The organism is Catellatospora sp. NPDC049609, from assembly GCF_040675365.1.
GTDB lineage: Bacteria > Actinomycetota > Actinomycetes > Mycobacteriales > Micromonosporaceae > Catellatospora.
Genome location: NZ_JBFAOU010000062.1, coordinates 1 through 42,228, shown reverse-complemented (window position 1 = coordinate 42,228; position 42,228 = coordinate 1). Strand labels below are relative to the sequence as shown.

Below are 42,228 nucleotides of genomic sequence, written 5' to 3'. Positions count from 1 at the left end.
GCGGCGGCCGTCGAGCACGCGGTGATGGCGCTCGACGGCCTGCCGCCACGTCTTGGCGTCCGGCCCGCCGAGGGCGAACATCAGCGCGGCTACGGTCTCGGCGTTGGCGGTGGCGTACCCGGCTGCGTAGCCCTGCGAGCGGGCCAACTCGGTCTCCCACTCGACGTGCGCGTGCCAGCGCTCAACCAGGCGGCCGAACGCCGACGCCGCCCACGGGTCGGCCGGGTTCAGGAAAGCGCTGCCGTCCACACCCACACCGCACCGCCGACCGCGCACGCCAGCAGACCCGCCGCCACCACGACGGCGTACACGACCAGCGCCCAGCCGCAGCCCTTCTCCATCCGGCTCGCCGCTGGCAGCTCCCGCACGGTGTCCGGCGGGGCGAGGTCGGCCGGCGTGAGCCGCGGCGCGCGGTCGGGGTCGTCTCGCAGGTAGACCACGCTCACCGGTCGTCCTCCCCGCCCAGCGCTGGCGTGATCGCGGCCCGGACCGCCTCCGGCCGTGGCAGCAGCAACGCGGCTGCGTCCTTGACCGGCAGGACCCGCAGGTACCCGCCCGTGCCGACGATCTCCACACCGGGGATGAACTCGCCGGATGTCGGGTCGGCCGGTGGGTCGCCAGGCTCGGCATCCTCGGCGATCCGCTTCAACAGCGCGTCCCGGTAGGACGGCCGGACGCTGGTCACGATCTCCAACGGCCGGCGTTCGGTGGCCCAGGCGGTGAACGCGCGTTCGTCGGTGATGCGGGCCTTGACCCCACCGGCGACGGCGGTCACCGACCCGAGCTTGTGACCGTCGAGGGCGACCGTTAGCCGGTCCCCGTCGGCCATCAGCCGCTCGGCTTCGTGGCGGGCCAGGTCGTAGGCGTGATTGACGCGCTCGCGCAGCACTTTCAGGATGGCGAGCCGCTGTGCGGCGTCACGAAGCGACACGATCTCCCCGGTCACTTGCCCTCACCGCCGATCTTGTCCAGGTACGCGCGGAGGGTGTCGGCATCGGCGTCGCGGATGTCGGCCTTCATCCGGGCCGTGAAGTCCGATGCGGCGTCCTCCAAAGTCCAGCCCTTGGCCTGCACCACCGAGGCGATGCGGGCGCGCAGCGACGACGGGGAGTCCTCGGCGGGCGCGGCGCCGATGTCGTAGACCTGGCTGTCGGGGTCCGGCTCGTCGGTCGGCAATGCGAGCGCCTGAATCAAGGCGGTCCGGAACGCGACCGAGGACGCTTTGCTCACCGCCTTGTCGCCGGTGTCCATCGCCTCCCCGTTGACCTGGACCATGTGGGAGTCCCCAGCAGGGCCGATGAACTCGAACCGGGCGTGCACGAGCGCGTGGACCTGGCGCTTACCGCCTCCGGATTCGAGGTAGTGCACCGTGGCCGGTTCGTACTCCGGCCGCACGATCACCCGCGCCGCGCGCAGGGCCGGGGCGACGGCGTTCAACACGGCGTCGATGCCGCGGAAGTTGAACTTCTGCCCCTGGTTGTAGTCGCCCTTGCCGACCGCGCCGACGCGGATCATCACGTCGAGGATCGCCTCCCGCACCGGCGGGCCTTCCGTGGTTGTGGTCATGACCGTTCCCCCTTCGTCATGTCGTCTTGGCTGGTGACCGGCGGCACGAGCGAGGCAGCGGCTTCGAGGGTGGTCATGTGCACGACCAGCCCGGAGCGCAGTGACACCCGTGCGGCGCCGATCCACGCGCACATCTCGGTGCGCCGGTCCATCGCGCGGACCATCACGTCCTCCAGGTCGAGCCCGCCGCGGGCGTCGACGTCGATCACCGAGGCGTACGCGGGTGGCAGCATCCGGGTCAGCCGACCCCACGTCCCGGGCCGCATCGCGACCGGCCACAGTCCCGCGTGTGGGGCACCGAGCCCCGGCATCTTCAGCACGAGCAGCCCGGCCGGCACCCCGGCCCGCACCGTCTTGGCGTCCAGGCCTGCCAGCCACGACGGGAGCCGGACCTGTCCCCGATCGCGGACCTCCCACACCGCCCGCGTCCCCTCAATGTCGCCCACGTCCCCGGCAGGACCCGCGAGGGCTCGGCGGGCGTGCGGGTGCCCGTGGGCTTTGAGGTAGGCGACCACAGCGCGCTCCGCGCGGATGCCCTTGTCCCGGTTAGCGTTCACCGGGGCCTCGGCTTCCGCCGCATGATCGCGGCCATCTCCTCCCGCAGCGGGTGCGCCCGGTGGACGTGCACGCCCTCGGCGCCGGGCCGGTCGCTGGCGGCGGCGCGCAGGATCACCCGCGCCAGCTCGTCCGGTTCGCCGCTGATCGAGATGCGCCACCCGGTGGCCGGGTGCGTCAGCATGACCCGGCCCCGCCGCCGCCCCGCCTGGTAGCCCAGTCGTTCGGCGTTCACCCGATCACCTCGACCAGCAGCCGCCGATCGGTCAGCGACCGCCACGCCCGGTCCATCAGGTCCCGGTGCGCCTCGGTGTAACCGGCGACCATCCGGAGCGCCCCGTCGATGAACCGCTCCACCTGGGCGGGCTCGACGGCGTAGCGCTCCCGGTAGTAGGTCTTGACCAGCTTGCCGAACACCGGGGACACGCTGCGCAGCGTCGGCCCCTGGATGCCCTTGTCGGCCAGGTACTCCCCGATCGTCAGCGGCCAGCGGGCCGGGTCGATCTCCGGCTCCTCCCCCATCGCGCGGGCGGCGATGTGGCGGGCCTTGGCCTCAAGCCACGCCGGGTCCGCGATCCCGCCCAGCGCCCGCAGGACCCGCGCCTGAGCCTCCGCGCGGCTAACGATCTGGTCGAGCTGGTCCGGGCTCGCCCACGGGGCCACGTACCCGCCATCGCGGAACACGGCAGGGAGGACTTCGGCGAACACCCAGCGCTGGAACTTCTCGACCCGCGCCCGCATCTCCGGGTCCTTGACCCACCCGACCCGCCGGGCCGCCAGCGCCCGGAACAGGCCGGACTCCGTGATCACGGTGACCTCCTGGTCCCCGCCGGGGGTACGCACTGTGTGCGTGCCCTTCTCGTCGTCGTCCAGGTGCCGCAGCATGTCCCCGGCCTGCCGGTAGCCCAGCGCCCGCGCGATCGGCGGGGCCGCCAGCCACACCCCGCCGTCGCGCTTGACGGTCTGGATCTGCTCCCCGCTGTCGGGGAACACGAACGTCTTAATCTCGTTCACCGATGGGCCTCCCTCGTGTTGGTGGTGTCGTGCGCCGCCCGGTCTCGAACCGGCGCCCCGCCGCGGGATGCGCGGGGAGCGGCGCGGCCCCACCCGCAGGTGAGGCGCGTTTCTGGCGTTGTCCGCTGTGGAGTTGTCAAGGAACGGGCAGCACTCATCGGCTCGGCACCGGGCACGGTGCGAGCGGGCGAAGGACGGGAGCCAGGCGGTTAGCGGCCGGCGGGGATGGACAGGGTGCGGGCCTTGCCCGCGGCGTGGGTCAGCAGGCCGAGCACGACCATCCGGCGCACGTGGTAGGCCACGGTGTCCACGGACTTCACGCCGATCACGTCGGCGATCTCGCGCAGGCTCGGCGCGTACCCGTGCGCCCTGGTGTGGTCCTCAACGGCGCGCAGGATCGCCCGCTGCCGGGAGGTGACGCTCGGCCCGGTGTGGCAGTCGCACGCGCACCGCACGTATGTGCAGTCCTCGTGCCAGTCCTGGACGCACTCGGTCGAGATGCCGGGGAACCCGGCAGGTGCGGCGACGGCGGTCGCGGTCATCGGGTCACCGCCTCGGCGCGGCGGCTGCGGACGCAGCGGCGCATGAACGCCAACTGCGAGGCGGTGAACGGCGGCGCCTGGTCCACGGTCTCGCGGATCTGGTCGGCGAACTGCTCGGCGTACCGGGCGCGCAGCTCGCGCACGGTCGTACGGTCTTCGGACATGTCCCACCCCTCCCGATCGCTTAGCGCGATTGCTCATCGCTTAGCGTGTTGGACAGGCTAGAACGTATGTCGGAGCCGCAAGGACGGTCAAGCGATCTTGCGTGTGACGCGGCAGTCGTACAGATGCCCGAGCAACTTCGGTTGTCGTAACCTGTCGCGGGTACACGACACGTGCACACTCAACGCGACACGCGATGACCTGGAGAAACGACGATGCGAACCCTCGCCGAGATGATCGCCGCCGCGAAGGCCGGCGGCAGGAGCCTGACGCGCATCGCCGAAGACGGCGGCCTAGCGCAGTCCAACGTCTCCAAGTTCGCTAACGGCCGAAACTCCGACTTCCCCGAGCCGGACACCATCACCGGCCTGGCCGCAGGCATGGGTGTCACGCCGCGGGAGGTCATTATGGGTGCTGCCCAGGGGCTCGGCTTCGACATGCGCGACCCGAACGCCGAGGTCTCCGAGTTCGGCCGGCGACTGCCGCGTGAGGTGGACCAACTCACCGAGCAGGGCAAGCAGGCCGTGATGGCGGTGATTTCCGCCCTCTTGGCCGCCGTACCCGCGGAGAGCAGGGCCGACGACATTGCGGCCGTGGCTCGCGCGGCGCGGGAGCGAGCAGACAAAGCGATAGCCCGGCACGCAGTGGGTCAATAGCGGCAGACGCCCCATTGTCCTGTCAACAACCCTCAAGTCCGGGCAGGTCACTGCCCATTTGTAGGGCGCGCGAGTGTTGCAGGCGGTCTTATGATCAAGGCTCGGACCACGCTTTTAGAACGCGTGTTCGAGTAAGGTGCTCTGAGGGCACCGCACGGGGACCGCGTGGAGGTAAGGCAAGTGAGTGCAGAGGGGTACAGACCGATCGCGACCGCGCTCGGCGAGGGCCTGGGGATTGCCCCAGCGAACATCGGTGCCAGCAACGTCTACGACGAGGCGACCGGCATGATCCTGGTCCACGGCGGCCTGACGGAGCCGGAGATCAGGGTGGCCGTCGCGGAGGCGCTGGCCGAACGGGACCTGCGCCGTTACGGGCGCAACCCGCAGTACGGCACCGACGTGCAGATGATCGCCCTCGCCCGGTTGCTTCCTGACGGCGCGTTCAACGAGGCGTACGCGCAGTTGAGCGGTGGCGTTGGCGCCCTCGCCCACTTCTTCGACGTCCCTCCGACCGCCGTGCGGGCCAAGCTCAACTACCTTGCCCAGCAGCCGCGCCCTCGCGCAGGACTTCGCCTCGTCGGCCGCAACGCCTAAGCTCGGACGCGTAGAGGCCCCGGACACTTCGACTGTCCGGGGCCTCCGCCTTCGACGTTCAGGACGTGCGGGCTAGCTGGCGTGGCACCTTCGCTCCGCCGCCATGAGCGGCAGACGGCTTGCCTGTGCTCTGCTTCGCGACCTTCCGTCCGTCCAGGAGCCACGTGACACGAACCCGGTCGGGATCGAATCCGCGGCCGCCGACCGTCTTCGCAGGAAGTAGGTCGATGCCCATCACGACGTCTAGCACGTCGCGCTTCGCGGCCAGGAGCAAGCCGTCCCAGGTCTCCGCAGCGTCCTCGCTCACCAGCGACCGCAGCGGCAACGGCACATATACGGGAGCTGCCTTGGCCTCAAGACGCGCGACCTCAGCATGAAGACCGCTGACGATCTCGTCGTACTCGTCGGGTCCGATGCTGCCCGTCTTGGCCTTTGCCTTCCATTGCTCGATGGTGCCTCGCAGGGCAGCCGCCCGCTCTGCACTCTCACGCGCTGCCGTGTCGTCGGGCCGGACCAGCCACTCAAGAGTCTTCGGGTCCGACATGCGAGCGATCAGCAGGGTCTCCACGTACGCGTCCAGCTTCTCGCATCGGATTGCCACGCATCCCTTCCCGTCGCAGCGGTACTGGTAGTAGCGCCCGCGCTTGTCCTTGCGGACACCCGTCCTCAGCTTGTCTCCGCACTTGCCGCACCGCGCGATGAACGAGAGAAGATGCACGGCCTTGTTGCCCTTCCGCCAGTTCGTCTTACGGGAAGGGTCCTCCAGCCTCGCCGCTACCGTGTTGAAGGTCGTTTCGGCGACGATGCCCTTCCACACGCCTTCGCGTACAAATGCCCCCTTGAGAGTGCGCCAACCGATATACGTCGTGTTCAGACACATCCCCCGCACGCGCTGAGTTGTCCACGTCTTCCCAGCTGGTGACGGGATACCGCGTTCGTTGAGGGACTTCATGATCATGTGCAGCGAGTCCCCCGATGCCATGCGGTCGAAGATCTCCCGCATGATGTCTGCCGGGTTGTAGATGATCTCAACGCCCTCCGCGCTGACTGCCCGACGCGGCTTGTCATCGATGTCCTGAGCGATGAACTCCCGAGTCCTCTCGTCATAGCGCCGCACGTAGCCGTAGGGGATCGGTCCGCCGTGAGGCAGGCCGTCACGCGCTGACTTTGCGAGGCCCGCCCGGACGCGGCGGGACAGCTTGCGCACCTCTCGGTGGTTCAGGGATACGTCGAGCATGGCCCGAAACTCGTCATCTTCGTCCTCAAGGTGGTACATCGTGCCGTTGAAGTACCACCGGAGGTCCTGCTCGCGCGAGAGATCCGCCAAGTCGAGGTACGTGCGGACATCACGCGTCGCTCGACTGGCCTCCCAGCAAACCAGCACATTGACCGGGTTCGCCCGAAGGTCGAGGACCATCCGGTTGTACTCCTCCCGGTCCTTGCGCGCGAAGCTGGACGCGGACCGGTCGTTGTCCACGTAGATCCCGCCGACGTGCCAGCCGTTGCGCTCACAATCGAGCCAACAGTCCTCAACTTGGCGTTCAACCGACTTCCCGCGTCCGAGCGGGTCCGAGCTGCATCGGGCGTAGATGAATGCCACCCATTGATCCGGTCGGCGGGTTGCCTGACCGGCGAGCAGGCGGGCAACCAGCTCAAGAATTGGATCTTGCGTCTTGGGTTCCTGGACCGCCATCACTCCTCCTTCGCTTTACGCGATCTTATATCGCGCTGCACGATGAAGGGTAGCCGCTAACGGCCGCACACCGCAACTCTCGACCGTTAGCGGCACCCCTGGTTAGGTGACCGCTACGTCCGAGGTCCTGAAACCTCGGCCGTAAGAGGTACCTGTGGCATGCGGCAGTTGGGCCAAGGGACGAGATCCGATGGCAACCATACCGTTACAGAACGGAACGACATCTCCCCGACATGCCAACTTGTCGATATGGTGCAAGTATTCGCAACACCGTTGAGGGGAGCAGGCGATGGCATTACGGTTCTACGGGAAAGACCCTGACAACCCGGGCGACAACTGCCCGGCAGTATTCCGGGACCACGAAACAGGCGACTTCTTCTTCCAGGGCGCGACTGTCGTTGATCCAGCCACCCTGGAGTGGATCAACGAGCGCAGCCCGCTTCTGGACTCGGAGTCAGTCGTCCGTCTGCCAGCCCGGATGGTGGAGATCATCATGGAGGCGTGCAGTGGGGCTGAAGTTCGCTGATCTTCTCGATGCCTGCAACCGAACCGCGCTCAAGTTGGAGTTCCGCGACGGCTACATGACGGAAGACCCAGGTTACAAGGCGTGGGAAGCGGGCAACGTCGACGCCGCGATTGCGGCATATCGCGACCACAGCGAGCGAATGCGAGCGGCTGTACAGCGCGGAGTGGTCATTAAGCGAGTCCGAGTTGTCAGCGTGCCCGTCTCTAGGTACATCAGGTTCGAGCACGCGGTTACGGACGCCGTAAACATCGCGGCCGGCGAATTGATCCGCTGGCTTCCCCGGCGGGAAGCCTCCGATCTTGCTCTTCCGGGAAACGATGCTTGGATCTTTGATGACCGAGTTGTTCAATTTGGTCACTTCGCGGGCGATGGGTCATTTGTTGCTAACGAGGTGACAGAAGCACCAGAGGCCGTGAAGCTGTGTTCATCGGCTTTCAGCGCCGCATGGGCAAGGGCTGTCGACCACTCCGACTTCAGTCTGTCCTAAGCAAGACCGAACGTGTCCATCCAGGGTTCCGGCACCTCGTCGTCTAGTGCACAAGCTGCCCGGAAGGCTTTCGCCATCAGATTGCGAGACGTCCGCAGAAGTGCAGGTTTGTCACAGCGTGAGCTGTCTCGCCGGGCTGGCTGGCATGAGTCCAAGACAAGCCGTATCGAAAGCGCCATCGCCGAGCCGAGCGAATCTGACGTCACGAAGTGGTGCCAGGTTTGCTCGGCTGAGCACCTAGTCTCAGAGCTTGTCGCCGAGCTTCGGGCGGCAGCGATGATGTGGCTTGACTGGCGACGCGCTGAACGCCAAGGATTGAAGCAGCTCAACGTGGCCGTACGCGAGGTCTACGAGCGAACTAAGATTTTTCGATCCTACTGCGCCTCGATGATCCCCGGCCTACTGCAAACGCCCGAGTACACGACGGCCGTGCTCGACTCTCTTCGGCGCCGCCGTCAAGTTCCGGTGGATGACGTTGCGGAGGCTGTCGAGGAACGGATGGCAAGGCAGCGAATCCTTTACGAGGGAGAGCACCGATTCGCGTTCGTCCTTGAATCTGCCGCCCTCCGGTACCAAGTCGGCGGTCCTGCCGTCCTCGAAGCCCAGTTACGCCATCTTCTCAGGGTGATGTCAGTTCCCTCAGTCAGCATCAGCATCATCCCCTTCGCTATCGACCGTACCGATCGTTGGGCGGTTGAATCCTTCTATGTTCATGATGAGTTCCAGGCGCATGTCGAGCTGGTGTCGGCCTTCTTGACCATCACCAATCCCCGCGAGATCAGCATGTACCTGGAGACCTTCGCAACGCTAGCCCGCATGGCCGTGACCGGCAGGGCGGCACGCGAACTCATCAACCATGCACTCTCCGAGTTGGAGTAGCGCGCAAGTTCTCGCAAGTTCGTTGGCCTGCGACCGTCCCGGTACCTACCGTCATATCCACGGAAGTCACCGTGTATATGGGGAGGTTGACGATGGCCGCCGCAGTTCAAACCAGTAATGCACTTGGGGTCATCCTGCCGCCCTCGATCGGTGCTCACGTCGCCGGGCGTGACGGCTTGTGCTTGGCGTGCGAGGAGACATACTGCCGGTTCGCCATCCATCCGTGTCCGTGGGCGACGTACGCGCGAAGTGCGAGTGACCCCGAAGCGAGAGCCCGGCAGACGTTGTTCACCGCCGGGTACATCGCCAGCGTTCACGCGCCCAAAGGCGGGCTGTGCTCGTGCGGCAGCTCCCTGCCGTGCAACGTTGCTGACGTCATGGAGGAGCGATCCGTAGCAGCCATGAGGGAGCTACAGACCCTTCTCGGTGACACACGGGTGATGCCGACCGTGGCCCCCGCTGCGAGCGCCGCCGCGCCCGCGCCGGTTCGCGTACGGCGACGTGACCGCTTCTGGCGTCAGTTGGTCGCGCGTCGGCGACCTGCCCACGCCATCGCCTAAGCTCCCCCGCCGGGCGCGGCCGACGAGTCCGTCCGGCGGGGTGACCAGCCCTTTCACACATCACCAGTGAGGTTTCTATGACCCTAAAGGCACCCGCTGTCGAGCTCGACTTGGATAACCCGCCGATCGACCCGCCGGGCGGCGCAGACCTGGTGATGTGGTCCATGGCTCGCGAGTTGTTCGCCGACCATGAAGCCGACCATGATGCGCCGTGCCCGTCGTGCCAGATGGCATGGCCGTGTCCTGGCAACCTGCTGGCGCGGCAGGGACTCACGGTCGCGTGCGGCGGTGACAACACGATGGCCGACTACTGGCGAGGCCTGGCGCGAATCCGAGCGCGGGAGGCCGACCGGTGAACACGACCGCCTACGCAGGGATAGCGTTCCGGCGCCTTCACCCGCCGACCACCGATGTCGGGACCGTTCACCACAGCCTCGGCGCGTACCTGGACCGGGTGACGCGGCACTGCACGGCGCTGGTCGACGTGCTCGGTGACGGGTTCTTGCGCTGGTGGAGTTGCGAGTCGGGACCGCGATACGGCCGGTACGTGTTCGAGCTACTGGTGGAGGCGGCAGAGGATGTGCGGCAACGGCGGGGCCGATCCGGGGTGCTGGCCTGTGCGGGGGTGGCGGTGTTCGGGCCGCCGTCTGCCGAGGATGCCGATGAGCTGCTGTGCGTTCCGGTTGCCGTCGCTCAAGGGCTGTACGCGGGGGCCGGTTTGATGTTCGGTGCGTTCGTGCGTGATCGGGCGCAGGCCGACCAGCATGGGCGCAGGCTGCCGGGTCCGGCGGTGTCGTTCGTCGTGGTACGGCCGGCGGTCTTCCCGGCCGACATCGCGCTGTTGGAGCGCGGCGGCGATGACTTCGTGCTCCCGGCCGCGCACGACGACGGGCGCGACGTGTTCCGGGACGTCCTGGGCGGGCGTGCCCGCGTCCGGGACGCGGCTCGCCATTACCCGCGTGTGGTGGCGCACCTGGCCGCTCAGGAGGCCGTACGCCGGGAGGGGGTGATGACGTGAATCGGGACTTCTACCGCCGTCGCCTGTGACGGCACGCGCGCCATCCGGTCGTTCGGCGCTTCTAAGGACCGGACCCATCCCTCCACCGAGAGGTGTTCGACGTGCACAAGCTCATCGCCGCCCCGTTCCTGGACGAGGGGCATCTGATCCTGCGGCCCGGTAGCGAACAGGGGATGCGTATCCCCGCCGGGCACTACGACGAACTACGCGAAGTGTCGGCCCGCAACGGCGGGGTGCCCGACTGGCTGTCGGCTGCGGCGGGCGCGGGCTGGCAGATGGACCTGATCGGCCAGCCGATCAACGAGACGGTGAAGGTCCGCCAGCCGGGGCAGCTCGGGTACGGGCGGGCCACGTGGGAGCTCAACCTCGGCTGTAACTACGACTGCGAGCACTGCTACCTCGGGCTCAAGCAGTTCGAGGGCATGGACTGGGACCAGCGGGTCCAGATGCTCGACGTCCTGCGGGACGTGGGGGTCGTCTGGTTGCAGATGACGGGCGGGGAGCCGCTGATTGACCCGCTGTTCATGGAGAGCTACCGGCACGCGTGGGACCTCGGGATGATGATCTCGATCTCGACCAACGCGTCCCGGCTGTGGAAGCCGGAGGTCCTGGACCTGCTACGGGAGCGGCCGGCGTACCACCTCACGATCAGCGTGTACGGCGCGACCGCCCAGAGCTATGACGCGCTGGTGCGCCGCCGGGGCGCGTTCGACAAGTTCCACCGCGGGATCACGGCCGGCGCTGAGGCCGGGCTGCCGATGAACTTCAACCTGCTGGCCACCACCACCAACGACACCGAGGTGGACGGCATGCGCGCCCTGGCCGAAGGGCTGGGCGTGCCGTACCACGTGTTCAGCAACATGGCCCCGACGATCCAGGGCGACGGGAGCCCGCTCGCCGTGCAGTCGATCCCGCTGATCGCCAAGCGCAAGCCCTTCGCGGGCTGCAACGCCGGGCACACGTTCTTCCACGTGGACCCGCACGGCAAGGCGTCGGTCTGCAAGATCGGCCGGGACCCCGCTATCGACCTTCTCGCCGAAGGCGTGGAGGGTCTGCGCCGACTCGGCGGCATCGCTGACGGGCTGCTGGCCAGGCAAGGCGGGTGTAGCGGGTGCGGCGTCCAGGGGACGTGCGGCACCTGTATGCCGCTGGTGCAGCTCTACCGCAAGGCGAAGTCGCCGATGGAGCGCTACTGCCAGCACCGAGAGAGTGGGGAGGTGATTATCAATGGCACCGACACTGGCCCCGGAGCGTCCGGCTCCGGTCATGGTCGCGCTGTCGCAGCGGCCCGAGCCGCCGCGTGAGGTGACCGCGATCGAGTTCGTCAACGTCGAACAGACCGTCCTGGCGAACAACAAGTGCTCGTGCAACGCCGGAGACGACGCGCCGTACTGATCCACGGGTACGGACACGCACGGGTGGTCTCGGCCGATTCGGCCGGGGCCACCCCCTCGTGTGGGGTAGCGTGACCGGTCGTCTCGGGTCGGCACGCGGAAGGGATAGAGGATGAACACTCGCGTGGGCTGGGCGGATCTGCCCGAGCAGCTTCGGCGGCTGATCGAGACCGAGACGGGCCCTTTCGCCAGCGAGCAGCACATGAACTCGGGCAGCAACTGCCTCGTCGGGATGGTCATGCAGACCGCACACGGTGACCGGTACTTCCTCAAGGGCGTACCCGACGACCACAACCGTGCCGTGTGGACCCAAGCCAATGAAGCGCTGGTCAACCCGAGCGTGCGGGAGCTGTCCGCGCCGCTGATGTTCCACATCTCGGCCGCCGGATGGGACGTGCTCGGCTTCCGCTACCTCGACGGTCACCGCCACGCCGACCTGTCGCCGAACTCGCCGGACCTGCCGCTGATCGCGGACATGCTGCGCACCCTGGCTGCGGTCCCGCCCTCGGAAGGCGTGGTGCTGCGCACGATGTCCGACCGGTTCGCCAAGTACGCGGGCGCGGGGGCGGGCCTGCTGGACGGGCAGACGATCGCGCACACCGACATGCAGGCGCACAACATCCTGATCGGGTCGACCGCGCGGCTGATCGACTGGGCATGGCCGACGCTGGGCGCGGCGTGGATCGACACCGCCTGCACGGCTCTGCACATGATCCGCGCCGGGCATGAGCCCAAGGACGCGGAGCTGTGGGCCGAGACGCTGCCCGCCTATGCCAGCGCCAGCGAGGACGCGGTGTCGACGCTGGTCGCGGCGCATGTGGCGCTGTGGGACGAGATAAGCGCCGCTGATCCGCAGCCTTGGAAAGGCGAGGTAGCCGACGCCGCCCGCCGCTGGGCTGCGCACCGCGGCCTGTAGCCGTAAACGCCGATAGCGCCCCGCCCGTCCTCGGTTGAGGTACGGGCGGGGCGCAGTCATGTTGGTCAATCGCCGTAGCGGTCGAGGTCGGCCGGGGTCGACTCGACGTAGACCGGGGAGACGGCGATGCCGCCGAGCAGGACGCGGCCGAGCCACGCCAGCCACGGGCGGGTGGAGTGCTCGGCACCCCGCGCGGCCGCGTAGTAGGTCGCGGTCGCCAGGGCGATCAGTCCGGCGGTGAGCGCGGCGCGGGAGTCGGCGTCGATGGTGATGCCGTGCTCCGCGGCGAGGCCGAGCAGGGAGCCGACGCCGACCGGGACGATGGTCCGGATCAGCGAGGCGAGGTAGTCCGACAAGGGGATCTCCTTCGGGTTAGGGCTGGCGGTCTCGCATGGCGGCCAGCTCGGTGCGGGTTGCGGCCAGCTCGGCGCGGAGCTGGTCGGCTTCGTGTTCGGCCTGTGCGAGGCGTTCGGTCAGGCGGTCGATCTCGGTCCGCATCTCCGACAGGAGTTCGGCGGCGATGTCGGTGGCGAGCTTGGCGATGTCGATCTGCCGCCGCCTGCGCCCAAGTGCCCAGCCGAGCAGGGTGGACAGGAGCCCACCGGCGCCGCACAGGGCGACGATCGTGGGGATCAGGTCAGCGGACATGGGGCGGCTCCGCTCAGGTGTTGGTGACGGGTGCGGTCCAGGCGGCGGCCCAGGTCTGCGGGCCGACGATGCCGTCTCGGGTCAGGCGCTTCTCGGTCTGGAAGGCCAGGCAGACGGCGGCGGACTGCGGCCCGTACCAGCCGTCCGCGTCGATGCGCCAGCCGCGTGCCTTCATGCGCTTCTGCCAGGTGAGCACGTCGGCGCCGTGCATCTGCGGCTTGCCCTTGCGGTAGCGCAGCAGTCGGCCGGGCCACTTCGGCGCGGCCGGCGGCTTCGGTGCCGGGGCTGGTGGCGGGGTGGCCGAGACGTAGAACCGCTTGAACACGGCAGTCTTGTCGCGGTGCTCCGAGTCGCGGTACCAGGAGATGTGCGTGTGGTAGCGGTGCGAGTCCGACGCCTCACCCGCCTTCGGGGCGGAGGACACGCCCCGCTCGCGGTCCCAGCGCAGGACGGTCCGGCCGTCCGGGCTGTAGATCACCTCCCGGATGTCGCGGGTGTCGGCGGCGTTGGCGCGGCACTGCGCGACCAGCCACACGGAGAACTCGCGCAGGCGCTTGTGGTTGCCGAGGTCGAACGCGGACGCGGCGTCGGTCAGTCCGGCCTTGTCGCGGGCGGTGCGGGTGGAGTAGTCGCGGTCGAGCCGGTGCTTGAGCCGGTCGCGACCGAGGTGGTAGCCGCTGCCGTGCTGGCTGTCGCCGACGATGCCGAGGGCGTTGTCGGACAGGCCGGTCTTGGGCTTGAGGTAGGCGCGCAGATCGAGGAGGGTGCGCGGGGCGTAGGACATGGAGACCTCCTGTTGCGGAGGCGCACGCCCGCGCGGGCGGGCCACACGGGGCGTGTGACCTCCGGGCATGCGAAAGGCCCGCCCCAGCGGTGGGGCGGGCCTGGTGAGGGCGGATCAGATGATCGTGAAAGCGGTGTCGGGTGCCAGGTCGCGGACGTAGAACGCGCCCGGCAGGGTCGGTCCGCCGGTCGTGATGGTGACCGACCCGGTTCCGGTGATGCGGTGGGCGGTCAGTACCCAGGTGATCGGGCCACCGGTGGAGCGCCACGGGAACGTCAGGACCCGCTCGTACGGGGTCGCTGCGGCGATCAGCGGGAGGCGTTCCTCACCGACGATCGCGCCCGAGACGGAGCCCTGCCGGAGCCGGAACATCACCGCGTCGGCGGCGACGGTGGACTGTGCCCGCAGGCGGGCGACGAACTCCACCATGCGGCCGGCGGGGATGTCGAGGTTGCTGAACCCGTAGTCCGTGACCGCGACTTCGGTCGTGCTGGCGGTGGTGGCCTTCGTCGCCGCGACCGTGATCAGCTTGCCCGCGTAGTGGCCATAGGTCGCGGCTTCGAGCTGGGCGTCGTGGTCGGTCACGGTGTCGGCGAGGAAGTTGATGAACGCGGCCGTGGCGATCTGGCCAGGCACCTGGTAGTCGAACGAGACAGGCACGGGTCACCCCCAGGTGTTCGTGTCCCACACGCCGGTGTCCCAGGCGAGCAGCGTCGCCGCCCGGCGGGCGGTGATCTGCTGGCGGTAGCCGGAGCGAGAGAACGTGTCGCGGATGCCGACGATCCAGTAATGGCCGTCCAGGGCCAGGCCGTCGGGGTCGGTGATGCGGATGCGGTCGCCGAGCTGGAGCCGGGGATCTCCGACGATCTCCACCGAGCTCAGGACGGGCACGGGCAAATGGAGGTCGGCCACGAGCCGGGAAGCGAGGGAGTCCGCGATGCGGGGCTGTTGCAGCCACGGTGACGCGGGCAGGGCGAGGCGCTGCAACCCGAACCGGCGGATGCTCGGGTGAAGACCTGCGGCGTAGAACGGCGACCGCTCGACCGTGTACGTCCCGAGAGTGATCTTCCGGCCGACGACGGACACGGTCGGCGTGTTCGCCTTCGCCGTGGCCAGATACGCGGTCTTGGTGGAGTTGTTGCGCACACGGACCTGGTAGGTCGCACCGCCGTAGCGCAGCGCTTCGGCGGTGAACGTGGACAGCAGGTTCTCGTCAGCCGCGCCGGTCGTCGTGCCCGCCGGGTTGAACGCCACGCACACGAACGACCCGGCAGTGTTGGGGGCCGGATCGGACGGGCGGTTGATCGCGACCGCGGTCGGCACGTCGGCCACGCCGGGCAGCTCCCAGTACAGCCACGTCGACTGATTCGGTTTGAGCTCGATCACGTCGGTGACCGCCTGGACGACCGACAGGGCACCGGAGATCGTGACCGGCTGGGCCGTCACCTTGATGTTGTTGCGCACGGCGGTCAGCTGCTCGTCGGTGGACAGGTCGGTCAGGGTCGAGGTGGTGGTGACCGTGCGCGCGATCGTCTGCGCCTCCCCGGACGCCATACGGGCGGCGGTGCGATACCAGAACACGCCCTGTTCGTCGATGAACGTGACAGCCTGCTCGGCGGCGGCGAGCTGCCTGATCCACTCCCACGCCGGGCGCGGCCCGGGATCGGGTACCGCATCGAGTTCGAGGGTGGACAGATCCAGGCGGCAGTTCACCGTGTCGGCGAGGTCGATCAGCCACGGCGGGGCGTTGAAGTCCGTGCGGGTGGACAGGGCCACCTCAGCAACCGGTGTGCGGAAGAGGAACGACCGGTTCTGTACGTCGAGGAAGGCCGGCGTCCACGAGTGCGTGGCCGTCACCGGGGCGGCGTGGTCGAGGCGGAACGTCATCGCCACGGTTCCGGGTGTGGTGGCGGCGTCCCACTCGACGCCGATGTAATGCCACTGCCCGTCAGCGGGGACAGTGGGTCCGGCCTGCACCCATGCCGGGCTGTCCGGGCTGGTGGTGTAGAAGCCGAACCCTGTCGACCAGTCCGGGCGTACACCGGTCAGGACTCCGGCGCCGCCGGAGGAGTGCGGCAGGATCGCGGCGGCCTTCCACGCGCTGGCGCTCTCGCCGGTCAGGTTCGCGCGGCGCTTCAACCAGAACTCGACCCGGCCGACCATGTAGTCACCTTGGAACGTGTTCGCGTAGGTGATCTCGCCGCGGATGGCGTTGCCTGCCTGCGCGCCGGGGGCCTGCCCGGCGTAGGTGCCGCCCAGGTACGGGCCGGGGACGAACGTCGGTTCGGCGGTGATGTCGGAGAAGCTGGTGCCGGTCGTGGTCTGCGGGAACCCGTACCGGGAGCGGATCATCCGCGCGGTGTAGTTCGGGACGACGTCCAGCCCGGCGGGCAGCATGGTCCCGGCCATGGGGACGAACAGGTCCAGCGCCTCCGGGAACGGCGACGGTACGAAGGGGGTCAGCGGTCCGCGTGCGAGGGCTTCCCGGGTGATCCACGAAGCGTTCAGCCCTGCCGTACCGCGTGCGATCACGGGAAGCTCGACATCCCACGACAGGCGTTCCTTGAGATCCAGTGCCCGCATCCGCACTGACCGGGACGCCGACGCCGACGTCCACGCGTCGGTGCGGCCGGTGAACCGGCGGACGTACTGCGGCCCGTTCGCCGTGACGAACCCGATGTCCGCCGTGACGGGTCGGCCGAGGCGTTCCTTGCCAGCCAGCGCCGAAGCGGTGTTGAAGCGGGAGAAGTACGCCGACGCCGGGGTGCCGGTGTCCCCGGCGCCGAACGCCACATCCAAGGTGGAGGCGGCCGACCCTTCGAGGGTGGACACCTCGTCGGGCAGGTCCCCGGCGAGCTCGCGCGTGATCGTGATCGACTCGACGCGGGCGGATAGGTCGTCGAGGGACCCGGCGGGGCCGTGGCCGTTGTCGTCCCAGTCGATCGACAGGCGCACGATCGGCTGACGCTCAGGTGCCTCGATCGCCGCGGCGAGTTCCGGGGATACGGGGATCATCAGCCCACCTCCGTGAAGACGGCTTTCGCGTCGTGGACGTCGGCCCACGGGTAGGTGTCGGTCAGGTCTGTCAGGGTGACCAGAGGCAGGCCACGGCCGGGTGTCCAAGATCCGGAGGTGCCGATGCCCAGCCGGGGCGTGTCGACGTACACGGTCGTGGGCGCCGGGATGGTCGCTGCCGTGAGGTAGAGCCGGGGCACGACGTAGACGGCCCCGGCGGGCGCGGTGGCCGCCACGGCGGCCGTCAACCAGCCGCTCGCGCTGATCGTCAGCGGCGGCCCGATGCTGATCGAGAGCTGAGTTCCGGCAGCGTCGAGCCACCGTAGGCGGGCGGTCACCTCCGGAGCTCCGGTACTGGCGCGCACCGCCGCCGCGAAGTACCACGCCACGGCTGGCGGGGTAGACCACCCTGGCGCACCGCCGGGCGCGACGGGTGCCAGCAGCCCGGAAGTCGGCGCGGCGGGGACCGTCCAGGCCAGGCAACGGGGTCCGCGCAGCACTGGAGCCGACACCGACGCGACCGACTCCGAGGCGGTGACGGTCCACCCGGACGTGTTGGCGGTGGCCGACGTCGCGGCGGCCTGCCCGGTCGTGAGGTAGTTCCAGCGGGCGGCGGACGGCAGCAGCGCGAACGGGCCGGAGCCGCGAGCACCGGAGTGGAACTCTTCCAACAGCGCGTACTCGTCATCGAGGAGGCGGGTCCACGACGCGGTGATGATCCGCCGTGGGGTGCCCAGCAGGTCCACGACCCGGCCGCCGCCGAGCAACTGGTGATCGGCGGCGGCGCGCACCGGCGTGGCGGTGACGCCGGGGTCGGGGTCGGGCAGCTCCACGAGGGCACCGGGTCGGCCGAGGTACAGGGTCACCGTTTACCCCCTGCGGGTGAGTTGGCGTTCGCCTGTGCGCAGGTGCGCGGCGAACCGGTCGGGGTTGTCGGCCACGGCTGCCTCCACCGCCTCATGCACCGGGCCGTCACCGACCCGGACAAGGGCGGTGAGGTTGATCGGCGGCGGGACGGCGGCGCCGGGTTCGGTCGGCGTGCCCGGCAGCGACGCCAGGCGGCCGACGATCGGCGAGGGCTGGCGCGGCTGCACCCGCTCGATCCCCTCCGTGAAGCCGGAGGAGATGTCGGTGGTGATCCCGGCAAGCTGGGCCTGTAGGGCGGGCAGCTCGCGGGCGATCCCGCTCATCAGACCGTCCATGATCAAGCGGCCGGAGGGGGTCAGGAGCTTGCGGTCCCGCTCGGCCGGACCCTTCCAGTCGGGGATCAGGTTCGTCACCGAGGAGAGCTTGTCCTTGAGCTTGCCGATCATGGCCGAGATGCCGTTGATCAAACCCTGGATGATGTTGCGGCCCGCCTGCACCAGCCACGACCCGGCCGAGGCGAACATCGAGCCGACCTTGCCCGGTATCGACCCGATGAAGCTCAGCGCCGAGGAGAACCCGCCGGAGATTGACGCTCCGGTGCGCTGCGCCCAGTCTCGGGCCGAGGTGAGCCAGCCGATCAGCGTGCGCAGCCCGCCGGAGGCGGTGCCGAGCGAGCTCGCGGCGGTGTTCAGCGCGAAGGTCACCACGGACAGGGCCACCTGCAGGCCCTTGGAGGAGACCATCTGCGCCAGCAGTTGCGCGATGATCGGGATCAGCGGGACAAGGGCGATAAGGATCTGACCGAACGCCAGCGCGAACGCGACCGCCGCCTGTGTCAGCGCCGGGAGCTGCGGTGCGACCTGTCGGAGCGCGTCGATCAGCGCGCCGCCGAGCTGCTGGGCCGCCGCGGCGAGGGCCGGAACGAGCTCGCCCTTCAGCGCGGTCTGCAACTGGGTCAGCGCGGGCATCGCCTCGCGCACGAAGGTCGACGCGAGTTCCGAGGCGATCGGCACGATCGGCGCTATCGCCTCGGCGAGGGCGGTCCCGAGCTCGATCGCCGCGGGAAGCCCGCCGGAGATCAACTGCGTCAGCGCCGGGAGAAGCGTCTGGAGCAGCGTCGAGCCGGTCCGGGCGACGATGCCGATCAGCGGGCCGAGCTCGGCCATCAGGACCTGGATCGACCCGGCCGCCTGCGTCAGCGCGACCGCCAGCAGCGAGCCGAGTAGTTGCAGCAGCGGCGCGGCGGCCTTGGCCACGGCGGACAGCGCCTGGCCGACCGGCTTCGCGGCGGGCAGCAGGGCGCGCAGCCCTCCGGCGAGACCGTCCTCACCGAGCAGCGCCTCCACACCGGGTCCGAGTGCGGACACCAGGTCGAAGATGATCGGCAGCAGGTTCTTAAGGACCGCCTGCACGGAGGAGAAGATCGATTGGAGGGCGGCTTTGCCCTCACCGGCCGACAAGAACCGGTTGACCTCGGTCAGGATGGTCTCAAGGTTGTTGAGCAGCCCGCCGCCGCTGGTCTCGGTGGCCTTGAAGACGGCGGCGAGGATGCCGCCGACCTGCAACGCGATCCGGCCGATCTGCGAGAGGGTGTCGCTGACGGTCTGGAAGAACGCCGCGAGATCGCCGCTGTCGCGGGCGTAGGACAGGAACGACGCGAACGAGGAGGCGGCCTCGGCCGCACCCCCGGCGAACGAGTCGAGGAAGGACGTCGCGAACGGGGCGAGGGTCGCGAAGATGCTCAGCAGCGGCGCGACCGCTCCGGCGAGCTTGCTCCCGGCGGACGCGGCCCCGTCGAGCGTGGTCGTGATGTCGCGGATGAACTGCGGCGTCTTGACCAGCGCGGCGGCCTCGCGGAACGCGGAGTTCCACGCGCCGCCGATGCCGGACAGCTTGTCGCGTAGCAGAGGCAGCCACGTCTGCGCCAGGCCCTTGATGTCCCCGGCGACCCCGGCGAACACCCGGCCCTGAACGGCGCGCACGACCTCTTGCCAGGCGGGCGCGAGCGCGCGCAGCTCGACCACCACCGACCGCGCGGCCGGCGCGAGCTTCGCGAGCGCTTCCGGATCACCCTTGAGGGCGTCCCCGAGTCCGGAGAACGCGAGCTTGAGCGCGACGATCCCCGCGGCGGCAGCCAGGGCGACGCCGGGGATGAACGCGACCGCCCCGGCCGCCGGAGCGAGGGCGGCGACGAGGTGGATCGCCTGTACCGCGACGGCGGCCATGCTGGCGGCGACAACGGCGAGCTTCACGCCGGAGGCGACCAGGCCCAGCAGGGACGCGGCCCCGGCGGCGATCTTCTTCGGGTCCAGGTCCAGCGACAGGCGGACCTTGGCGGCCTTCTCGGCGGTGGACGCGGCCTTACGCGCCTCGCGCACGAGGCCCTTGCCGTCCACGTCGGCTTCGAGCTGGAGCTTGGCGGCCTTACCTGCGGCGTCGGCGACCTCGCGGGCCTGGCGGACCAGGTGCTCCACGTCGAGGTCGGTCTTGAGCCGCACGACGGTGCGGCGCTCGATGCGTTCGAGGTAACGCAGCAGCGACCGCGCGAACAGCGACGTGTCGGGCAGCACGCGCACGCCCAGGCGCGAAGCCTCGGCACCACCGGGGGAGGTCATCGGAGATCACCCCCGGCCTATGCCGGTGAATAGCCGCAGGTCACGGTGAAGATGCCGAAGGAGCCGAAGGACCCGGTACGCGCCGGGCTGGCCCCTTCGGCCCCTTCATGCAAAGCAGGTCACAACGGACACAGTCCCGAACAGCCCTAGCGTCTGGCTTGGCCGGTGTTGGGGCAGGTCACACCGAAGAGGCCAACTGCGTCACTGTGGCCTTGCCGCAACGGCGCGATCAGTCTCGTCCAGGCGCTTCTGGATACCGCGACGAGCGCGAATCTTGTCCACCAGCCAGTCGAGGTCTGTCATCAGATCTGGGTTCTCGGCCGCTGATCTGATCATGTCAGCCCAAGGTCGATACAACTCGGCTACGACGATGGCTCTTCGTCCGAAGTTCTGATCAACCACATCGAGGTGCAAGACGTCGTAGCGGACCGAATTCGCGAGCATCTCCCAGAGGTTCGTGTATTCGCTGATGAGCTGGTTCGCGCCCTGGTCGCCCGCGGCTGCGCGCGTCAAAATCTCGGCAACACCCTCCATGTCATGATCGAACGGTATGCCTCGTCGGCGAAGCTCTGCTTGTCGGCTGAGGAACAGGTCGACCGCCTGCTGTGTCGCCTGCTTGCGTCGGCGTTCGTGGTCTAGCTCTACCGCCTCCTGCGCCAAGTTCACCTGTCTCGCCAACAGCCGAATCTGCCAGGCAAGCGCGGCGAACACCACAATGTTCACGACGATGCCAACGAAGGCTGCGACTAGCGACCAGACTTCAAAGGGACTCATGGCAGCAATTGGAGCAGTTCCTCGCAAGTGGACGGTTGCAGATCACTTTGCCGCAGGGCGTGCGCCGGGTAGGTCGGCCACTCGCACCACCCGGCGCTGCTGGCGGGTGCCGGGGCGCGGCACCGGCACCGGTGGCCGCACGCGCCGCGGGGTCTGCACCTGGATGACCGCGTGCGTGTTGGCCTGTACCGCGTCAACGAGCGCGGCGAGCAGGTGGGCGTGAAGATCCCACCCGTCATGCTCGGTCCCGCCGCGCAGCGCCACGGCTACGCGGGAGGTGTGCGGCAGTTCGGTGATCAGGACGCGCAGGCGGCGCAGTGACAGCCGTCCGTTCCACAGGTCGCCGAGGTCGACGCCTAGCGCCGTGAGGTCCGCCTCGACCGCTTCCGCGTGTTGCGTGAGGAGGCGGGCGAGGCCGACGATTCCCCCGCGCCGACACCGAGGGACGCGAAGTAGTCGGCGGCGAGTGCGGCGATGTCGGTACCGGTCAGGGGCGCGTCCTCGAACGCGGCCCTGTCGGCCGGCGGGAGGGCGAGGGTCAGCATCTCCTCGGCGATGGCGGCCAGCTCGACCGCCTCACCGTTGGTGATCTGGTCGGGCCGCTTCCCGGCGACCATCTCAGCGAGTACGGCGTACCGCTTGAGCTGCGACGGCCGAACGTCGAGGGTTCCGAAGTCCCAGCGGCGCCCGGCAAGGACGCGCGACAGGATCGGGGCGGTGGGATCGCGCTGCGCTTCGGCGGCAGCGGCGGTCAGGGTGTCGGACAAGGCAGACCTCCACAGGAGACAGAAGCGGGTCGGCAGACGCGGGATGGTGGCCCCGCGGGCGTGCGGGTCTGCCAGCGCGCGCCCACAGGGCGGATCAGGCGGCCGTGCCCAGCAGCGGGGACAGCCAGTCGGCCAGGTGCGCGACCGAGGCGTGGTCCAGGACCTCCGCCTCAAGCGGGAACCCGGCGAAGTCCTCCGGGCTGGCGGTCAGCTCGCCACCGGGGCCGATCGCGGCCTTCGCCACGTACAGATCGACCTCGGACATGCCGTCCACCAGCCGGATGAATAGCGCCTTTTCGACCGGGGCCGGGGACTTCACGACACCGAACACGCCCTCTTCATCGACATCGCCGCCACCGAAGTAGGACGTCATCGACTCGTTGTCGAACTGGAGCGCGGTCCACGAGAGCGTGAAGTTGACTTCGTCCACGCTGACGCGGACACCGGCCCTGGCCCGCCAGGTGCGCCGCTTGGTCTTGGAGATCTCGAACGCGACGGTCAGCCCTTCCTCGCTGGTGTGGCCGGTGTCGACCCACGGGGCGGCGGGAGCGGTGACGCTGGCGGGCTTGGCGGTGCCGGTTGGGGCGGTGTAGACGTAGCCGATACCGGGGATCACGAGGGTGTTGTCATTGAGCGCCATGCAGGGGCCTCCGGGTATGCGAAAGCCCGCGCGGCGCGCGGGCAGGGATGGGATGGGGTGAAGGTCAGCGGGCGGTGATCAGCACGGCACCCGTGGCACGGTGCACGCCCTCCGGGGCGTCAGGGTCGGGGATCGGCACGACGCCGGACAGCGGGGCCGTCCGCACGACGGTGATCCCGTCGAGCACGGTCGAGCGCAGCGTGTAGAGCTGGGCGAGGACGGCGGCGCACGCCTGGCGGGCGTCGATCGGGTCGGGTCCGGCCCACACGAGGGCTGACATGCCGAAACGCTCGATCACGGGTCCGTTGCGCCAGGTCGGGAGGCTGGGCACGCCGCCGGTTCGGGTCAGCTGCACGAACGGCATCCGGTCGGCCAGGACAGGCGGGCGGCGGGTGCCGAAGTGGAACCCGTCGAGGGCCGGGGCGGTGCGCAGGAAGTCCAGGAGTGCGGTCTCGATGTCCACGGGCGGTCACCTCTTCCCGCTGGCGACGTCGGCGGCGGCGCCGGTGAGCACGTGCGCGCCCTCGACGTGTCGGCCGGTGCGGGCGTCAGCGTGGCCGTACTCCTTGGACAGGATCAGCGGATCGTCGGACTCGACGCGCCGGTCTACCCGACCGCGCCGGATCTTGAGCGAGGCGGCGAGGTCGCCGGAGTCGCGGTGCCTCTGCGCGCGGGCCTTCGCGGCGGCAAGGACCGCCTCGGCGACCCGTTGCAGTTCGGCCTGAACGGCGGGCAGGCGCGCTACGCGCTTGGCGAGGTTGCGGCGGACGGATGCCATCAGGTCACCCGCCGAAGGTCTGCCCGCCAGTACACGCGGACGCCCTGGGCGTCGTCGTGGGCGGTTGCCGCGCCGACCAGCTCCCACCGGGCTCCGGTGAACTCGAGTTGTGCGTACGCGTCGAGCTCGGGTGCGGAGGGCGGGAGGTAGGCAGCGGCGCGGGCGGTGGTGGTCGCCTCGGCGGTGTCCCCGACGGAGCGGCGCGGCTGCACGAACGCGGGCGAGGCGACGCCGGTCGGGGACGGCCGGCGGACCGGGTTGCCGTCCGGGTCGGTGGCGTCGACCGCCGGGAACAGGGTCACAGTGTGGGGCATGGGCAGCATCGCTCACCCGCCGCCCATGAACTCGCGGTCCAGCTCGACCGTGTACGCGCCGCCCTGCTCGTAAGCCGACAGCAGGTCGTCCAGCTCGTCGCGGGTGAGGTACAGGCCGCCGTCAGCGTTGAGGGTTTCGCTGTACTCCCCGATGGTGCGGGAGCGGAACCCGCCGGGGTTGTTGCCCCGGCGGATCACCATCGCGATCACGACGGCGCGGGCGATGCCCGCCGGAGGGTGGTATCCGGCGGGCATCTTGCCGTCGACCAGGGCCGAGGCGTCATCGAGGAGCGCCCCGACCTTCGCAGCCTCAGCGGCTAGGAGCGGTGTCCCGCCCGTGCGGGTGACGTACTCGTCAACGGTCGCGTACGCCATCGGCGGTCACTCCCGTTCGTAGACGGCCGCGCCGCAGCCGACGCACCGCATGACGATCACGAGCGCGCCGGGGTCCGGCGGCGGCGCCGGGTCGAGCGCGGCGTACGTCTCGATCCGCTCGCTGGGGCAGGCGTCGCGGTGCGGGAACGGCGGGGTGGTGTCGGCCGGGGCCGGGTCGGGCGGTGGGCCGGTGGTGCGCTTGGCGGGCGGCATCGGCACCACCTCACTGGTTCCGCACGCCGGTCAGGCGCGCCGCGGCCTTGCCGCCGAACACGCCCAGGCCGCAGAAGAACTCGATCCGGGTCCGGTAGACGGGCTTGGCGTCGATCTCCCCGAGGTCCTTGGTCTGCACGCCGCCGTTGGTCAGACCGGTCACGGCCTGGTCACCCTCGTCCTGGCCGAACTTCACGGCGTAGATCGAGGACGCGTCCACGGCGGTGCCCTGGGTCTCGGTCAGCGGCAGGATGTCCGCGCCCGCGGCGGTCTGCCCGAGGTCGAGCAGCGGGATGCCGTTCCACGTGATGATCCGCTTGCCGGTCATGTCCTCGCGGACGGTCTCGACACCGCCCAGGCGGCGGCCGGCGGACCGGATCTTGCCAATGATCTTGCTGTTCGCGTACAGGGCGCCCGAACCGCTCGACAGGCCGGGGACCAGGGCCACCAGCGCATCGAGGCCGTCGAAGAACGTCTGCGGGTCGGTCGTGCCGTTGCCCACGACCGGGATGCCGTTGGTGCCACCGGCGATGACCTGCCCGCCGGTCAAGCGCTTCTTGAGGCCGTCGAAGGCGTTGACGTCCACGGCGGAGTCGCCGTTGATGAAGGTGTCCTGGTACTTGTACGACGCGGCCTTGACCTTCATCGCGGTCTGGGTGGCGCGCTGGTCGGTCAGGTTGCCGCGCGTCTGGACGATGAAGGTGTCCACGTCGGCGTCACCACCGAGGATCACCAGGCGCTCGGACTTCGGGTTCACCGTGCCCGTGGACTCGCTGTACGCGGCGTTAACGGCGCGGAACTCCACGCCGGGCAGCGTCGCCTCTTCGTTGTAGGCGTACGCGTTGCCCTCGATGGTGAGGAAGGGGATGCGGTCGAGGATCGGGGAGACCTGGACGAAGGTCTCGATCACGCCGCGCTGGAGGTCGTCCTGAGACAGCTTCGCGGCCTCAGCAAGGGTCAGTGCCATAGCGGGCTACTCCTGGATACACAGAAGGCCCGCACGCTGGCGGGCCGGAACGGATAGGGGGCGGTCAGCGGGTCGCGGACCGGTCGGCGTACGCGGCGCGCAGCCGGGCGACGCCCGTGCCGGGGTCGGTGTCGGTGTCCTTGCGGACGCCCTGGTCGTGACCGGGTGTGCCGAGCCGGGCGGCCAGGGTCTCGGCCTGAGTCTTGGCGTCCTCGGCGGTGGTTGCGGTGATGAATGCGGCCAGGTCGGCGGGCAGGCCCGCAGCGGCTGCGGCTACCGCGCGGATCTCCACGGCGCGCAGGTTGGTGACCTCGCCGGAGAGCTTGTCGCGCTCGTCGGTAACCTTCGCCAGCGCCGCGGCGTGCTCGGCCTCGATCTGGTCCAGGCGAGTCGCCTTGTCGGCGTTGGCCTTGGCGTTGGCTTCGTGCTTGCGGGACAGCGCCTTCCACTTCTCGGCGTCAGCGAGCGCGGCGGCGAGCTGGGCGGCGGTGTCGGCCGGCGGGTCGCCCTCGGGCGGCTCGCCTTCCGGGGACGCTCCGGCGATGAGCCGGATCGGGGTGCCGTTCTTGCGGTAGCCGATGATCGCGCCGGGGATGGTGCTCAGCGGGTTGTCCACAGGGTTCTCCCATGTCGGGGTGCCCGGTCGGCCCGTGTCAGGCGCCGGGGAGGGCGTGCGGGGTGGGGCGGCTCAGGCGGTCGGTGGGTCGCCGGGGCCGGTGAACCGGTGACGCGGGTCGACCAGCACGGGACCGTGCTCGCCGTGCTCGCGGGTGATGCTCAGCAGGACGTCGCGGAGCTGTTCCCGTGTCGGGTACGAGCCGGTGAAGTCCTCGGCCGCCTTACTGGCGGCGTCCAGTAGCGCCCGGTCGATGACGTGCCGGTCGGCCGAAGTGATCGGCTCGACCTCGCAGTCACAGCCGGGATGCACCGGGTTGAGATCGCCGACGTGGTACCTCTGGGTGGAGGCGATGACGCACAGGGCGCACGACTCCGACCGGCGCAGCACGCGCCGCCAGCCGGTCACCTTGTCGGCGGCCGGGGAGCGGGTGAGCGCCGCGCGGGCGGCGTGGGAGTAGGTGATCTGGAGATCGGTCTCGGCTATCTCTCGCAGCCGGACCGTTCCGAGCTCGACCGCTTCCGTGAGCGGCCGGTCTTCGTGCAGTGCCGTCCACAGGTCATCGAACGGCCGGCGGTAGGCCTGCTCGGGGGTGACCTCGCTGCGGACGGCGTCGATGATCGGCGCCGGGTCTAGGGCCGCCGGAGCGACCGGCGTGCGCAGCGCCCGCGTGAGCATGGCGGCTATCGCGGCGTCGGTCAGCCCGACCATCGCCGTCTGCGCCCCGCGCAGGATCGGCACCGCGACCGCGACGAACGGGGCCGGGTCGCGCCAGTCCGGCAGGCCGAGGAACGCGCGCACGAGCGCTTCGATCAGCCGGGCGTGCAGGGCGGTCCGGCGGGCGGTGAACGGGTCAGCCATCCGCACCACCGCCGGTCACGGCCGGCGGGGCGGTCAGCGCTTCGGCGGCGGCTTCGGCGCGCAGGCGGTTGACGCGCTGCGGGGAGTCGCCCATGTCCTCGGCGACCATCGTCAGCGGGTAGCCCATGCTGCGCCGCTTGGTGCCCATGTCCGCGATCACGGCCGGGTTGAGCTGGCGCGGGTCACGCCAACGGACCTCGGACGCGGTCCGGTCGCGCTTCTCCCCGGCGACCATGGCCGCCAGGTCGAGGACTTCCTCCCACCCCTCGCCGTACCAGGCTTGGTGCTCGCCGACCTTGGCGACGTGGTTGGTGTCCAGCGCGGTCACGGTGTCGGCACTGATGTTGATCAGGTCACCGGGCAGGTAGTACGCCGGGGTGCTCGTGAGCACGAACAGCGCCCGAATGTCGGCCTCGTTGGCCCGCAGGTAGCCGGTCAGCTCCGTCTGCGAGAACTCCCCGAACTTGGTGTTCTCGCCCTCCGACGCCCACAGGGAGCCGGGGTCGGGCCGGAACGGGGACTCCACGATCTCCAGACCGGTCGCCTCGTCCACCCGCCGTTTGAACCGGTGGCCGACCACGTACTTCTGCCGGAACGCGCCGTAGCGCTCGGCGGTCATGCGGTTGAGCACGCCGAGGTTGATCCGGTCCTGGACGTCGATGACCCCGGCGAACTCCGGCTCCGGGTCCTCGCCCAGCTCCGGCCGACACGGGAAGTCCACGATCGGCACACCGAACGGGGACGGCTTGCGCTCGACCAGCTTCCACGCCGAGATGTCGTTGGCCGGGGTGCGCTGGTCGCTGGCGTACCGCGACAGCGACCCCTCCGCGAACACGGTCGCCCGGTGCACGCCCCTCGGGTCGCGCCACACCTTCAACCCGGCCAGCCGCTCGCCGGTCGCCGGGTCCGTCTCGGTGATCACCTGGGACGGGTGCTCGGCGGTGATCAGCGGGCGCTTGCGGTCGCGCGGGTGCGGGCCGACCATCGCGTACGCGATCGACTGGGACAGCGACGTCCGGTAGACCTGCCGCTGACGGGCGTCGAGCTTGTTGAGCTGCCACCAGCGCCACGCCACGTCATCGGACACCCCGGCCGAGTCGGTCACCCCGATCATCAGCAGCCGGTGCACCACGGCATCGACCACGCTGGCACAGAAGTTGGACCGGCTCTTGCGCTGGAAGTCCTGGTACGCGGCGGTCGCGCCGGGCGGCCCCGCCGGGAGCGGGTGCTCGCCCCGGTAGTAGCGCCGCCACAGCTCCAGACGGCGCAGACGGCGCAGCCGCTTGCGGTTCAGGTCGATCAGCCACCACTCCGGGGTGCCGGTGCGCGGGTCGGCCATGTGCACCTCCGGGGGTGACGAAGTGTCCATATTGAAATGCATTTGCCGGACGCCGGATCGCCTGGAACCATTGGCCATCATGCGTACCAAGTTGATCTTTGAGAATCCGTTCGGCGACCCGAACGACGACCACGAGACCCCGGACCCGCTGTGCCTGGCGCGGGTGAACTTCGATCTCCCGATGGCCTCGACCATCGAGGAGTTCTACGTGACCGCGATGCTGGCGATCGATAACAACCTCGGGCAGGCGGCCTTCTTCAACATCCGGCAGTTGGCCGAGCTGTCGTTGAAGGCACTGTTCGGGCCGACCTACCAGGACGACCGCAAGCTGCGGTTCTGCCACGACCTTGACGAACTGCTCGCCGCGCTCGGCCCGGGCCACGACCTGGTGACCCAGGACGACGAGGACCAGGACGTGATCGTGGGCTTCATCCGCAAGATCGCGGAGATCGACCCGAAGGGCGACGAAGGCCGGTACCCGCTGACCGGCGGCCAGCCGTCGCTGTCGCGGGTGTGCCACGCGGAGAAGGACAAGCTGCGCCTCTACACGGGCGTGCTGTACGAGTACGTCTCCAAGCGCGTGACCTGGTAGTGCTCAGAAGGTGAAGCCGCCCATGTCCGACAGGGCGGTGACACCTGCGGCGATGGCGTCCGCGCGAGCCTCGTGCGCGAGCACGGACGCCACCAGGGCATCGATCTTGTGCGGGCTGTCCGGGTGCGATTTCGAGATCTGCACGCCCGCCTTGGACACCCGGCGGCGAGCCGCGAGGGCATGCTTGGTCAGCACGTACGAGGCGTCATGGCTGATCTCGCGGTCGATGACGGCGTTCAGGAACCGCTCCAGGGCGCGCACCGTGGCGCGTGCCCGGCCGCCGCCCATCCACCACTCGATCGGGTGGTCACGGGTGGCCTTGACCTTGAGCCGGTGCCCGTAGCGGCCCTCCCAGGTCCCGATCGGCCCCTCCCACTTGGCGGGGTCGGCGTAGAAGCCGACGACATGGAACCGCTTGAAGGCGTCGTGCACGGCCGCGTCAACCTCGGTCACCGGCACGCGCCAGCCCTGCCCGGCGGGGCCTTCGGGCTGCTCCCAGATCCCGAGAGGGACGAGGAGCCCGTCCGACAGGCGGCAGGCGATCAGGGCGGTTGCGTCGGTGACCTTCCGGGAGCGCTGGCGCGATCCGTCGAACCCGAGCGTGATCGTGTCGCCGTCGATCAGGCGGCCGGCGGGGTCGCGGATCGCGGCCCACTCGTGCGCGGCGATCCACGCGTCATGCGCGCTGGTGGCCTGGTTGAGCCAGTACCGGCGGGAGTCCTCCGGGGTGTTGCGGGGGTCCCAGATGCTTCGGATGATCCGGTCCAGGTCCATCACGCCTGCGAACGGGCCGTACACCTCGCGGAGCGCGGCCACGAGTTCATCCCGGTTGGTTAGGTCGACGTCGGGCGGGGCCTCGCGGTGGTCGAACAGCAGCCGGGCATCGCGCAGGACCCCGGCGGCCATGTCACGAGCGGCCTTGTGGGTCTCCTCGGCCACGCTGCCCTCACCGGGCAGGTACATGGTCGAGGTCTCCAGGCTCCACGGCTCGGCGAGCTTGCGCTTGTCCAGGTTCCGCCTGACCGTCGCGTACATCTTGCGCAGCTCGGGCAGCACGTACAGGTGCGTCTCGTCGAAGACGGTCAGCGTTTCCTTACCGCCGTCCTTCGCGGCGTTGGACGCGCTGCTCGGGACGATTTCGCCGCCGTGTGGCAGGAACGTGCGCGTGAGCCCGGCCGCGCCGCGGGGAAGGCCCTCCGACAGCGGACCCTCGGTCAGGTTGTAGTGGACGTTGTCGTACGTGTTCCCGGCCTGGCCCTCTTCGGTGGCCAGGCAGCGGATGAACGGGTACACGATCGGGCGGCCGATCGGCTCGCCGGGCGCAAACTCGTACACGAAATCGCGCCAGCGGAAGACCTCGCCGCCCTCGGCCCACCGCTCGAACCGCGCGGGGCCGAACGCCTCGAACAACACGATCCGCCCGGCGTGGCCGGACTTGTCGCGGCCCTTCGCGCGGGAGAAGAACGCCGAGTCATACAGGCGCCGCCCCTGCGCGTCGAGGGCGTAGGAGTCGACGGTGAACTCCACCAGCTCGTCATCGAGGACGACGGGCTGTCCCTGGACGTCGCCGGGACCGTGGATGGTGGCGTACTCCATCCACGCCGACGCGAACCACCCGAGCGAGCGGTTACGGTCGTGCTCCGGGGAGCGCAGCAGTTCACGGGGCATCGCTCACCCCGCAGCAGGTCTAGGAGCCGGTGATCCGCTTCCGCCGGTCGGCAAGGCTCGTCACCGTCGCGCCGGGGGCGTCTGCAGGTGTCTCGGTCGGGGTGTCCTCGGTCGGCGGGACGTACCGGATGCGCAGGTCCCGGCGGGCGTCCACGGTGGTGCCGAGGATCTTCTCCCGCTGGCGCAGCTCCACGGCGGCGGTCGTGCGGCCGTGGTGGAAGTCGTCGGCGACCAGGGCGGTCGAGAGGACGAACTGCCAGTCCGCCGGGGTCCACATGGCCGCGTGCGGCATGGCCGAGATCGTTCGCCACCACGCGCGGGTCATCGGATGGACCGTCACCTCGTACGGACCCTCCGGCGAGGTGAGCACCCGCTTCGCCGGGAGCTTCACCGGCACCGGCCCGTCATACGGGGTGTCCTCCACCTCGATCCAGTCGTGCACCGGCTTGACCCTGTTGCGTCTGCTACCTACTGCTTTTGGCTTGCGTCCGTTAACCGGCATGGCGTTTCATCCTCCGCACTTGTTCGCTAACTTGACGGAGGTCGATTACTGAAAGGGGTGCACGGCTTTGGCTCGGCGCAAGGATGGTCGACAACCGGCAGAAGCTCGAAGGGTCAGATGGGAGAACTGGCAGACTCTCCTCGCCGCAGCGGTAGGTGCGCTCGCGCTGGTTGTCGCAACGGTGATCCAGGCCAGCGACTCGTCGACTCCCCCGGCTCAGAGCACCGCCCTTCCCTCGCCCGCTCAGGCATCTCCAACCGTAGTTACCAGCCCGATCACGTCGCCATCACCATCGCCGACACTGCCTACCGTAACCATCTCTACATTTGCGAGACACAAGGCAGCGAAAGGGATCGAGCTGGAAGTGGAGGGACGAATCTCCCAGCTACCACGAGACTGGGGGATATGGGTGGTCGGCAAGAGAATTGGGCAGGATGTGTGGCAGGTGTCGCCACTGGCCATAGTCAAGTCAACTGGGACATGGTCGGTTCGGTGGCACCCGACCGACTCGGCCGACGAAGTACGGTGGGTAGCCGTCGCAGGCCTGATGCCCTGCTCTGGTGGGCGCACATGCGGCGAGCAGGAAGCGATAATAATGCGGCTCCTGCGTGCTGGCGGTCCCGCTGCCCACTTCATCGAAGTTTCAGCTGAATTGCCTGGTACGCCTTAATTGGACTGCGACCGAGCCGGAAATCATACATACAGCGAGACACAGCCACTTCCCGGTGTCGCGTGCCGCGGGGAGGGGCCCACCCCCCACCCCCCACCTCGCGCCCCGAGCTTGCCTGAAGATCGAATCAGGCGAGTACGCTGATTTGCCGTGCAGAGCCTTCGTTTTCCCGAGCGTGACCTTCACAAGATCCGGCGAGATGAGTCCCACCATCGCGCCGCCCTCGCCTGTCGACGCGGCCACGTAATGAGCATCTACCTCATGGTTGACGCGCGGGTGGACCCCGAGCAGAAGTGCACGCAATGCGGAGCGGGTGTTGTGACGGGCTGCCCCAACTGTGGCCTTCGTGTGCGCGGAGAATATTACGCGGCAGGTGTGATCGGGTTCAGTTCCAACTACGAGTTGCCGGGCTTCTGCGACGAGTGCGGTTCCGCATTCCCGTGGGCGACTCGCGAGCAACGCATTTATGAACTTGAGAACATCCTCGATCAGCAGGAGATGGCGGAGCATGACCGGCTGTTCATAGCTGAACGCCTGCGAGAGCTGCACAGCATGGATGGCTCTGATCGGAAGGCCCAGGCGAACCTCTGGAAGCGCATCCGATCGTATGGCCCTGCGTTTGCGACGCACGCGGCAGTGCGACGCATCGCTGAAGGCTTGGGCGTCGAAGGAGCTGGTTCAGCCATCTTCGGCTAGACCAGGGTGGCGCTCACGAGGTCGAGCCTGTGTCGGCCGGCATCTCGCTGCGTTTCCTTCGGCGCTGCTCTTGCGGGCGTGGTGCCAGCCGCACAGCGACGTCAGGTTGGTCTCGTGGTGGTCGTCCCCGCGGCGTACGTGGTCGACGTCGGTCGCGGCTCGGGGGCACCGGGTGCCGTCGTCGCTGGCGGTGCAGCGGTGGCTGTCTCGGGCGAGGACGCGGGCGCGTCGAGCGGGCCAGTCGGCGGGGAGGCGCGCGCGTCGGGTGCTGCCTTCCCACGGCCGGCGGGGAGTGGGCATGACTCCACCCCCCCGCTCGCGTCCGCTATGAGTAGATCGCTAGGGGGTTCGGGTACGGGCCCTTGCTCGGGTACATGATCACGTAGCCGGGAAGCGCTGTGATCTGCCACCGGGCGTCCACGTCTGTGATGGCGCTCGCGAGGAGGGTGAACAACTCGTCGGCGGTGGGCGTGGTGTCGCGGAGCTCGACCTTGATCGTCTTGTGGATGTCGTCGGCCTGGTACCGGAACAGGTACGGCAGCGTTTCCTTCACACGCGCCAGCAGGACGTCGGCGGTGTAGGCACCCGGTTCGATGTCCTCGCATACCCAATCGAGGTTGATCGGGTAGAGCGCGTCGAAGTGCGTGGGTTTGACGACGGTGGTGTCCCGCTGCTTGCCGGGGTCGTGGAGCCCGAAGCCGTTGTGGTTCCACACCGCCTTGCCGTCTCCCTTGTGTCGACGGATCAGCAGCGTTTCCGGGGCGACGGCGTGTAGGTCCTCGTCCACGTAGAGGCAGGTAAAGGTCATCCGGCCCACGCTGCGGCGACCGCTGACCTTCTCGTAGTGCTCCCGTAGGCGGTGCGGAAGGGACTTCTCGGCTTTGCCGATGTAGACCAGGTCGCCGTCTTGGTACAGCTGGTAGACGCCTGGCCGCCCGGCGATCTTGTTGATCTGATCGGGGGTCAGGGGCGCAGGCGTGAGTTCGGCTAGTGCCTCGCCGAGCTGGTCTCCGAGCGCGCGGGTGATGCTCAGGCGGAACTCTGCGCTAGCGGGCACGGGCACTCCTCGGGGTCGGTCCCTGAGGCTACCTGAAATTGGCTACTCGAACACGCCGACCAGGTGTTCGAGATACGCAAAGTCCGCGGTATGGTTTGCGCCATGACGAAGCGCGGGAAGCAGGCTAGCGGATCACCGAGTGGCGTGGGTACGAGCATCGAGCTGTTCACCGGTGGTGGCGGCCTGGCTTGGGCTATGCACGAAGAGGGGTTCCGTCACCTTCTCGCGGTCGAGTTCGACAAGCGCGCGTGCGCCACGTTGCGGGAGAACACGGCGGTCGCCTACGACCCGGCCGCTGATCAGCCGATGTCTCTTGATGACAAGTGGCCCCTTATCGAGGGCGATGTCCATCAGGTGTCGTTCGCAAACTTCGCCGGGAAGGTGGACGTGGTCGCCGGAGGCGTTCCGTGCCAGCCTTGGAGTCTTGGCGGGGCGCACAAGGGGTATGACGACCCGCGCAATCTCTGGCCTGAGCTGTTCCGCTGTGTGCGGGAGACCCGGCCGAAGGCGATCATCGCTGAGAACGTCAAGGGGCTGCTGCGCGCGTCGTTCAAGCCGTACTACGACTACATCCTGAACGAGCTCAGGGTCCCGTTTGAGCAGCGTGTTGAGGGCGAGGATTGGGCCGACCACAACAAGCGGCTTGAGAAGGCGCTCAAGGTCGCGCCTTCCGACCTTACCGAGCGTTACGACGTTAAGTACAAGCTCGTCAACGCCGCAGACTACGGCGTGCCGCAGCAGCGCTGGCGCGTGTTCGTGGTCGCCTTCCGCAAGGACCTCGGGCTCTCGGAATGGGAGTTCCCCGACGAGACGCACTCCGAGCTGGCCTTGTGGCACAGCCAGAAGAACGGCGATTACTGGAAGCGGCACCGCAGAGAGCCGCGGCCCGATCTGGTGCCGGACGTCATCCCGCCGCTTGACCCGAAGAAGCCGAGGGAGCCGTGGAAGACGCTGCGGGACGCGATCTGCGACATGCCCGAGCCCATCGGTGACAAGGTCGAACACCCTGACTGGAAGCACCACTACGGATGGCCCGGCGCTCGCGAGTACGTCGGCCACACCCCTAACGACCTGGACCGGCCGGCGAAGACGGTCAAGGCCGGCGTGCACGGCGTGCCCGGTGGTGAGACCGTCCTCCGTAAGGATGACGGTTCGATCCGGTACATGACCGTGCGGGAGGTGGCCCGGGTGATGACATTCCCGGACGACTGGGAGTTGATGGGCCCACGTGGCGAGCAGATGCGCCAGCTCGGTAACGCTGTGCCCGTGGGCCTGGGCCGCGTGATGGCGAAGGCGGTCAAGGACGCTCTGGCTGGTGGCGGTAAGGCAGGGAGCTGATGGCGGGCGAGCGGACCGCGCCCCAGGCCGGTTGGCGTACCGAGACTCCACCTGACGCGGCTTGGCGACCGGACCCCGCCGCGTCGCGTGCTGAGCGGTCGGCCGAGCAGGACCTGGCCGCTGGCGGGCGCGAGCGCCGATTGGTGCCTCTCCCGTCCGGAAAGGCCGCTGCCGCGTCGATCTATCTGCGGCTTCCCCCGAAGCAGCGCCGCGTCTACGCGTACCTTCGTTGGTCCTCGCAGGGCCGCACGACAGAGCGGTATGTGTGCGAGGTGACGGCCGGGACCCGCTCGGAAAACCTCGCACAAGGTTGGCGGGCCGCCATCGAGCAGGGCGTGGGGGCCGACGCGTCGGCCTCGTGGGCGTCGAGCGATGCGGTACGCAACGTCATGCGGGCCAACAAGTCGCGCGACACCGACCCCGAGCTGGCGTTACGCCGCGCGGTCCACGCGCTGGGTCTGCGCTACCGCGTCAACCGGCGGCCGGACCCGTCGATCCGCAGGACTGCGGACCTGGTATTCGCTGGCCCCAAGGTCGCCGTTTTCCTCGACGGGTGCTACTGGCACGGCTGTCCCGAGCACTACCGTCCGGCCAGCAAGAACGCCGAGTTCTGGTCCCAGAAGATCGACGGTAACCGAGCTCGCGATGTGGAGACGGACCGTTTGCTCCAGGCCGCCGGTTGGACGGTGGTCAGGGTCTGGGAGCACGAAGACCCGCGTGTGGCCGCTGATCGCATCGCAGAGGTGGTCCTTCGCGGTGCGATGCCGCTTCCATCTCCGGGGGTGTGAACGTCAGCGCGGGGTGGCGCGGACCGGGATCGAACCGGCGTCTCGGGCTTATGAGACCCGCGAGCGTTCCACTGCTCTACCGCGCTGCGAGGGGTACGCACACTGTGCGCACCCCTCGGTTGGTCAAGTGAGGCGTCGTACCCATCGGTGCTTGTCCTCGGTGGGGTGGGTGTCCGTGCGGGGTCGGCCCGGTGTGGACCAGGACCGTCCTCGTACGTGCCCGTCGAGGACCCATCCCGCGGCGCGCAGGGAGGTGCCCGGCTCGCTGGCGAGGGTGTAGGTCTGGATCGTGTCGAATCCCATCGCGCGGGCCGCTCGGGCACAGGCCCCGTACAGCAGGGAGCACGCGTTCGGCGTCCCATCCGTCACGAGGCGGGTCACTTCGGCTGTCGTGTGCTGGTCAACCGCGCGGGCGACGGGGCGGCCGACGATGGCCGCGCCGTGGAGCTGCCCGTGCTCGTCGGCGGCGCCGATGCTGAACCGGTGGCCGGTGACGGGCTGGTGGTGGCGGTGCAGGCGGGTCACGGCGTCGTTGGCCTGGGCGAGGGTGAGCGGGACGACGCGCAGCATCACACCCGGCCCAGCAGCAGCCGCAGCGCGAGCCGTGCCTGTTGGGGCACGACGCCGTTGCCGAGCAGCCGCATCGCCTGTTCGCGGGAGACACCGGGGGTGTCGGTCACCCAGCCCTCAGGCAGGCCCATCATCCACTCGCAGAACTTCGACGTCAGTCGGAGTCGGCTGCGGCTGTTGGGTTCGGTGGGGTGGGGGGCGTCTCGCCCCACTGTCGCTGACCAGGCTTCAATCGCAGGTGCAAACGCACCCCACCGTTGAAGGCCGGCAGGGTCCGGACCGCGATCGCCAGCGGCGGCGACCAGCTCCCGCCCGCCCTCTCCCGGCGGGCGAACCAGCTCTGCACGTCCTCCGCGTCCCCGAAGACCGAAGCGGTCGGCGTCGGGAGCAGCGGGCCAGGCGAGGACGAAGACGCGATTGCGCTCATGTGGGGCTCCGGCAGCGGACGCCGGAAGCAGTAGCCACCGTGCGTCATACCCGAGGTCGGCCAGGTCTCCGAGTACCGCCTCAACGGCTCGTAAGGGTCGGGCATCTGCGTCCAGGTCCCGCACGGGTCCCATCGCGCGTACGGCAGCTCTCGCACTGAGCAGCCCCCTAACGTTCTCGATCAGGACCAGCTCGGGCCTGAGTTCGTGAATGGCCACGGCGAAGTTTCGCCACAGCCCGGAGCGAGTTCCTTCCGCGATGCCGTGCCGCCCGTTGAGAGCCGACGCGGCCACGCTGACGTCCTGGCACGGGAAGCCACCGGCGAGCACGTCCACCGGGTCCACCTCCGACCAGTTCACGGAGGTGATGTCGCCCAGGTTCGGCACGCCGGGCCAATGCCGGTCCAGCACCAGCGACGGCGCCCGCTCGAACTCGCAGTGCCACGCCGTCGTGGTGCCGAGCTCGGCGTTCACGGCCAGGTCCAGGCCGCCGTATCCAGAGAAGAGAGAGCCCAGTTTCACGGCGTCCTCCCAGGTCAGGGGTGAGGCTCCGGAGCTCCGGAGGCGGACGCGGAAGTAGGCGACGGCCGATGGAGGACTCGGGAGGTGGCGCGCGGTCGGCGGGAGACGAGTTCGGGAGCGGCTCGACCCGAGTTCGGGAGCGCTCGACCGGTAGTTCCACAGCCGACAGTGATCGGTGGACCGGAAGTGGTAGCCGTGTGTGGATCAAAAGCTGCGGCTCGATATCAGCAGCTCCGGAAGGGCTGACGCCGTACTTCCGGCACGGCAATATCTCTCTTGCAGGCGGAACGGAACGAACCGGCAAGTTCGTGAGGTTCCGGAAGAACCAGGACTTAGAAGGAGTCCAGGATGTCCGAGCGACCCACAGTCGCAGTCAGCGCGAGCGCCGTCGAGATCGGCGACGTGCTCCCCTCAGGTCAGGTCGTCGTCGGTAAGGAGCCCGTGGCTCCGTTCGACCTGAACCTCGGCCTCTTCCTCTCGGACGGCGGCTTCATCCTCGCGGGACGGTTGAGCCCGGTCGAGATCGTCAAGCGCGGCCACCTCGCCTCGTCGGCCCGGTCGGCCGGGGACGTCAACTCGGGCAACGCGATCAGCGCGATCAACGAGGAGACCGGACCGTTCTACGAGGTCCACGCTTCCCGCGCGCTGACGAAGGGCCGTCAGTGGATCACGGTGCACCGCTGCCACGTCGCGATGACGTGCACGTGCGGTGCTGAGCGGGAGGTCACTCACGTGATCCTCGACCGCTCCGAGAAGGTCCGCGTCCGGACCACGAACTAGCCGAGCGAAGCCGGGGAGTGAAGGTCACCGTTCGCGGGCTCAGCGTGGAGCGCTGCGAAACGGCGGGATCACTCTCCCCGGCCGAGTCGGCCGCAAGACCCCAGAAAGCGGACCGGACAGGGGCGGCAACCCCTGTCCGGTCCTAACCACCCCGAGGACTTAGAAGGAGTCCCCAAGATGACTGCTCAGGATGATAACCCCTCGTGGATCGTGCGGAACGGCCCCAAGACCGCGCTGTTCGCGGCTGCGGGACTGACGATGATCGGCGAGTTCGAGCTGGCCCAGCTCGCGCACTACCCGCTGTTGCTGTGCATACTCTTCCCGCTCGCGGTCGACGTGTACGCGTGGACGGCGTTCGAGGTCGGCCGGCGGGCCGATGTCGCGGTGTCGATCGCGCTCATGCTCACGGCGCAGATCGCGAGCCACCTCGCGAAGGCGGGGCTCATCCCGCTGACCGGAACGAGCGGCATCGTGTTCACGGTCACGACGGTGTCGATCCCGCCGATCATTGCGTGGAGGGCGCACCACATCGCGAAGCCGAAGGCAGCCGAGCCCGTCAAGGCCGAGGAGCCCGCCCAGGTCGAGGCGGACGAGGTGGTGATCGAGGAGCGGCCGAAGAAGGCGGCCGTGCGTCGGTCGAAGGCCGAAACCGCGCGTCTCGTGCAGCAGATGAAGGCCAAGCAGCCCCGCATCACGATCGTGGAGATCGCGCGTCGGCTAGACATCTCGGAGAAGTGGGCCAGCGAGTGCCTTCGTCTCGACCTGTCGGCGGTGACCGCGTGAGCGCCATGTGTGGGCGCCGCGCTGAGGGCTGCGTGTGGCCCGCCCACGGGGGCGCGTGCAGCGACTACCCGTGGGACATGGAGCGTCCCGCGCGACCGGGAACGAGCCGGGTCGAGATCGGGATTGAAGGGCTGTTCGGGCCGTACGAGGCCGTCATGATTAATGACGGCCTGGTCGAGTGGTGCCACGCCGCCCCAGGGTTCACGCGGGAGGTGGTCGAGCGGATCGCGGCCGACAGCGCGGCGCTTCGAGACGAGGAACCGTCCGGAATGGTCCAGGTGATCGAGGTCGACGCGGACGGCCTGGCCGCTGCGGTCATGTACGACCGCGGGGAGCGCTTGGACGGGTACACGATCGTGATCGAGCCGGACGAGGACGGCCGGTACTGGTTCGGGGATGTCGATTGGGGCTGGGATAGATACCGGTTCCTCGGGATGATCGAGTCCTGATCCGCGCAGCATGAAGCCCCCGCTCGGTGTCCGGGCGGGGGCTCATAACTATGACCCCAACATCGCTGATGGTCAGCGAACAGGAGTCACCGTTGATCTTCAGCTGGCACGCTTGGGTGCCAACTTGATGATCGCGTGCTGAGTGCTTCCTCCGCCGAGGAAGCACTCCTCCATCACGTACGGTGTCGCATCCAGACGGATGCGGACGGAGCCGTCGTCATAAGCCAGCACGCGGACCTTGCGGCCGTCTGGCAAGACGAGACCCTCAGAAAAGATGCGCTCGGCCATACAGATTCTCCTTCCTACAGGCCGATTGGGCGCTCAAACGTACCTCCCCCATGCCTTGATCAGCATCCGTTTTCGACCGGGGCAGCCGCGCGGAGCCCGTCAAGAAAGTTCGAGGTTGTCGAGCCGGTTATCCCAGGCTCTCCCGTTCGCGTGACGGAGACGTGCCCCGTACGGGATGGGGCCGACGCACACCGTCCAGACGATCCGGGCGGCCGGGACGGTCACGTATCCGGGACGGTCGGCTCTCGGCACGTCCACGACGATCACGCCGCCCGGTCGGGCACGCCCGACCGGGCGGCCCTTGATGCTTACATGTCCGGTGGCGGGGTCGGCGGTGATCTGTCCGACCGCGAGCGCTGAGTGAAGGTGTAGGTCTGTCGATCCGATCCGCAACCCCATCACCCCCGGAAACGCGAAAGGCACCGCCTGACCCGGTTGCGGGTACAGCGGTGCCACTCGCGATTTACGATACGGCCGCGTCTCGTAAGGCGTCAACGATCATCGGGCGTGAGTCAGCTCACGTGACAGCCGCAGCCGGTCGCGCAGCTCGCCCAGCGTCTCAGCGGTCCAGTAGGAGCGGCAGACCAGGCACTCCACCCACGTTTCCGTGGGCCAGCACCGCAGCATCCCTAGCGCGAGGCACTGAGGGCACGGCACCCGCGGCGCGAACGGCGGGGACTCCCATCCCAGTACCCAGCGCATCCGGGTGCGCCAGTCGGTCATCTTGGAGACCATCGCCGCGGTGTAGGTGTACTGGATCGCGGGCAGGACCCGGCCCAGCTCCGACAGCGCCCGGTACGCCGTAGGCGTCCGGCGGCCAGTGAAGTGCACCGCCCAGCCCTTGAGCGTCCGGGTGATCTCGGCGTGCAGCGACACCGCCCCGACCCGGACCGGGGGACGTGAGCCGTATCCGCCGCCCCCTGCCGCGTCGGGACCGGCCGCGCCTGGCTTGACGGCGGCTTCGAGCTGGTCCAGCAGCCCATCGGCCCACCGCTGAACCGTCATGGTTTCGCCCTTCCAGTCGCCCACCTCGACGTCGATCGGGTAGCGGGCGACGAACTCCTTTCGCAGGTCCCACCACTCATCGTTGATCATCGGGCGGCCCACGGGTCGTCGGCGTGCTGGTTGGAGTAGCCGCCCCGCCGCTGCTGGCCGCCGGAGGACGCGCGGCCGGCGGACCCGCCGCCGGATCGGTCCATGCGGGTGATCTTCACCTGGTGCTGCCGGACGGTGGCCGCTACCTCGTCGGCGATCACCACCATGCGGGAGCGCTTGTCGCCTGAGTCGGTCTCCCAGTTCTCCTGCACGACGCGGCCGACGACGGTCACCGGGTCGCCCTTGTCGAGGGATTCGGCGATCTGCTCGGCGTGGGTGCCGAAGACCTTCGCCGGGAGGAACATGGTGTCCGCGTCCTCCCACTCGTTGCCGTTCTTCACTCGCCGCGAGCTGACCACGGTGAACGTGCACCATGCCTTGCCCTGTGCGGAGAACCGGAGTTCCACCTCGCTTGCGAGACGGCCCCGGATCGTAATCGTGTTCACGCTGGACTCCTGTCCGAGTTGAGGGGTTTTGTATGAAGGGGCCGAAGGGGCTGAAGAGGCCACGTGTTCGGTCCCTGGCCTCTTCGGCCGCTTCGTGGCCTCTTCGTGCTGACCTGCGGCTATGCAGGGTCGCGTTCGAGGTCGAGTTGCCAGAGCCAGCCGCCGCGCATCCCGGCCTTGCGGGTGACGACCCCAGCCCGGTCGCGAGCGCGCCGGAGTGTGCGCTCGGGGATGCCTGCGGCGCGTCCGGCCTTGAGCACGTCGGAGGCGGTGGCCTCGCCGCCGTGGTCGGCCAGGTACGAGTGGATGAACGAGGACGCTTCGTCGCGTTCCTCGCGCTCCTCGGTGTCGGCCGGCGCGCGTAGGAGCTCGTCGGCTCCGTACCGGGATTCGCCTTCCCACACCACGCGGCCGTGGCCGGTGTCGGTGTCGGCGATGCGCCAGCGCAGCGACGGCGCCGGGCGGGTGATGTTGGCCTTGGTGGCGGCCATGACCCGGTGCTCCTCGTCGTCCGGGTCACGGCCGACCGCGAAGGCGAGCCGGGCGGCGCCGATGATGCCGATCGACCCGCCGCCCCGGTAGAGCGCGCTCGACCCGGACGCCTTGTTCAGGTGCCGCACGAGCACCACGGCGGCGTTGGTGGCCTCGGCGACCCGGGCCAGCAGCGACAGCGCGCGGCGGACGTCCTGGTCCCGGTGAGCGTCCAGGCCTCCGCCGAGGAACGCCATCAAGGGGTCGATCACGACCAGGCCGACCCGATTGGAGGCGATCGCCTTCGCCAGGCGTGCCGTGTCGCCGGGCAGTGTCGCCGGTCGTTCGGTGCGCTCCCCGTCGCGGCCGATGTCCCAGCACGTGAAAGCGAACACCTTCTCCACGTCGGCCCCTGCGGCGTCCAAGCGCGGGCGGATCGTGTCGGCCAGCCCGTCCTCAGCACTGAGGAGAAGAACACCGGCGGGTTCGCATCCGGGCTGGTCGTCGGGCCACCGGCCGCCCGTGGACACCCTGGCGGCCACGTCCAAGGTCATCGTGGACTTGCCCAAGCCGGGATCTCCGTCGATCACGTGCAGCTTCCCGGCGGCGAGGTAGCCGGGCCACAACCAGCTGATGCGCTCGGGGGTCACCGTGGCCAGGGACCGGGCTCGCCAGTCCGGCGGCGCGGCCTGGTCGGTGTCGAGCACGGGCTACCTCCTGTCGGTCGGGGGTGAAAGAGCGCGGCCGGTCTGCCAATCGACCGGCCCGCCGGGGTGGTCGCCGGGGCGCGGCCGTGCCGCTTCGGCGTCGGCGCGTTCGCGGTGGCGGCGGCCGTCGAGCACGCGGTGATGGCGCTCGACGTGTGTCCGCGTACGACGGGTGGGTGCCCAGCTCGGCGGCGAGGTCGGCGCTGGCGTCGTACGCCGCGAGCGCGATCTCCTCGGCCAGCCGGG

Annotated in this window: 57 protein-coding genes and 1 tRNA gene; 18 read left to right on the top strand and 40 right to left on the bottom strand. The window is 69.1% G+C overall.

Features of this window, described 5'->3' with window-relative positions:
- The 9 genes from AB0J67_RS19170 to AB0J67_RS19130 form a co-directional block, all read right to left on the bottom strand.
- Positions 1–249, bottom strand: a 249-nt coding sequence (locus AB0J67_RS19170) for a hypothetical protein (protein WP_363484159.1), incomplete at its 3' end; no start/stop codon positions are given.
- Complete coding sequence (locus AB0J67_RS19165) at positions 228–446, bottom strand: hypothetical protein (RefSeq protein WP_363484156.1); 219 nt, start codon at positions 444–446, stop codon at positions 228–230. The genes AB0J67_RS19170 and AB0J67_RS19165, both read right to left, overlap by 22 nt.
- Positions 443–946, bottom strand: coding sequence for a hypothetical protein (locus AB0J67_RS19160; RefSeq protein ID WP_363484153.1), 504 nt, complete (start codon positions 944–946; stop codon positions 443–445). The genes AB0J67_RS19165 and AB0J67_RS19160 overlap by 4 nt, the downstream gene beginning before the upstream one ends.
- Positions 943–1,566 carry an ERF family protein gene (locus tag AB0J67_RS19155; protein WP_363484150.1) on the bottom strand — a complete coding sequence of 208 codons (624 nt, stop codon included), beginning with the start codon at positions 1,564–1,566 and terminating at the stop codon, positions 943–945. Before AB0J67_RS19155 ends, AB0J67_RS19160 begins: the two co-directional genes overlap by 4 nt.
- A complete protein-coding gene (locus AB0J67_RS19150) occupies positions 1,563–2,123 on the bottom strand; it encodes a hypothetical protein (RefSeq protein ID WP_363484147.1) in 561 nt (186 codons plus the stop codon). The genes AB0J67_RS19155 and AB0J67_RS19150 overlap by 4 nt, the downstream gene beginning before the upstream one ends.
- Positions 2,120–2,356 (bottom strand): hypothetical protein, encoded by a 237-nt coding sequence (locus AB0J67_RS19145; RefSeq protein ID WP_363484144.1) that lies wholly within the window; start codon positions 2,354–2,356, stop codon positions 2,120–2,122. Before AB0J67_RS19145 ends, AB0J67_RS19150 begins: the two co-directional genes overlap by 4 nt.
- Positions 2,353–3,135, bottom strand: coding sequence for a Bro-N domain-containing protein (locus AB0J67_RS19140; RefSeq protein WP_363484141.1), 783 nt, complete (start codon positions 3,133–3,135; stop codon positions 2,353–2,355). Before AB0J67_RS19140 ends, AB0J67_RS19145 begins: the two co-directional genes overlap by 4 nt.
- A gap of 209 nt (positions 3,136–3,344) precedes the next feature.
- A complete protein-coding gene (locus AB0J67_RS19135) occupies positions 3,345–3,677 on the bottom strand; it encodes a hypothetical protein (protein ID WP_363484138.1) in 333 nt (110 codons plus the stop codon).
- Positions 3,674–3,841 (bottom strand): hypothetical protein, encoded by a 168-nt coding sequence (locus AB0J67_RS19130; protein WP_363484135.1) that lies wholly within the window; start codon positions 3,839–3,841, stop codon positions 3,674–3,676. The genes AB0J67_RS19135 and AB0J67_RS19130 overlap by 4 nt, the downstream gene beginning before the upstream one ends.
- A gap of 213 nt (positions 3,842–4,054) precedes the next feature.
- Here AB0J67_RS19130 and AB0J67_RS19125 point away from each other — a divergent pair, with 213 nt between their 5' ends.
- A complete protein-coding gene (locus AB0J67_RS19125) occupies positions 4,055–4,495 on the top strand; it encodes a hypothetical protein (RefSeq protein ID WP_363484132.1) in 441 nt (146 codons plus the stop codon).
- A 180-nt stretch (positions 4,496–4,675) separates the two neighbouring features.
- Positions 4,676–5,089: a hypothetical protein gene (locus AB0J67_RS19120; RefSeq protein ID WP_363484129.1), complete on the top strand. Its 414-nt coding sequence runs from the start codon at positions 4,676–4,678 to the stop codon at positions 5,087–5,089.
- A gap of 58 nt (positions 5,090–5,147) precedes the next feature.
- Here AB0J67_RS19120 and AB0J67_RS19115 read toward each other — a convergent pair whose 3' ends face one another.
- The gene (locus tag AB0J67_RS19115; protein WP_363484126.1) at positions 5,148–6,782 is read right to left on the bottom strand and encodes a recombinase family protein; all 1,635 of its coding nucleotides are present in this window, start codon (positions 6,780–6,782) and stop codon (positions 5,148–5,150) included.
- Positions 6,783–7,071: 289 nt separating this feature from the next.
- Between AB0J67_RS19115 and AB0J67_RS19110 the strand changes: the two genes are divergently transcribed.
- The 8 genes from AB0J67_RS19110 (at position 7,072) to AB0J67_RS19075 (ending at position 12,562) form a co-directional block, all read left to right on the top strand.
- Positions 7,072–7,308: a hypothetical protein gene (locus tag AB0J67_RS19110; protein WP_363484123.1), complete on the top strand. Its 237-nt coding sequence runs from the start codon at positions 7,072–7,074 to the stop codon at positions 7,306–7,308.
- Entirely contained in the window at positions 7,289–7,795 is a 507-nt protein-coding gene (locus AB0J67_RS19105; RefSeq protein ID WP_363484120.1) for a DUF6879 family protein, read from the top strand. Before AB0J67_RS19110 ends, AB0J67_RS19105 begins: the two co-directional genes overlap by 20 nt.
- A 12-nt stretch (positions 7,796–7,807) precedes the next feature.
- A complete protein-coding gene (locus tag AB0J67_RS19100; RefSeq protein WP_363484117.1) occupies positions 7,808–8,674 on the top strand; it encodes a helix-turn-helix transcriptional regulator in 867 nt (288 codons plus the stop codon).
- A 637-nt stretch (positions 8,675–9,311) separates the two neighbouring features.
- Positions 9,312–9,590, top strand: coding sequence for a hypothetical protein (locus AB0J67_RS19095; RefSeq protein WP_363484114.1), 279 nt, complete (start codon positions 9,312–9,314; stop codon positions 9,588–9,590).
- Entirely contained in the window at positions 9,587–10,252 is a 666-nt protein-coding gene (locus AB0J67_RS19090; protein ID WP_363484111.1) for a hypothetical protein, read from the top strand. Before AB0J67_RS19095 ends, AB0J67_RS19090 begins: the two co-directional genes overlap by 4 nt.
- Positions 10,253–10,353: 101 nt before the next feature.
- The gene (locus AB0J67_RS19085; RefSeq protein WP_363484108.1) at positions 10,354–11,556 is read left to right on the top strand and encodes a radical SAM protein; all 1,203 of its coding nucleotides are present in this window, start codon (positions 10,354–10,356) and stop codon (positions 11,554–11,556) included.
- The gene (locus tag AB0J67_RS19080) at positions 11,519–11,647 is read left to right on the top strand and encodes a hypothetical protein (RefSeq protein ID WP_363484105.1); all 129 of its coding nucleotides are present in this window, start codon (positions 11,519–11,521) and stop codon (positions 11,645–11,647) included. Before AB0J67_RS19085 ends, AB0J67_RS19080 begins: the two co-directional genes overlap by 38 nt.
- Before the next feature lie 111 nt (positions 11,648–11,758).
- Entirely contained in the window at positions 11,759–12,562 is an 804-nt protein-coding gene (locus AB0J67_RS19075; RefSeq protein WP_363484102.1) for a hypothetical protein, read from the top strand.
- Between the two features lie 65 nt (positions 12,563–12,627).
- On the opposite strand, the gene AB0J67_RS19070 is transcribed toward AB0J67_RS19075, so the two are convergent.
- The 8 genes from AB0J67_RS19070 to AB0J67_RS19035 form a co-directional block, all read right to left on the bottom strand.
- Positions 12,628–12,918 (bottom strand): hypothetical protein, encoded by a 291-nt coding sequence (locus AB0J67_RS19070; protein ID WP_363484099.1) that lies wholly within the window; start codon positions 12,916–12,918, stop codon positions 12,628–12,630.
- 16 nt (positions 12,919–12,934) lie between these two features.
- Positions 12,935–13,210 carry a hypothetical protein gene (locus AB0J67_RS19065; protein ID WP_363484096.1) on the bottom strand — a complete coding sequence of 92 codons (276 nt, stop codon included), beginning with the start codon at positions 13,208–13,210 and terminating at the stop codon, positions 12,935–12,937.
- A 13-nt stretch (positions 13,211–13,223) separates the two neighbouring features.
- Positions 13,224–13,994, bottom strand: coding sequence for a peptidoglycan-binding domain-containing protein (locus AB0J67_RS19060; protein WP_363484093.1), 771 nt, complete (start codon positions 13,992–13,994; stop codon positions 13,224–13,226).
- Between the two features lie 114 nt (positions 13,995–14,108).
- The gene (locus tag AB0J67_RS19055) at positions 14,109–14,654 is read right to left on the bottom strand and encodes a hypothetical protein (RefSeq protein ID WP_363484090.1); all 546 of its coding nucleotides are present in this window, start codon (positions 14,652–14,654) and stop codon (positions 14,109–14,111) included.
- A gap of 3 nt (positions 14,655–14,657) precedes the next feature.
- Entirely contained in the window at positions 14,658–17,009 is a 2,352-nt protein-coding gene (locus AB0J67_RS19050) for a hypothetical protein (RefSeq protein ID WP_363484087.1), read from the bottom strand.
- On the bottom strand, positions 17,009–17,875 hold the full coding sequence (locus AB0J67_RS19045; protein WP_363484084.1) for a hypothetical protein: 867 nt from the start codon (positions 17,873–17,875) through the stop codon (positions 17,009–17,011). Before AB0J67_RS19045 ends, AB0J67_RS19050 begins: the two co-directional genes overlap by 1 nt.
- Before the next feature lie 3 nt (positions 17,876–17,878).
- Positions 17,879–20,491 (bottom strand): hypothetical protein, encoded by a 2,613-nt coding sequence (locus tag AB0J67_RS19040; RefSeq protein WP_363484081.1) that lies wholly within the window; start codon positions 20,489–20,491, stop codon positions 17,879–17,881.
- Between the two features lie 201 nt (positions 20,492–20,692).
- Positions 20,693–21,265 (bottom strand): hypothetical protein, encoded by a 573-nt coding sequence (locus AB0J67_RS19035; protein WP_363484078.1) that lies wholly within the window; start codon positions 21,263–21,265, stop codon positions 20,693–20,695.
- A gap of 171 nt (positions 21,266–21,436) precedes the next feature.
- Here AB0J67_RS19035 and AB0J67_RS19030 point away from each other — a divergent pair, with 171 nt between their 5' ends.
- A complete protein-coding gene (locus AB0J67_RS19030) occupies positions 21,437–21,586 on the top strand; it encodes a hypothetical protein (protein WP_363484075.1) in 150 nt (49 codons plus the stop codon).
- Between the two features lie 35 nt (positions 21,587–21,621).
- On the opposite strand, the gene AB0J67_RS19025 is transcribed toward AB0J67_RS19030, so the two are convergent.
- The 11 genes from AB0J67_RS19025 to AB0J67_RS18975 all read right to left on the bottom strand — a co-directional run bounded on the left by AB0J67_RS19025 (position 21,622) and on the right by AB0J67_RS18975 (position 28,165).
- Positions 21,622–22,032: a hypothetical protein gene (locus AB0J67_RS19025; RefSeq protein WP_363484072.1), complete on the bottom strand. Its 411-nt coding sequence runs from the start codon at positions 22,030–22,032 to the stop codon at positions 21,622–21,624.
- Between the two features lie 94 nt (positions 22,033–22,126).
- Complete coding sequence (locus tag AB0J67_RS19020; RefSeq protein ID WP_363484069.1) at positions 22,127–22,672, bottom strand: hypothetical protein; 546 nt, start codon at positions 22,670–22,672, stop codon at positions 22,127–22,129.
- 64 nt (positions 22,673–22,736) lie between these two features.
- Positions 22,737–23,135 (bottom strand): hypothetical protein, encoded by a 399-nt coding sequence (locus AB0J67_RS19015; protein WP_363484066.1) that lies wholly within the window; start codon positions 23,133–23,135, stop codon positions 22,737–22,739.
- 6 nt (positions 23,136–23,141) lie between these two features.
- The gene (locus AB0J67_RS19010) at positions 23,142–23,450 is read right to left on the bottom strand and encodes a DUF5403 family protein (protein ID WP_363484063.1); all 309 of its coding nucleotides are present in this window, start codon (positions 23,448–23,450) and stop codon (positions 23,142–23,144) included.
- A complete protein-coding gene (locus tag AB0J67_RS19005; RefSeq protein ID WP_363484060.1) occupies positions 23,450–23,764 on the bottom strand; it encodes a hypothetical protein in 315 nt (104 codons plus the stop codon). The genes AB0J67_RS19010 and AB0J67_RS19005 overlap by 1 nt, the downstream gene beginning before the upstream one ends.
- 12 nt (positions 23,765–23,776) lie before the next feature.
- Positions 23,777–24,139 (bottom strand): hypothetical protein, encoded by a 363-nt coding sequence (locus tag AB0J67_RS19000; protein ID WP_363484057.1) that lies wholly within the window; start codon positions 24,137–24,139, stop codon positions 23,777–23,779.
- Positions 24,140–24,145: 6 nt separating this feature from the next.
- Complete coding sequence (locus AB0J67_RS18995; protein WP_363484054.1) at positions 24,146–24,352, bottom strand: hypothetical protein; 207 nt, start codon at positions 24,350–24,352, stop codon at positions 24,146–24,148.
- A 10-nt stretch (positions 24,353–24,362) separates the two neighbouring features.
- Positions 24,363–25,319 carry a major capsid protein gene (locus AB0J67_RS18990; protein ID WP_363484051.1) on the bottom strand — a complete coding sequence of 319 codons (957 nt, stop codon included), beginning with the start codon at positions 25,317–25,319 and terminating at the stop codon, positions 24,363–24,365.
- Between the two features lie 64 nt (positions 25,320–25,383).
- Positions 25,384–25,935, bottom strand: coding sequence for a hypothetical protein (locus tag AB0J67_RS18985; RefSeq protein WP_363484048.1), 552 nt, complete (start codon positions 25,933–25,935; stop codon positions 25,384–25,386).
- 72 nt (positions 25,936–26,007) lie between these two features.
- Positions 26,008–26,796: a hypothetical protein gene (locus AB0J67_RS18980; protein WP_363484045.1), complete on the bottom strand. Its 789-nt coding sequence runs from the start codon at positions 26,794–26,796 to the stop codon at positions 26,008–26,010.
- The gene (locus AB0J67_RS18975) at positions 26,789–28,165 is read right to left on the bottom strand and encodes a phage portal protein (protein ID WP_363484042.1); all 1,377 of its coding nucleotides are present in this window, start codon (positions 28,163–28,165) and stop codon (positions 26,789–26,791) included. The genes AB0J67_RS18980 and AB0J67_RS18975 overlap by 8 nt, the downstream gene beginning before the upstream one ends.
- 49 nt (positions 28,166–28,214) lie before the next feature.
- Between AB0J67_RS18975 and AB0J67_RS18970 the strand changes: the two genes are divergently transcribed.
- Positions 28,215–28,727, top strand: a complete 513-nt coding sequence (locus tag AB0J67_RS18970) for a hypothetical protein (RefSeq protein WP_363484039.1) — start codon at positions 28,215–28,217, stop codon at positions 28,725–28,727.
- A 3-nt stretch (positions 28,728–28,730) separates the two neighbouring features.
- On the opposite strand, the gene AB0J67_RS18965 is transcribed toward AB0J67_RS18970, so the two are convergent.
- Both AB0J67_RS18965 and AB0J67_RS18960 read right to left on the bottom strand, forming a co-directional pair.
- Positions 28,731–30,395, bottom strand: a complete 1,665-nt coding sequence (locus AB0J67_RS18965; RefSeq protein ID WP_363484036.1) for a hypothetical protein — start codon at positions 30,393–30,395, stop codon at positions 28,731–28,733.
- A gap of 19 nt (positions 30,396–30,414) precedes the next feature.
- Positions 30,415–30,837, bottom strand: coding sequence for a hypothetical protein (locus AB0J67_RS18960; RefSeq protein WP_363484033.1), 423 nt, complete (start codon positions 30,835–30,837; stop codon positions 30,415–30,417).
- An 880-nt stretch (positions 30,838–31,717) separates the two neighbouring features.
- On the opposite strand from AB0J67_RS18960, the gene AB0J67_RS18955 reads away from it, so the two are divergent.
- A complete protein-coding gene (locus tag AB0J67_RS18955; protein WP_363484030.1) occupies positions 31,718–32,263 on the top strand; it encodes a DUF2321 domain-containing protein in 546 nt (181 codons plus the stop codon).
- Positions 32,264–32,588: 325 nt separating this feature from the next.
- Here AB0J67_RS18955 and AB0J67_RS18950 read toward each other — a convergent pair whose 3' ends face one another.
- A complete protein-coding gene (locus AB0J67_RS18950) occupies positions 32,589–33,320 on the bottom strand; it encodes an Eco29kI family restriction endonuclease (RefSeq protein WP_363484027.1) in 732 nt (243 codons plus the stop codon).
- Between the two features lie 102 nt (positions 33,321–33,422).
- On the opposite strand from AB0J67_RS18950, the gene AB0J67_RS18945 reads away from it, so the two are divergent.
- On the top strand, positions 33,423–34,658 hold the full coding sequence (locus tag AB0J67_RS18945) for a DNA cytosine methyltransferase (protein WP_363484024.1): 1,236 nt from the start codon (positions 33,423–33,425) through the stop codon (positions 34,656–34,658).
- 272 nt (positions 34,659–34,930) lie between these two features.
- Positions 34,931–35,446 (top strand): very short patch repair endonuclease, encoded by a 516-nt coding sequence (locus AB0J67_RS18940; protein WP_363484021.1) that lies wholly within the window; start codon positions 34,931–34,933, stop codon positions 35,444–35,446.
- A gap of 14 nt (positions 35,447–35,460) precedes the next feature.
- On the opposite strand, the gene AB0J67_RS18935 is transcribed toward AB0J67_RS18940, so the two are convergent.
- From AB0J67_RS18935 to AB0J67_RS18925, 3 genes are all read right to left on the bottom strand, one after another.
- Positions 35,461–35,532: transfer RNA gene (locus AB0J67_RS18935), tRNA-Met, on the bottom strand.
- Positions 35,533–35,569: 37 nt separating this feature from the next.
- A complete protein-coding gene (locus AB0J67_RS18930) occupies positions 35,570–36,016 on the bottom strand; it encodes an XF1762 family protein (protein ID WP_363484018.1) in 447 nt (148 codons plus the stop codon).
- Complete coding sequence (locus AB0J67_RS18925) at positions 36,016–36,963, bottom strand: DNA cytosine methyltransferase (protein ID WP_363484015.1); 948 nt, start codon at positions 36,961–36,963, stop codon at positions 36,016–36,018. The genes AB0J67_RS18930 and AB0J67_RS18925 overlap by 1 nt, the downstream gene beginning before the upstream one ends.
- 348 nt (positions 36,964–37,311) lie before the next feature.
- Here AB0J67_RS18925 and AB0J67_RS18920 point away from each other — a divergent pair, with 348 nt between their 5' ends.
- The 3 genes from AB0J67_RS18920 (at position 37,312) to AB0J67_RS18910 (ending at position 38,975) form a co-directional block, all read left to right on the top strand.
- Positions 37,312–37,743, top strand: coding sequence for a hypothetical protein (locus tag AB0J67_RS18920; protein WP_363484012.1), 432 nt, complete (start codon positions 37,312–37,314; stop codon positions 37,741–37,743).
- 177 nt (positions 37,744–37,920) lie between these two features.
- Entirely contained in the window at positions 37,921–38,526 is a 606-nt protein-coding gene (locus AB0J67_RS18915) for a hypothetical protein (RefSeq protein ID WP_363484009.1), read from the top strand.
- Between the two features lie 77 nt (positions 38,527–38,603).
- Positions 38,604–38,975 (top strand): hypothetical protein, encoded by a 372-nt coding sequence (locus AB0J67_RS18910; RefSeq protein WP_363484006.1) that lies wholly within the window; start codon positions 38,604–38,606, stop codon positions 38,973–38,975.
- A 99-nt stretch (positions 38,976–39,074) separates the two neighbouring features.
- Here AB0J67_RS18910 and AB0J67_RS18905 read toward each other — a convergent pair whose 3' ends face one another.
- The 5 genes from AB0J67_RS18905 to AB0J67_RS18885 form a co-directional block, all read right to left on the bottom strand.
- Entirely contained in the window at positions 39,075–39,263 is a 189-nt protein-coding gene (locus AB0J67_RS18905; RefSeq protein WP_363484003.1) for a hypothetical protein, read from the bottom strand.
- 99 nt (positions 39,264–39,362) lie between these two features.
- Positions 39,363–39,719 (bottom strand): HNH endonuclease, encoded by a 357-nt coding sequence (locus AB0J67_RS18900; protein ID WP_363484000.1) that lies wholly within the window; start codon positions 39,717–39,719, stop codon positions 39,363–39,365.
- Positions 39,720–39,761: 42 nt separating this feature from the next.
- Positions 39,762–40,358, bottom strand: a complete 597-nt coding sequence (locus AB0J67_RS18895) for a hypothetical protein (protein WP_363483997.1) — start codon at positions 40,356–40,358, stop codon at positions 39,762–39,764.
- On the bottom strand, positions 40,355–40,804 hold the full coding sequence (gene ssb, locus AB0J67_RS18890; protein ID WP_363483994.1) for a single-stranded DNA-binding protein: 450 nt from the start codon (positions 40,802–40,804) through the stop codon (positions 40,355–40,357). Before ssb ends, AB0J67_RS18895 begins: the two co-directional genes overlap by 4 nt.
- Before the next feature lie 119 nt (positions 40,805–40,923).
- Positions 40,924–41,982, bottom strand: a complete 1,059-nt coding sequence (locus AB0J67_RS18885; protein WP_363483991.1) for an AAA family ATPase — start codon at positions 41,980–41,982, stop codon at positions 40,924–40,926.
- Positions 41,983–42,228 lie beyond the last annotated feature (246 nt).

Coding starts and splice junctions, on each gene's coding strand:
- AB0J67_RS19155 (WP_363484150.1), bottom strand. CDS start 1,566: ATGACCACAACCACGGAAGGCCCGCCGGTGCGGGAGGCGATCCTCGAC.
- AB0J67_RS19135 (WP_363484138.1), bottom strand. CDS start 3,677: ATGACCGCGACCGCCGTCGCCGCACCTGCCGGGTTCCCCGGCATCTCG.
- AB0J67_RS19130 (WP_363484135.1), bottom strand. CDS start 3,841: ATGTCCGAAGACCGTACGACCGTGCGCGAGCTGCGCGCCCGGTACGCC.
- AB0J67_RS19125 (WP_363484132.1), top strand. CDS start 4,055: ATGCGAACCCTCGCCGAGATGATCGCCGCCGCGAAGGCCGGCGGCAGG.
- AB0J67_RS19115 (WP_363484126.1), bottom strand. CDS start 6,782: ATGGCGGTCCAGGAACCCAAGACGCAAGATCCAATTCTTGAGCTGGTT.
- AB0J67_RS19110 (WP_363484123.1), top strand. CDS start 7,072: ATGGCATTACGGTTCTACGGGAAAGACCCTGACAACCCGGGCGACAAC.
- AB0J67_RS19095 (WP_363484114.1), top strand. CDS start 9,312: ATGACCCTAAAGGCACCCGCTGTCGAGCTCGACTTGGATAACCCGCCG.
- AB0J67_RS19080 (WP_363484105.1), top strand. CDS start 11,519: ATGGTCGCGCTGTCGCAGCGGCCCGAGCCGCCGCGTGAGGTGACCGCG.
- AB0J67_RS19075 (WP_363484102.1), top strand. CDS start 11,759: ATGAACACTCGCGTGGGCTGGGCGGATCTGCCCGAGCAGCTTCGGCGG.
- AB0J67_RS19065 (WP_363484096.1), bottom strand. CDS start 13,210: ATGTCCGCTGACCTGATCCCCACGATCGTCGCCCTGTGCGGCGCCGGT.
- AB0J67_RS19060 (WP_363484093.1), bottom strand. CDS start 13,994: ATGTCCTACGCCCCGCGCACCCTCCTCGATCTGCGCGCCTACCTCAAG.
- AB0J67_RS19050 (WP_363484087.1), bottom strand. CDS start 17,009: ATGATCCCCGTATCCCCGGAACTCGCCGCGGCGATCGAGGCACCTGAG.
- AB0J67_RS19040 (WP_363484081.1), bottom strand. CDS start 20,491: ATGACCTCCCCCGGTGGTGCCGAGGCTTCGCGCCTGGGCGTGCGCGTG.
- AB0J67_RS19035 (WP_363484078.1), bottom strand. CDS start 21,265: ATGAGTCCCTTTGAAGTCTGGTCGCTAGTCGCAGCCTTCGTTGGCATC.
- AB0J67_RS19020 (WP_363484069.1), bottom strand. CDS start 22,672: ATGGCGCTCAATGACAACACCCTCGTGATCCCCGGTATCGGCTACGTC.
- AB0J67_RS19010 (WP_363484063.1), bottom strand. CDS start 23,450: ATGGCATCCGTCCGCCGCAACCTCGCCAAGCGCGTAGCGCGCCTGCCC.
- AB0J67_RS19005 (WP_363484060.1), bottom strand. CDS start 23,764: ATGCCCCACACTGTGACCCTGTTCCCGGCGGTCGACGCCACCGACCCG.
- AB0J67_RS19000 (WP_363484057.1), bottom strand. CDS start 24,139: ATGGCGTACGCGACCGTTGACGAGTACGTCACCCGCACGGGCGGGACA.
- AB0J67_RS18995 (WP_363484054.1), bottom strand. CDS start 24,352: ATGCCGCCCGCCAAGCGCACCACCGGCCCACCGCCCGACCCGGCCCCG.
- AB0J67_RS18990 (WP_363484051.1), bottom strand. CDS start 25,319: ATGGCACTGACCCTTGCTGAGGCCGCGAAGCTGTCTCAGGACGACCTC.
- AB0J67_RS18980 (WP_363484045.1), bottom strand. CDS start 26,796: ATGGCTGACCCGTTCACCGCCCGCCGGACCGCCCTGCACGCCCGGCTG.
- AB0J67_RS18975 (WP_363484042.1), bottom strand. CDS start 28,165: ATGGACACTTCGTCACCCCCGGAGGTGCACATGGCCGACCCGCGCACC.
- AB0J67_RS18970 (WP_363484039.1), top strand. CDS start 28,215: ATGCGTACCAAGTTGATCTTTGAGAATCCGTTCGGCGACCCGAACGAC.
- AB0J67_RS18965 (WP_363484036.1), bottom strand. CDS start 30,395: ATGCCCCGTGAACTGCTGCGCTCCCCGGAGCACGACCGTAACCGCTCG.
- AB0J67_RS18945 (WP_363484024.1), top strand. CDS start 33,423: ATGACGAAGCGCGGGAAGCAGGCTAGCGGATCACCGAGTGGCGTGGGT.
- AB0J67_RS18930 (WP_363484018.1), bottom strand. CDS start 36,016: ATGCTGCGCGTCGTCCCGCTCACCCTCGCCCAGGCCAACGACGCCGTG.
- AB0J67_RS18920 (WP_363484012.1), top strand. CDS start 37,312: ATGTCCGAGCGACCCACAGTCGCAGTCAGCGCGAGCGCCGTCGAGATC.
- AB0J67_RS18915 (WP_363484009.1), top strand. CDS start 37,921: ATGACTGCTCAGGATGATAACCCCTCGTGGATCGTGCGGAACGGCCCC.
- AB0J67_RS18910 (WP_363484006.1), top strand. CDS start 38,604: ATGGAGCGTCCCGCGCGACCGGGAACGAGCCGGGTCGAGATCGGGATT.
- AB0J67_RS18905 (WP_363484003.1), bottom strand. CDS start 39,263: ATGGCCGAGCGCATCTTTTCTGAGGGTCTCGTCTTGCCAGACGGCCGC.
- AB0J67_RS18895 (WP_363483997.1), bottom strand. CDS start 40,358: ATGATCAACGATGAGTGGTGGGACCTGCGAAAGGAGTTCGTCGCCCGC.